Source organism: Pseudomonas sp. NBRC 111124 (assembly GCF_001320245.1).
GTDB lineage: Bacteria > Pseudomonadota > Gammaproteobacteria > Pseudomonadales > Pseudomonadaceae > Aquipseudomonas.
On the sequence record NZ_BCBA01000061.1, the window covers coordinates 1 to 52,046 of the forward strand.

Sequence of the window (52,046 nt, forward strand, 5' to 3'; positions counted from 1 at the left end):
CGATCTCATAGACGCTGAAAATCTCAAGGCAACCCCAACAGCAGGTTCAACAACCATGGCCTTCAGCAGCGACTCCCTGGCAATTTTCCTCGCGGTGCTGGAAGCGGGCTCGTTCTCTGCCGCCGCGCGCAAACTGGGGCGAGTGCCGTCGGCCGTGAGCATGGCCATCGCGCAGCTGGAAGCCGAGCTGGACCTGGCCCTGTTCGACCGGGCTACACGCAAAGCCCTGCCGACCAGTGCTGCGCTGGCACTGGAGCCACAAGCCAGGCAAGTGATCTGCCAGCTCAACCTGCTCGACGCCCAGGCCCTGCAACTGCACCAAGGGCTGGAAAAGCGCCTGACCATCGCCATGGCCCCGGAGCTGCAGACCGGGCGCTGGAGCCAGCCGCTGGAAACCCTGGCAAAGGAATTTCCCAGCCTGGAGATCGAAGTGCGCTCGGCGACCCAGACCGAAGCGGTGCGCTTGCTGCATGAAGGCAGCGTGCAATTGGCACTGGTGTTCGAACGGCCTGGGATCGATGAGCGCGAGTCCTTTCTCGAAGCGGGCAGTCAGCTGCTGGTGGCCGTTGCTTCACCGCGTCATCCGGCCGGCAACAATAGCGGTACGCCGCTGCCTGAGGAGGCGTTTGCCGAGCAGCGGCAGATCATCGTGGCCTCGGGCAAGGCCACCGGTTCGGACCCGCGCATGGTGCTGTCGCGGCGGATATGGTTGACCGACAGCTACCTGGCGACGCTCGATCTGGTGCAGTCCGGCCTAGGCTGGGCCTACTTGCCGCAGCCGCTGGTTGAGCCGTTGATTGCCTCGGGTGCGCTGGCCGAAGTGCGCTTTGACAACATGGCCAGTCGGTTGCGCTTGTGGGTGGACATCATCTGGTTGAAGCCACGGCCGTTGGGCTTGGGCGCCAGGCGCTATCTGGAGGTCATGCGCCAGCTGTTCGACAAAGAACCACCCAGGGCCTGAAATGCACGCTCCCACAGGGTGAACTGCCCGGCCGCAGATCAGGGCTGAGGCGACACCAGCCGATACCCCACCCCCGCCTCGGTAATGATGAACCGCGGCGCCGTCGGGTCATCGCCAAGCTTCTGCCGCAAATGCCCCACCACGATCCGCAGGTAGTGGGTGTCGTCGACATGGGTCGGCCCCCAGATGTCCTTGAGCAGTTGCTGCTGGGTAATTACCCGGCCCGGGTGGCCGGCCAGTTGCGCCAGCAGTGCGTACTCCTTGCGCGTCAGCGCGATCTCCACACCCTCCAGGGTCACTTTGCGGAAGGCAAAATCCACCACCAGCGACCCGAAACTGGCCGTCACTTCGCTGCCGCCCGACTGCGGCACCTGGCGCAGCAGCGCGCGTACTCGGGCCAGGAATTCCTGGATACCGAAGGGCTTGGTCACGTAGTCATTGGCGCCACCATCGAGCGCGTCGACTTTCTGCACCTCGCTGGCCCGCACCGACAGCACCAGCACCGGCACCGCGCTCCATTCGCGCAGCTCACGCAGCACCTGCTGGCCATCCATGTCGGGTAGGCCGAGGTCGAGCACCACCAGGTCGGGCTTGGCCAGCGCGGCCTGAGCCAGGCCTTCGCCGCCCGTAGCGGCTTCGATCACCTTGTAGCCTTGGGAGCTGAGGCTGATGCGCAGGAACTTGCGGATCTGCGGTTCATCGTCGATGACCAACAGGGTGGCGGACTGGCTCATGGGGTTTCGCTTTCGGCTTCAGGTTGCTGGGGCAGCGGCAAGCATAGAGTGATGCAAGTGCCGTGGCCATCGATGCCTTCACCGACCAGTATCTGCCCGCCGTGGGCACCGATCATGCCCTGGCAAATCGCCAGGCCAAGGCCGGTCCCTTGCCCGCCACGATCGCCACGGGCTGCGGTGTAGAACATGTCGAAGATCTTCTCGCGTTCAGCCACCGGGATACCGGGGCCCTGATCGCTGACGGCGACGTGCAGCTGCTCGTCATGCACCGCTACCTGAAGCTCCAGGCGGCCCTGCGCGGGCGAGAAGCGTGCGGCGTTTTCCAGCACGTTGATCAGCGCCTGTTCGATCAATGCGGCATGCACGAACAGCAGCGGCAGCTCGGCGGGCACTTCGGTGTGCACGCGCAATGGCGCCAGTACCGCGCGCAGGCGGTTAAGGGCGCTGCCGACGATATCGGCGGGGGCCACCCAGTCACGGGCAAGCTTGAGCCCACCGTGACCGAGGCGGGTCATGTCGAGCAGGTTCTGGATGTAACGGTCCAGGCGTTCGGCTTCGTTGCGCGTGCCCTCGAGCAGCTCGCGGCGGTCTTCGACGGGGATGGCCTCGCCCAGCGCCAGCAGGCTGTCGATGCTGCCGCGCATGGCCGTCAACGGGGTGCGCAGGTCGTGGGATACCGAGGCGAGCAAGGCGCTGCGCAATTGCTCGGTTTCGCCGTGCAGACGGGCGGCTTCGAGTTGCTCGGCCAGCCGGGCACGGGCCAGGGCCTGGGCCAAGGGTTGACCGAGGGCCATGAGCAGGCGCCGGCGCTGGGCGCTCAGCGGCTCGCCGGAACGCGGGCGCACGCCGAGCAGGGCCAAGGGCTGGTCGTCAACCGCCAGCGGCCACCACCACCAGCGGCCATTGGGCAAGGTATCGCTGCCGTGGCCGGCGGCCTGGCCATGCTGCCAGGCCCACTCGGCGGCGGCGCGCTCGTTGTCGCTCAAGGCCTGGGCTTCGCCGCTCGCCAGCTCCAGCAGGCCTTCGCGGTTGCGCTCCAGCAGGCACACTTGCACGTCTTTCCAGCCATTGAGGTGGCGACCGGCAGCGTTGAACACCGCCTGGCGGTCGGTGGCCACGGTCAGCCGGCGCGACAGGTCCAGCAACTGGTTGGTCTGTGCCTGGGTTTCCCGCAGGGCCTGCAGCTGGCGGCGCTGGCGGGCCGCAAGGTTGCCGGTGAGGGCCGCCATCAGCAGGAAGAATACCAGCGTCAGCACGTCTTCCTCGCGCTGGATGCTGAACGAGAAATTCGGCGGGATGAACAGGAAGTCGTAGGTCAGGAACGACAGTGCCGCGCAGGCCAGCGCCGGGCCCAGACTGCTGCGCACGGCCACCAGCAGCACGGCAGCTAGGAACACCAACGAAATGTTGGGCAGCGCCAGCACGCTCGACACGCCCCAGGCCAGGCCCGCTGCCAGCGCAGTGGCCAGCAGCGCCATCAGGTAATGGCGCCAGACCCACACCCGGCTGACCGCCGCACGCGCCGGGCGGGCCTGGCTGTCGCGGTCGAGCACGTTGATCTCCAGGCCATGGCTTTCGCGCAACAGGCGGGTGGCGACGCCGGCACCGAACAGGCGGCGGCGCAGCCGATCACGGGATTGCCCGACCAGCACCAGGCTGGCACGGCGCTCGCTGGCGTGCTGGATCAAGGTCCGCGCTACCTCGCCAGCACGCAGCACCACCACCTCGCCCCCCAGGCGTTCGGCCAATTGTTGGGCCGCCTGCAGGCGCTGGCGGGCGGCTTCATCACGCAGCCGGCCGTTGTCGACGTGCACCAGGCTCCACGGCAGGTGGCGGCACTGGGCAACGCGGCTGGCGTGGCGCACCAGGCGTTCGGCCTGCTCATCGCCGTCCACGCCCACCAGCAGGCGCCCACGCAGGGCGGGTGCCGCTTCGCCGCGTAGCCGGTAGCCCTGGGCCAGGTCGGCATCGACCTGGGCGGCGGCCGTCTGCATGGCCAGTTCGCGCAGCGCGGTGAGGTTGGTTTGCGAGAAGTACGCATCGATGGCAGCCCGCGCCTGCTCGGGCACGTACACCTTGCCTTCGCGCAGGCGTTCGAGCAGCTCACGTGGCGGCAGGTCGATCAGCACTAGCTCGAAGGCTTCCTGCAGCACCCAGTCTGGCAGCGTTTCGCGCACCTGCACGCCGGTAATGCCGCGGACCTTGTCATTGAGGCTTTCCAGGTGCTGGACGTTGACCGTGGTGTACACGTCGATGCCAGCGGCGAGCAGCTCCTGCACGTCCTGCCAGCGTTTGGCGTGGCGGCTGCCGGGGGCATTGGTGTGGGCCAGTTCGTCGACCAGGGTCAAGGTCGGGGCCGCCTTGAGCAGGCCGTCGAGGTCCATTTCCTCGAGGGTGACGCCACGGTATTCACTGCGCAGCAGGGGCTGCTGGAGCAGGCCGCCAAGCAGCGCTTCGGTCTCACTGCGGCCATGGGTTTCGACCACCCCGGCCAGCACCTGTACGCCCTGGCGTTGCTGGGCGTGAGCGGCCTGGAGCATGGCGAAGGTCTTGCCCACGCCAGGGGCGGCGCCGAGGAAGACCTTGAGCCGACCGCGACCGCTGCGTGGGAGGGTGGCCAATAGCGCGTCTGCGCGGGTGGAGTCACTCATGTTTCATCCTTTGCTTTTTTCCTGCCAATCCCAAAACCCCGGAAAAGCGCACGATCTGTAGGAGCGGGCTTGCCCCGCGAACACGGGCGCAGCCCGTGCCACCCACCGCGTCGCCTGCTTCGCGGGGCAAGCCCGCTCCTACAGGGGCCAATTCAATGACTGAGATCTTCGAGGGCCTGGTTCAGCGCCAGCACATTGACCACCGGTGGCCCGATCAATGGGTGGAGGGTGGCCTCTTCCAGCAAGGCTTGCAAGCGCTCAACCGGCACCTGCCGCGCCGCCGCTACCCGAGGAATCTGGTAGGCCACGGCTTGCGGTGGCAGGTGCGGGTCCAGGCCGCTGCCCGACGTGGTCAGCAGCGCCTGGGGCACGGGCCCCAATTGCGCCTGGTACAGCGTTGCAGCATCGCCCTTGACCCGCTCGGCCAGCGCCGGGTTGCTCGGTGCCAGGTTGCTCGCGCTGCTGGCCACGGTGGCGAATGCCCCCGCCGAGGGCCGCGAGTGAAACCAGCCATCCCCCTGGAAATCCTGGGCGATCAGGGCCGAACCGCGCACCTGTCCGCGCTCATCACGCACCAGGCTGCCATTGGCCTGCTCGGGGAACGTCAGCTGGGCAACCCCGGTCACCACCAACGGGTACAGTGCGCCAGTGACCACAGTCATCAGCAGGATCAGGCTCAACGCCGGGCGTACGTATGTGTTCATGATGGCCTCCTCAGACCAGGTGCAGGGCATTGAGCAACAGGTCGATCAGCTTGATCCCGGCAAACGGCACGATGATGCCGCCCAGCCCGTAGATCAGCAGATTGCGCCGCAGCAGGTGCGCCGCGCTCGCGGCCTGCACGCGCACGCCGCGCAGGGCCAGCGGGATCAGCACGATGATGATCAGCGCGTTGAACACGATCGCCGAAAGGATCGCGCTCTGCGGGCTGGCCAGGTGCATCAGGTTGAGCACGCCCAGCTGCGGGTAGATGGCGGCGAACAGCGCCGGCAGGATGGCGAAGTACTTGGCGACGTCGTTGGCAATGGAAAAGGTGGTCAGCGCCCCGCGGGTCACCAGCAGTTCCTTGCCCACCTGCACCACGTCCAGCAGCTTGGTCGGGTCGCTGTCCAGGTCGACCATGTTGGCCGCCTCGCGCGCCGCCTGGGTGCCATCGTTCATGGCCATGCCGACGTCTGCCTGGGCCAGTGCCGGGGCGTCGTTGGCACCGTCGCCGCACATCGCCACCAGGCGGCCGTCGTTCTGCTCCTGGCGGATACGGGCCAGCTTCTTCTCAGGCGTGGCTTCGGCGAGCACATCATCCACCCCGGCTTCGGCCGCGATGGCGGCAGCGGTCAGCGGGTTGTCACCGGTCACCATCACCGTGCGGATACCCAGCTTGCGCAACTCGGCGAAACGCTCGCGGATGCCGGGCTTTACGACGTCCTTGAGGTGGATCACGCCGAGCAGGCGTTTGTCCAGGCACACCAGCAGCGGGGTGCCTCCGTTCTGGGCGATGCGCTCCACTTCACGGGCCAGCGCGGCGGGCAAGTCCAGGCGCTGCATGCCGACGAAGGCCAGCACCGCATCGACGGCACCCTTGCGGTAGCGGCGCTGCTGGAAGTCGATGCCCGACAGGCGCGTCTCGGCGCTGAAGGCGATGGCCTGGTACTGCCCGGGTGACGGCTCGATGAAGTCGTGCAACTGGCGCAGGTATTCGACGATCGACTTGCCCTCGGCGGTGTCGTCGGCCAGTGAGGCGAGCAAGGCGCCCTCCCCCAGCTCCTTGGCGGTCACGCCCTGGGCCGCGTGCAGGGCACTGCAGCGGCGGTTGCCGAAGGTGATGGTGCCGGTCTTGTCGAGCATCAGCGTATGCACGTCGCCGGCCGCCTCCACCGCGCGGCCCGAGCGGGCAATCACGTTCAGGCGCACCAGGCGGTCCATGCCGGCGATGCCGATGGCCGAGAGCAAGCCGCCGATGGTGGTGGGGATCAGCGTCACCAGCAGCGCAGCGAGGAAGATCAGCGGCAGGCTGCCGCCGGCGAAATGAGCGAACGGTTGCAGGGTCACCACCACGATCAGGAAGATCAGGGTCAGGCCGATCAGCAGGATGTCGAGGGCGATCTCGTTGGGGGTCTTTTGCCGCTTGGCGCCTTCGACCAGGGCGATCATGCGGTCCAGGGTCGACTCGCCGGGGTTGCTGGTGATGCGGATCAGCAACCAGTCGGAGACCAGCCGGGTGTTGCCGGTGACGGCCGAGCGGTCGCCCCCGGACTCGCGGATGACCGGTGCGGATTCACCGGTGATGGCCGCCTCGTTGACTGCCGCGATGCCTTCGAGCACCTCGCCGTCACCGGGGATCATCTCGCCAGCCACCACCCGCACCACATCGTCCTTGCGCAGTGCCGTGGCCGCGACGCTTTCGAAACTGCCATCGCGTTTGCGGCGCTGCGCCGTCAGCCCCTGGCTACCGGCCTTGAGGCTGTCGGCACGGGCCTTGCCACGGCCTTCGGCGAGGGCTTCGGCGAAGTTGGCGAACAGCACGGTGAACCACAGCCACAGGGCAATCTGCGCGGCGACACCGGTGCTGACGCCATTGCCAGGCGCGAAACACAGCGCAGTGGTGAGAATGGCCGTGAGGGCGACCACCAGCATTACCGGCGCCCGTTTGAGCTGGCGCGGGTCGAGCTTGACGAAGGCCTGTACCAGCGCCGGGCGCCACAGGGCGGCGAAGCGGGTCTGGTCCTTGGCGCTGTGTGAGGCTTTCACTTCAGGAATGGGCATGTTCATGGATGATTCCTCAGAAACCCAGGCTCAGTTGTTCGGCGATCGGCCCGAGGGCCAGGGTCGGCAGGAATGTCAGGCCCCCGACCAGCAAGATGGTCACCAGCAACAGGCAGGCGAAGAGCGGGCCGTGGGTGGGGAAACTGTTGCTGCTCTGGGGCGCGCTCTTCTTCGCCGCCAGGCTGCCAGCCAGGGCCAGGATCGGCAGGATGTAGCCAAAGCGGCCAATCAGCATGGCCAGGCCGATCATCACGTTGTGGAACACGGTGTTGGCGCCGAAGCCGGCGAACGCCGAGCCGTTGTTGGCCGTGGCCGAGGTATAGGCGTAGAGCAGCTGGCTGAAGCCGTGGGCACCCGGGTTGCTCACCGCGCTGGCTGGCCCCGGCAGACTGGCGGCAATGGCCCCAAGCACCAGCACGCCGACCGGCATTACCAGCAGGGTGGCCACCAGCAGTTGCACTTCCCGCGCCTGAAGCTTCTTGCCGAGGTACTCCGGCGTGCGGCCGATCATCAGGCCGGCCAGGAACACGGCAATCAGCACGAACAGCAACATGCCGTAGAGCCCGGCACCGACGCCGCCAAAAATCACCTCGCCGACCATCATGTTGACCATCGCGACCATGCCGGTCAGCGGGTTGAGGCTGTCGTGCATGGCGTTGACCGAGCCGTTGGAGGCTGCCGTGGTGGTCACGGTCCACAGCACCGAGCCGGTGGTACCGAAGCGGCTCTCCTTGCCTTCCATGGGTGCGCTCTGCTGCACCTGGGCGCTTTGCAGTGCCGGGTTCGGCTGGTACTCCGACCACAGCGCCGTGGCACCACCCAGCAGGAACAGCCCAAGCATGCAGGCGATGATGGCGCGGCTCTGGCGCAGGTCCTTGACGTAATGGCCAAAGGTGAACACCAGGGCCACCGGAATCAGGATGATCGACGCCGACTCGAACAGGTTGCTCCAGGCCGTAGGATTTTCGAACGGGTGCGCTGAGTTGACGCCGAAGAAACCGCCACCGTTGGTGCCCAGCTGCTTGATGGCGATCTGGCTGGCGGCCGGGCCCAGCGGGATGGTCTGGTCAGCGCCTTGCAGGGTCACGGCGTGGGCATAGTCGGCGAACGTCTGCGGTACGCCCTGCCACACCAGCAGCAACGCCAGCAGCAGGCACAGCGGCAGCAGGCCGTAGAGGGTGGCGCGGGTCATGTCGACCCAGAAGTTGCCCAGGCTGGTGGTGGAGCGGCGGGCGATGCCACGACACAGCGCAACCAGCACGGCCAGGCCGGTGGCGGCGCTGACGAAGTTCTGTACGGTCAGGCCGAGCATCTGGCTCAGGTAGCTGACCGAAGCTTCGCCGCTATAGGCCTGCCAGTTGGTGTTGGTGACGAAGCTTACCGCCGTGTTGAAGGCCAACGACCATTCCTGCCCGGGCAGGTGTTGCGGGTTGAGTGGCAGGTAGCCTTGCAGCAGAAGCACGGCAAACAGCAACACAAAGCCCGCCAGGTTGAAGGCCAGCAGGGCCAACATGTACTGCTTCCAGTTCTGCTCCTGGTCGGCGCGCACGCCGGCCAGGCGATAGCAGCCCTGCTCCACTGGGCCAAGCATCGGTGTCAGCCAGGTTCGCTGCCCCTCCATGACCTTGTAATAGAAGCGTCCGAGCCAGGGTGCCGGCACCAGCACGATGGCGAAGAAGGCCAACAGCAAGAGGTAATCGTAACTGTGCATGGCCGCTCCCTAGCTGCGATCGGCGCGCAGCAGCGCCACCAGCAGGTAAACCGCCAAGGCCACTGCCAGCAGCAGTGACAACCCGTCGAGCATGTACATGAGTGGAACTCCCCCGTGGTGCGGCGTTGACCGCTTTGAGGGAATTGTCCGAGGGAAAGGCGTAAAGGGGCGAGATCGGGGGGGTGGGATGGGAATAAAGAATGCGTAAAGATGAGGTCTACTGTTGGGGTTGCCCCGCGTTACGGCTCCAGTCCAGCAGCAGGCTGTAGCCGACGGCCAGCAGGGTCGGCCCGATGAACAGGCCAATGAAGCCGAATGCCAACAAGCCGCCGAACACACCCAGCAATACGATCACCAGTGGCAGGTTGCCGCCGCGGCTGATCAGGTAGGGCTTGAGCACATTGTCCACGCCGCTGATGACAAAGGTGCCCCAGATCCCCAGGAACACCGCCATGCCGTACTCGCCCTTCCACACCAGCCAGCCGGTCGCCGGGATCCACGCCAGCGGTGGACCCATCGGGATCAGGCTGAGCATGAAGGTCACCAGCCCCAGCACGATCGCCCCCGGCACCCCGGCGATCAGGAAGCCGATCAACGCCAGCAGGCCCTGGGCTGCCGCCGTGCCGATCACGCCGTTGACCACCCGTTGCACGGTGCCGGCCACCAGTTCCAGGTAGTAATCGGCCCGCTCGCCTACCAGCCGGTTCAGCAGCCGCAGGACGAACGCCGACAGGCGCGGCCCGTCACGGTAGAAGAAGAACACGAACACCAGGCTCAGGGTCAGCTCCAGCACACCGCTGCCGATCTGCGCACTGCGCGCCAGCAACCAGTTGCCGACCTGCCCCAGGTAAGGCTTGACCGATGCCAGCAAGGCCGCGCCCTGCTGGTTGAGGGATTGCCACCCGCTGACCAGGCGCTCGCCAACGAAAGGAATACCGCCGAGCCAGTCCGGTGCGTCGGGCAGGCCATCGACCTGCACGTCACGCACGAAGGCGGTGGCGTCGCGGATGTGGTCGGCCAGGTTGAAGCCCAGCCACACCAGCGGCAAGGCAACTATCAGGATCCAGGCCGTGGTCAGCAGGCTGGCGGCCAGGGTTTCACGCCCTCCCAGCACACGCGTCAGCAGGCGCATCAGCGGCCAGCTGGCGAAGGCCAGGATGGCCCCCCACAACAACGCGGAAATGAAGGGCGCCATCACCCACAGGGCGGCACCGAGCAACGCCAGCAGCAGAATCTGGATCAGCAGGCGGTCATTGTTGGCCATGGTGGCACTCACTCAACGGATCAGTTCCAGGTGCAGGCCATCGGTGGGTGCCGTGCCGACTTCGAGCCGGCCGTCACGCACGCCAGCCTTGATCAGCTGCTCGCGCCAGGCCCCGGCCTGGGCGCCACTCAGGCTTGCGCGCAAGGTGCTGTCGAGGTTCAGGCTGCGCGCCAGCAAGGTCACCCAGCTGTCCCGTGGCTCAGCCAGGTCCGGGTAGTCGAGCTTGCCAGTGTCACGCATTTCGCGCAGCACCGTGGCGGCGGTGGGCAGAATTTCGCCCAGCGGGCTGCCGGCGACGAATTCTTCCACATGCAGGTAGGCGCGACGGTTGCCACGGGTGACGCTGTACAGCGCGACCAGGGTATCGGCCTCCTCGGCCGAGCGGCGCAAGAGGATGAATGCCTGCTGCTCGTCGCCGCCATTCAAGCGGGCATTGGCGAACACATCGTTGGCCCACAGGCTGGCTTCGCCACAATCGCGGCCCTGGCACCAGAACAGTGGGTACCCCCCCTCCTCCTGCAGCGTTTCGCGGGCGCTGGTGAAGGCTTCGCGGGCGCTACGCTCGACCGGCAGCTCATAGGTGACCGAACTGACCTGGCCACGGCTTTCGATCTTGTCTTCGACGCGCAGGCGGCCGCTGATCTTGCGTAGCGGGCCCATGGGGTAAACGCGCTCCTGCTCCACGGCTGGGCGCTGGTCGACCACCTTGGCGTCTACCGGCACCGGCAGGCCGCCGGCCCACAGCAAGGGGCTGGCCAGCACGAGGCAGGCGGCAAAGGCAGTGCGGATCGAAACGGGCGCGCTCATCGGCGACCCATGCGGCGCCGCGCGCCGGGTTGAAGCTCCAGGATGTCTGGCAGTTGCATGGTTGTCTCCCTGTTCAACCCGCCAAGCCTCGACACTTGTCCGGTGCAAGTCAAGCAAAGCCAAAGAAGCGATTGAAACAGTCTGCGACAAGGGCCGCACCCTGTTCGTCGTTCAGGTGCAGGTGATGCCCGCCGGGCAGTACCGTCTGCTCAAAGGGTAGCTGCTCCAGCAACTCGGTGTGGCGCGCCAACATGCCGTCGGCGGCCACCACCAGGCTGGCCGGGCAGCTCACCCGTCGCACGTATGCCATGGCCTGTGCCTGGCTCAGGCGCACCGGCGATGGCAGGGTCAGGCGGCTGTCGCTACGCCAGCTGTAGCCGCCGGGTACCGGCATCAGGCCACGCTGGGCCAACAGCTCGGCGGCTTCCCGGCTGACTGCGACCATGCCTTTCATGCGCGCCTGCACGCCCTCCTCCAGGCTGGCGTAAACGGACTTGCGCTTGCCGTCCAGGCGCAGCTGGGCCTGCAGGGCCATGCCCAGACGCTCACCGGCATCTTGCTCGACACCGGTCGGCGCAATGACACCGTCGATCAAGGCCAGATGGCTGACCCGGTCTGGCAAGGCACCGGCCAACTGCACCGAAATGATCGCGCCCAACGAATGCCCGAGCAGGGCAAACCGCTGCCAGCCCAGCTGTTCGGCAACCCGCAAAACATCATGGGCGTAATCGGCCAGGGCATAGCCAGCGCCCAATGGGCGGTGTTCGGAATAACCGTGCCCGGCCAGGTCCAGCGCGACGATGCGCAGCCCCTTCAACTGCGGCGCCAGGCGGGCGAAGCTGTTGGCGTTGTCCAGCCAGCCGTGCAGGGCGATCACCGGCAGGCCATCCACCGGGCCGAACAGGTGGGCGGCGAGTTCGATGTGGCCCAGGCTCAGCCGAACCTCCTCGACCTGCGCGCTCATGCCTGGCTCCAGCGGTCGAACAGCCCCTTGATCAGGCTGGCCGTGTCGGTCGGGCGCTCCAGCGGGAACATGTGGCCGCCCGGCACGCGGTGGTATTCACCCCGCGGCATGCCGCGCACCGCTAAGGTATGGTGGCGGCGGATGACGTTGCTGCGATCGCCACGCACCATCGCCAAGGGCACCTGCAACTGGCGCGCGGGCGCCGGGCTGGCGTGTGGAATGTTGCGGTAGATGCTGATTTCCGTGGCCGGGTCGAAGCGTAGGCGCAGCCCCTCCTCGACGACTTGCAGGCCATGTTCAAGGTAGGCCTCCAGGCACTCCGGGTCGAAGTGGCGGAACAGCGACTTGCTGGCGAAGTAGTCGCGGGCGCTGTCACGGTCGGCGAAGGCTTCACGACGCCCGAGGGTACGGCCGGCCGGGGTGATGCGGTCGATGAAGCCAAAACGCTTGGCGGTGCGCAGCAGCCATTGGTCAGCGCGGGTCAGTACGGGTGAGTCGAGCATCACCACGCCGCGGTACAGCTCGGGGCGGCGCAACGCGGCATGCAGGTGCAGCACGCCCCCCAGCGAATGGCCGACACCCCAGACCGGCGCCTGCTGCTGCGCCAGGTGGTGAAGCAGCTCATCAACCAGGTTCTGCCAGTTGTCGTCCACCGGAAAGCGCGGGTCGTGGGCATGCTGGGCCAGGTGACTGACCTGATAATCCGGCGCCAGGGCGGCGAACAGCTTGCCGTAGGTGGCAGAGGGAAAACCGTTGGCATGGGCGAAGAAGATCTGCTGCGACATGGCGCCGGGTCCAGACGGGGGATGATGGCCTATTGTCGGCATCGCTATGACTCTCGGCAACGTCTGTAAATGTCATCGCCAAGGGCAATCAGGTCATGCCGACTCGTCGAAGCTGGCCAGCGAACGGCGCAGGCAGGCTTGCATGTAGGCGATCTGGCTCTCCAGCGCCTCACGGGCCAGGCGCTGGTCCTGGAAATCGAGTTGCAGGCGGCGCAAGGCCAGGCAGCTGGTTTGCAGCAGGTGAGACATGCGCGCACACGACTGCTGCAGTTCGTGCAGGTCCTGTTCGAGTAGCAGGTTGTCCTGAGGGCGTTGCTCGATCTTGCTACGGACTTTGCCCCTCAGATGATAGAGCTTGGCCTCGGCGGCCTCGCGCAACAGCGTGTACTGGGCATAATCGAGACGGTTGTCACGCTGCACGGTTTCAATCGTGGGCTGCAGATCCAAAGAGCGCAACAGCTCGTGCATCAACCCGCTCATTCAACACTCCCTGTCCTGTCATCTGCTGATCAACCTGGCGCCAAGCATCCGTTGGATCCAAAGGCTTGGCAACTGGCAAAAATGCCAGTTGCTCTCGCTTACTCAGGCGAATTAAGCACGCGTAAGGTCATCAGCCCTGCCAGCGGCCAGTCGCCGTCGAGCTCCGCCAGGCTGGCGGTGCTCATGGGTGCTGGCTGCTGCACATGACCATGTTGGAGCATGCCGACCAGCAACCCCACCAGCGGCTGGTGACTGACCAGCAACACATGTTCCAGGCCCAGGCGCTCGACCTCGCCTATCACCTGCCGTACATCACTCTCCGGCGTCAGCCATGGCTCGGTGCGCACAGGCTCGGCGAAGCCCAGGGTGTCATGCACCAGGGCGGCCGTCTGTTGCGCACGCACGTACGGGCTGGCAATGATCGCTTGCAAGGGCTGGCCAAGCAGTCGGGCAGCACTGTGCAGTACCTGCTCGCGGCCATGGCCGGTCAGGCGCCGCTCGGCATCAGTATTGGCCCGCGGTTCGGCTTCACCGTGGCGCAGTACCCACAGCTTCACAGCTTGGGCTCCTCGTCGCGCACCGGATGTGGCGCCGGGGCCACGGCGTGGGGTACCTCGCCTTCGGGGGCGCGCGCTGCCGGCCAGTCGGCAAATGGCCAAGGCTTCTGGTCGGTGTGGAAGGTACCGAAGCGGCCGATCTGCGCCAGGTACTGGCTCAGGCTGTCACCGAAGTTCATCAGGCTGGCGCTCGGTGCGCCATAGACCAGGCGGTAGATCAGCTGCACCAGCACCAGGCCACCGAGCAGCAGTTCGGCCAGTTGCCAGACCACCAGGAACACCAGCATCCACAGCACCCGCAGGATGATCGACTCGCGCTGGGCGCGCTCGGGGGTATCGTTCATGTGCTGCTCCTTCGCTTAATTGAAACCACTGATGGAAATGAAATCGACGTCGGTCTTTGGCTCGGCGCGCATCAGGTGCTCGATCACCTGGTTCAGCGTGCGGCCTTCGAACAGGATGGCATGCAGGCCGGCGACCAGCGGCATGTAGACTTGCACTTCCTGGGCCTTGGCCTTGAGCACCTTGAGCGTGTTGACCCCCTCGGCCACCTCGCCCAGGCGACTGACTGCCTGCTCCAGGCTCAGGCCCTGGCCCAGGGCGTGACCGACCTGGTAGTTGCGGCTCTTGGGCGACGAGCAGGTGACGATCAGGTCACCGACACCGGCCAGGCCAAGGAAAGTCATGGGGTTGGCCCCCTGGCTGACGGCAAAGCGGGTCATCTCGGCCAGCGCACGGGTGATCAGCATGCTCTTGGTGTTCTCGCCCATACCCAAAGCGACGGCCATGCCGGCAATGATGGCGTAGACGTTCTTCAGCGCGCCGCCCAGTTCGACACCGAAGCGGTCGCTGCTGGCGTAGACCCGGAAGGTGCGCCCGTGCAGCACGGCCTGCACCCGTTGGCACAGTTGTTCATCTTCGCTGGCAACCACGGTGGCGGTCAGCGCATGCTCGGCAATCTCGCGGGCCAGGTTGGGGCCGGAGAGCACGCCGATGCGGGCCTCAGGGGCGATTTCCTCGAGGATCTGGCTCATCAGCTTGAAGCTCTGCGCCTCGATGCCCTTGGTCAGGCTTACCAGGTATTTGCCACGCAGCAGCTCGGCATGGGGCGCCAGTACGCTGCGCAGCGCACTCGAAGGCAGCGCAACGAAGATCAGGTCGCTGGTTTGCAAGGTGGCCAGCAAGTCGTTGACCGGCTCGACACCGTCCTGCAGACGGATGCCCTTGAGGTAGCGCGGGTTTTCGCGGTTGACCCGCATCGCCTCGGCCTGCTCGGGGTCGCGCATCCACTGGCGCACCGGCACGCCATTTTCAGCCAGCAGGTTCGCCACGGCGGTGCCGAAGCTGCCGCCTCCCAGAACTGCAACAGGTTGCTGTTCAGTCATATTCAATCCGTTAAAGCCATTAAGTTAAGTGGCGACCCGCTCATTATACGGCTCCCCTGCCAAGCGCCAAGACTGACAACGCCGATGACACTGTCTTGGCCACGTTGCTGGACATTTGAAGGCGAGCACTCGAATGCCCACTGGCAAAAGCCTTCCGGTCAGTTACCATGCCTGTTTCAATCCTGAGACAAGGCTGTCCTGTGTTCCCTGGCCCGCCCCCGTACCCTCGCCTGCTGTTGCTGACTGCCTTGATCGGCGGCTCGGCTGTGGCCGATGACCTGTTCATCGACAACTCGGACCTGCCCCAGGTTCTGACCGCCACGCGCCTGAAACAATCCCCGGCGGCAGTGCCGGGCAGCATGACCGTGCTCGACAACGAGCTGATCCGCGCCAGCGGCGCCCGCGATATCCCCGAACTGCTGCGGCTGGTCCCAGGGATGATGATCGGCTACGGCGCCGGCAACCAACCGACGGTCAATTACCACGGCAGCAACGTCAACGATGCACGGCGCATGCAGGTGCTGATCGACGGCCGCTCGGTGTACCGCGCCGGCCTGGCCACGGTGGACTGGAGCGACATCCCGGTCGCTATCGAGGACATCGAGCGCATCGAGGTGTTCCGCGGCCCCAACACCGTCAGCTACGGCGCCAACGCGCTGATGGCTGTGGTCAACATCCTTACCCGCAACCCGGCCGACAGCCACGGCACGCGGATGAAACTGACCCGCGGCCAGGACGGCATCAACGACTATTACCTCAGCCACGGCTTCGGCTGGGACGGTGGCGACCTGCGTCTGTCGGTGTCCGGCCAGCAGGACGATGGCTTCGACGAAAACCAGTTCGGCCAGGACTACCGCGACAGCCGCCGCCTGAACCGCTTCAACCTCAGTGTCAGCCACGTGCTGGCGCCGGACCAGACCCTGGAATGGCAACTGGCGGCCAAGGAAGGCAGCAACCAGCGGCCATATACCTATCAGCCGGTGTTCCCCTACGTCACCCAGGCTGGCGACAATGCCGACGTCAACGCCAAGGACTATGCCGGCTCGGTACGCTGGAACATCGACTTCAACCCCGAGCACAGCCTGTATGTGCAGGGTTCGGCCCAGCATTTCGACCGTCAGCAGGTCTGGCGCGCCTGCGACGCGGCGCTGTCGTTCAGCCCCGAGCTGACCCGCCTGTGGCAGATGAACCCCGACTTCGCCGAAAAGGTCGCCCGTGGGGCGAACAACCCACCGAGCAGCAGCAATCCCGAAGAACAGGCGCTGGTCGATGCGATCAAGGACCAGTGGAACAACCAGGGCGGCAAGAATGTGGTCTGCGGCGATGTCGACCAGAGCACCCGCGAGACCCGCTATGACCTGGAAGTACAGGACACCCTGAGCCTGACCGACAGCCTGCGCCTGCTCAGCGGCATGAACTACCGCTATGACCGCGCCGATTCGCAGACCTACTTCAACGGCAGCATCGACGACCAGACCTGGCGCCTGTTCGGCCAGCTGGAGTGGCGCGCCGACGAGCACTGGATTCTCCAGGGCGGCGCGATGCTGGAGGATTCGCGCCTGTCCGGCAGCTCGCTGACGCCGCGCATGGCGGTCAACTACCTGATCACCCCGCGCCACGGCCTGCGTGCGGTGTACTCCGAGGCGGTACGGTCGCCGGACATGTTCGAGAACAATGTCAACTGGAGCTACACGGTCAAGAACTTGAACCCCACGGCATTCGGCCAGCGCAATGCCGAATACTTCGTCAAGACACGCGGGCCGGGCGACCTCGAGCAGGAACGCATGCGCTCGCGCGAGCTGGGCTACAACGGTTACTTCAGCGACATCGACCTGAACATGGATGTGAAGCTGTTCTACGACGAGATCACCGGAATGATCAGCGAGCCCCTGAAGAACAACCAGTACATCGCCAGCAACGCCAACAAGGCCCGCTTCACCGGCAGCGAGGCGCAGTTCGACTGGCGCCTGGCGCCACGCGATCGCCTGCGCCTGACCTATGCCTATGTCGATGCCTGGGCCAGCAACCCCGCCGACCGCCGTCTCAGCGCACGCAACAGTGGCTCGGCCGGGTGGATGCGCGAATGGGGCGAGGGTTGGTCGAGTGCGCTGTTCTATTACGGTGACGATGCCCTCAACACCTACCGCTACGAGCGCGTCGACCTGCGCGTGGCCAAGCGTTTTCGCATCCAGGGCAGCACCCTGGAGCTGGCCGCGCTGTGGCAGCAACGCCTGGACGACCAGCCCACCACGGTGGAACAGAACCGTTATGACAGCCGCCACCGCCTGAGCGTCAGTGCGGAGCTGGAGTTCTGATGGCCCGGCTGCTGCGCCTGCTGCTGTTCTGCCTGTGGCCGCTGGGTACGCTGTCCGCCAGCGAAATCCTGCTGGTCAGCGGCGAAGACCAGCCCGGCGTACGCAGCTTTGTCGAAGCCCTGCAGAGCCGCCGCAGCCATGACCAGGTGCGCTTTCTCAGCGTCGCCGAGCTGAACCGCCCCGGCCAGCTCAAGGCGGATGTGCGCCTGGTGCTGCTCGACAATGCCGCGCTGGAATGGCGTTTGGCTGAAAGCAGCGGGCCACCTGCCCTGGCCATGCGCATCAGCCGAGTACAGGCTGAACAACGCTTGGGAAAGTCGCGCCCCGCGTACCTGACCTTGCTGTGGAGCGACCCGCCCATTGCCCGGCAGCTGCGCCTGGCCCGCTACCTGTTGCCACAAGCCCAGCGCATCGGCGTGCTGTACGGTGAGCACAGCCATTTCCTGCTCGATGAACTGCGCCAGGCGGCTCGCCCGCTGGGCCTGGAAATCGTCGCACAGGACTGGCCGGACCAACGTGACAGCCGGCCTCTGCAACATCTGCTGGCCAACAGCGACGTGCTGCTCGGCCTCGACGACCCCGAGCTGTACAACTCGAAGACGGCGAAAAACCTGCTGCTCAGCAGCTATGGTCGGCAGATGGCGCTGATCGGCCCGAACGCGGGCTTCGTCCGCGCCGGCGCCCTGGCCAGCACCTACAGCGACCAGGAGGACTGGCTGGCGGTGCTCGACCAGTTGCTCGACCAACCCCCGGCGCGCTGGCCGCGCAGCCTGTACCCTGCGCGCTACGGCGTCAGTGGCAACCAGCAGGTGGCGCGCGCCCTGGGCCTTGAGCCGATCGATCCGAACGCCACTGCCAAGGCCCTGGCCGAAGGAGAACCCACCCCATGAGCAAACGCCTGAGCTGGGACATCCACACCCGCACCCAGATCATCAGCCTGGGCCCGGCATTATTGCTGACCTTGCTGTTGATCAGCTTCTTCACCTTCGTGCGCATCCAGGACTTGCGCCAGGAGCTGAACCACACCGGGCAACTGATTGCCAACCAGCTGGCACCGGCATCCGAGTACGGCGTCATCTCCGGTAACAATGAAGTGCTCGAAGGCCTGATGCGCGCAACCCTGAGCATCCCGCACGTGCGCTTCCTTGAGGTGCAGGACAGCCGCAACCACATCCTGGTGTACGTCGAGCAGCAGGACGAAAGCAACAACCGGGCGCAGCAGGTGGAAGTGTTCCAGGCGCCGATCCGCCTGCAGCAGATCCGCCTGGACAACGACTTCCTGCAACAGGGCAAGGCACCGGCTCCGGCCATCGGCGACGACTACCTGGGCCGAGTGATCGTCGGCATGTCAGACGATGCCTTCAGCCAGCGCCAGCAGGAAATCGTGATCAAGGCCGGCATCCTCGCGCTGTTCGCCCTGCTGTTCACCTTCCTCCTGGCCCGCCGCCTGGCCATGAGCCTGGCCAAGCCGATCAGTGACATGGGCCACGCGGTCAAGGCCATCCAGCAGGGGGAATACAACGCGCCGCTGCCGGTGGTCGACGACAGCGAACTCGGCCACCTGGCGCGCCACATCAACAACCTCGCCAACGCCCTGGAGCAGGCCAGTGCCGAACAGAAACGCGCCATCGCCCAGCTGATCCAGGCACGCGAGGAAGCCGAGCAGGCCAACGGCGCCAAGTCGGAGTTCCTGGCGATGATGAGCCATGAACTGCGCACCCCCATGAATGGTGTGCTGGGCATGCTGCAACTGCTGGAAACCACCCAACTGACCAGCGAACAGGCCGATTACACGGCGGTGGCCAGCGAGTCCACGGGGCATTTGCTGAAGGTGATCAATGACATCCTCGACTTCTCACGGATCGAACGCACCACGTTGGAACTGGAGCACATCGACTTCAACCTGGCTGAGCTGATCGCCAGCAGCGTGCAGTCGTTCCAGCACAGCGCTCAGCAACGCGGCCTGGACCTGCACCTGCAATTGCCAGCAGATGGCGCACAACCCAAGGTGGTAGGCGACCCGACGCGTATCCGCCAGATCTTGCTCAACCTGATCGGCAACGCCCTGAAGTTCACCGAGCGCGGCCAGGTTCAGGTCGAGGCGCGCTGGCAGCTGCTGGAGCGGAAACTGCTGTGGTTTACCTGCAGCGTGCGCGACACCGGCATCGGCATCGACAGCGAACGCCTGGAAATGATGTTCGTCGCCTTCCAGCAGGCCGACAGTTCGATTTCACGGCGCTATGGCGGCACCGGCCTGGGCCTGTCGATCGCCCGCACCTTGGCCGAGCGCATGGGCGGCAAGCTGCGCGGCGAAAGCCGCGAAGGGCTGGGCTCGACCTTTACCCTGGAAATGCCACTGCCCTTGGCCAGCACCGCGCCGGCAACGCTGCCCGGCACCTCGGGGGGCGGTGCGCCGCTGGAGGTGGGCAAGCGCATCCTGCTGGTGGAGGACAATCCGGTCAATCAAAGCGTCATCGAAGCCATGTTACGAAGCTTGGGGATGGAGGTCAGCGTCGCCCATGACGGGCTACAGGCGGTTGAACAGGTCACCCACCAACAGTTTGCCGCCGTACTGATGGATTGCCGCCTGCCCCAGGTGGATGGTTATGAAGCCACCCGACGTATCCGCCGGTTGCCCGCCTGCGGCGAGCTACCGATCATCGCCTTGACCGCCAATGCCTTGCAGGGCGACCGCGAGCGTTGCATGGCCGCCGGGATGAATGATTACCTGAGCAAACCGTTCCGCCGCACCGAGTTGCAGCGGATATTGCAGCGCTGGTTGCCAGGACGGACAGCGGCGACTGGCGATAAATGCTAAAGTGCGGCAGTCTTAAGTACTGGACAGGACCTTATCCGGACCTGAAAATAGACGTTTCAGTGCACACCTGTACTTCTTTCACCAGGTGCGCTGTGACTTTCACCACAACGCAATAGTCTACCTGTAGGCTGCCGCCCCATAAGCAAGAAGGGTCGGCCGGGAAGATTCATCCCCTGCCACAGGGGGTTATTGAGGAGCTCGCATGACCAAACAACACGCCTTTACTCGGGAAGACCTGCTGCGCTGCAGTCGCGGTGAGCTGTTCGGCCCAGGTAATGCGCAACTGCCCGCGCCGAACATGCTGATGGTCGATCGCATCACCCACATCAGCGAAGAAGGCGGCAAGTACGGCAAAGGTGAATTGGTCGCCGAGCTGGATATCACCCCGGACCTGTGGTTCTTTGCCTGCCACTTTGAAGGCGACCCGGTGATGCCGGGCTGCCTGGGCCTCGACGCCATGTGGCAGCTGGTCGGCTTCTTCCTCGGCTGGCAGGGCCTGCCGGGCCGTGGCCGTGCGCTGGGTTCGGGGGAAGTGAAATTCTTCGGCCAGGTACTGCCTACCGCCAAGAAAGTCACCTACAACATTCACATCAAACGCGTCCTGAAGGGTAAGCTGAACATGGCCATCGCCGATGGCTCGGTCAGCGTCGACGGTCGCGAGATCTACACCGCCGAAGCCCTGCGGGTCGGCGTGTTCACCTCCACTGACAATTTCTAAGGGTTATTCGCATGCGCCGCGTCGTTATCACTGGTCTGGGCATCGTATCGTGCCTGGGCAATGACAAAGCTACCGTCACCGAAAACCTGCGCAACAGCCGTCCGGGTATCCGTTACAACCCGGAATACAAGGAAATGGGGCTGCGTAGCCAGGTTTCCGGGTCCATCGACCTCAACCTCGAAGAACTGATCGACCGTAAGGTTTACCGCTTCGTCGGCCACGCCGCTGCCTACGCCTACTTGGCGATGCAGGACGCGATCAAGGATTCCGGCCTGACCGAAGAGCAAGTCTCCAACCCGCGTACCGGCCTGGTTGCCGGCTCCGGCGGCGCCTCGACCCTGAACCAGATGGAAGCGCTGGATACCCTGCGCGAAAAAGGCGTCAAGCGCGTTGGCCCATACCGCGTCACCCGCACCATGGGCAGCACCGTTTCGGCATGCCTGGCCACCCCGTTCAAGATCAAGGGCATCAACTACTCGATCTCGTCGGCTTGTGCCACGTCTGCACACTGCATCGGTACCGCCCTGGAGCAGATCCAGTGGGGCAAGCAGGACATCGTGTTCGCCGGTGGCGGTGAAGAAGAGCACTGGAGCCAGTCGTTCCTGTTCGATGCCATGGGCGCACTGTCGACCAAGCGCAACGAAACCCCGGAACTGGCTTCGCGCGCCTACGACGCCGACCGTGATGGCTTCGTCATCGCTGGCGGCGGCGGCATGGTGGTGGTCGAGGAGCTGGAGCACGCTCTGGCCCGTGGCGCCAAGATCTACGCCGAAATCGTCGGCTACGGTGCCACTTCCGACGGCTACGACATGGTCGCACCAAGCGGCGAAGGTGCCATCCGCTGCATGCAGCAGGCCCTGTCCACCGTCGACACGCCGATCGACTACCTGAACACCCACGGCACTTCGACCCCGGTCGGTGACGTTGCCGAAATGAAAGGTGTTCGCGAGGTGTTCAAAGGCAACGCGCCGAAGATCAGCTCGACCAAGAGCCTGTCGGGCCACTCGCTGGGCGCCGCTGGCGTGCACGAGGCGATCTACTGCCTGCTGATGATGGAAAACAACTTCATCGCCGGCTCCGCCAACATTGACGAGCTGGACCCGGAAGTCGCTGACCTGCCGATCCTGCGCAAGACCGAAGAAAACGCCAAGATCGACACGGTCATGAGCAACAGCTTCGGCTTCGGCGGCACCAACGCTACCCTGGTGCTCAAGCGCTGGGAAGGCAAGTAAGACGTTACTGCGGTTAATGAAAACGCCCCGACTGGTTCGGGGCGTTTTCATTTGGGTTGCCTGGGCAGAACGGCCAGGAAATTGCCTTGCGCCACTTTGTTGGCCACCTCTTCAGGCAACGCATCCAGGAACGGCCCGAAGCTGTGCAGCTGCTCACCCAGGCTGCCAAACCGCCCCACCACATCCGAGCCCAGCATGAACCGATCTGGATACCGCTCGACCAGCGCCAGCCACTCCTTGCGCGGCACGCCCTGTTCGTCCAGCAGATAAGGCTCCAGCACACTCCACGACAGATCCACATACAAATTCGGATAGTCCGCCAGCAGCCGCGTCAGCACCGACAGCAGAAAGTCCATGCGGGTCTGGTGCCGATGGATTTCCGCGCTGCTCCCCGCATGCGCCCAGATGAACCGGGTATGCGGGTGATTGCGCAGCGGCTCCTCGATCTCGGCCAGGTACAGCGGATTACGCTCACGCTTGGAGGTGATGTTCGAATGCAGCAACACCGGCATGTCGCGTTCGGCGGCCAAGTGATAGATGCGGGTCATCGCCTCGTTATTGGCCCGCGGCGTATCGCCACTGGTGAGCGCAGTCAAGTCGTCATGCCGGGTGAAGACTTCGCCGATGCCCTGCCACAGGCCAGGGTTGAGTTCGAGCATGCGCTCGATATGACTGACGGCATTCTTGTCGACTGGGTTGAAGCCGGTCAGAAACGGATGGAAACGTTTTCGCTGCTCGGCCGGCAGCTTTTCCAACGCGGCAGCGACATAGGTATCGGTGGCGCTGTACCAATAGGCGTCGGCATCGTCACCGGCGTAATAGCGCGGTCGCTTGGGCTCGTCTTCATGCCATTTCTTGGCCACCGGGATGCCGGAAATCATCGAATGCTCGACGCCCGCCTGGTCCATGGCCTCGATCAACGCCGACATGCCCTCAGTCTCCTGGAAGAAGTCCACGTAGTGCAAATGCGCATCGCTGTAGCGGTAATCACGGGCCTGTGCCGCCTGGCACAGGCAGCCAGACAAGAGCATGCAAACCAGCACTCTGGCGATCATGGGCAACTTCCTTCTGGGGCTGAACACGGTAGACCGGCCCGCTTGCGCAACGGTTCAGCAATGCCTGGCAAACCGCTATGCTTGGGGCATTTCCTCCCCGCTTGGAGCCCGTCATGAGCAGCCCCCTGATCATCCGCCCACGTACCGAATCGGTCGAGGGCCAGCCGATCCTGCGCCCGCTGCCCTCGGCCCAGTGCCCCAGCGTCGGCCCATTCGTGTTCTTCGACCATATGCTCGAGACCGACTATGCACCCGGCCATGGCATGGATATCCGCCAGCACCCGCATATTGGCCTGTCCACACTGACGTACCTGTTCGAAGGCGCGATCCTGCACAAGGACAGCCTCGGCTCGGAGCAGCGCGTACTGCCCGGGGATGTGAGCTGGATGACCGCCGGCAAAGGCGTGGCGCATGTCAAGCGCACGCCGGCCGATGCACTGGCCCATGGCTCACGCTTGCATGGGCTGCAGGTATGGCTGGCCTCGCCCCAGGCGCTCGAACAGGGCGAGCCGAGCTACAGCCATCATCCCGCGGCGAGTTTGCCGGTCAGCGATAGCCTGGGGGTGCGCATCTGCATGATTGCCGGCAGTGGGTTCTGCCTGGACTCACCGGTGCCGGTGCTCTCCCCTACCCTGTATGCACATGTGCTGATGCAACCGGCTACCACGCTGGTGGTGCCGGTCGAACATATGCAGCGTGCGCTGTATCTGCTCGATGGCGAGTTGCTGATGGGTGACGGGCAGGTCGAGGCTTGCAGCCTGGTGGTGCTGCCGGAAGGCGAAGCGGTAACGCTGTATGCGCAGGACGAATGCCAGCTGGTGCTGATTGGCGGCGAACCGCTGGATGGGCCGCGGCGGATGAACTGGAATTTTGTGGCCAGTGATGGGGGGCTGATCGAGCGGGCCAGGGCCAAGTGGGCTGCGGGGGATTGGCCTACGGTGCCTGGGGAAACTTCGAGAATCGAGTTGCCGCGCTAAAAAACGGGGCTGCTTTGCAGCCCCCTGCGGTATCAGCGCTGGAACACTTCTGTAAGCAGGTTGTGCATCGAGCGGAACGCCCGCTCCGAGGTGCGACGGTCGTACTGCATCTTGCCCGGCACATTGGCATTAGGGTCGGTGAACGAATGCACCGCGCCACCGTAGCTCAGCAGCTGCCAGTCCACCTTGGCGGCGTTCATCTCTTCTTCGAACGCTGGCAATTGCTCCTTTGGCACCAGCGGGTCGGAAGCACCGTGCAGTACCAGCACCGAGCCCTTGATGCGCTTGGCATCTTCAGGGTTCGGGGTGTCCAGCGTGCCGTGGAACGACACCGCTGCCCTCAGATCAGCACCCGTACGCGCAAGCTCCAGGGCACAGCAACCTCCGAAGCAGAAGCCGAATGTAGCCATCTTGCCCGGCTCCAGCAGCGCCTTCGACTGCCCCAGCAACTGGTCCAGTGCCTCTTTCATGCGCTTGCGCAGCTCGCCACGGTCGTTCTTCAGCGGCATCATCGCCGCCCCTGCCTCATCGGCATTGGAAGGACGCACCGACTGCCCATACAGGTCGGCAATCAGCACCACATAACCCTTTTCGGCCACTTCCTTGGCGATACGCTCGGCGCCCTCGCCGATGCCCATCCAGTTCGGCGCCATCACCAAACCCGGACGGCCCAGCGCACCTGGCTCGTAGACCAGGCGGCTCTCATACGTCTTGCCGGACAGGTGATAGACCAGCGATTCGACGATTACCTTGCTCATCAAGCACTCCTTAGGCACTTTTTCTTGAAACAGCCCGCCATGAAAAAAGCCCGCCGAAGCGGGCTTTCCTGTGCATCAACTCAAGCAGACAGCTCGACCAGCAGCTTGTTCAGGCGACGAACGTAAGCCGCCGGGTCCTTCAGGCTGTCACCAGCCGCCAGCGCAGCCTGATCGAAGAGAATGTGCGACAGTTCGGCGAAGCGGTCTTCGCTCTGCTCGTTGTCCAGCTTCTCGATCAGCGGGTGAGTCGGGTTGAATTCGAAGATCGGCTTCGACTCCGGCACCTTCTGGCCGCTGGCTTCGAGGATCTGGCGCATCTGCAGGCCCAGGTCCTGTTCGCCGATGGCGAGGATCGCCGGCGAGTCGGTCAGGCGGTGCGAGACACGCACTTCGGCAACGCTGTCACCCAATGCACCTTTCAGGCGCTCGACCAGGCCTTCTTTGTCCTTGGCCACTTCTTCCTGGGCTTTCTTGTCCTCTTCCGAGTCCAGCTTGCCCAGGTCCAGGTCACCACGGGCGACGTCGACGAATGCCTTGCCATCGAACTCGTTGAGGTAGCTCATCAGCCACTCGTCGATACGGTCGGTCAGCAGCAGCACCTCGATGCCTTTCTTGCGGAAGACCTCCAGGTGCGGGCTGTTCTTGACCTGCGCGTAGGACTCGCCGGTGAGGTAGTAGATCTTGTCCTGGCCTTCCTTGGCACGCGCCAGGTAATCGGCCAGGGCCACGCTCTGCTCGCCGCTGTCGTCATGGGTGGAGGCGAAGCGCAGCAGGCCGGCGATCTTTTCCTTGTTGGCGAAGTCTTCAGCCGGGCCTTCCTTCAGCACCTGGCCGAAGTTTTTCCAGAAGCCCTTGTACTGCTCTGGCTCGTTCTTCGCCAGCTTCTCCAGCATGTCCAGCACACGCTTGGTCAGCGCGGTCTTCATCGAGTCGATGATCGGGTCTTTCTGCAGGATCTCGCGGGACACGTTCAGCGACAGGTCGTTGGAGTCGACCACACCCTTGATGAAGCGCAGGTACAGCGGCAGGAACGACTCGGCCTGATCCATGATGAACACGCGCTGCACATACAGCTTCAGGCCGCGTGGCGCTTCGCGCTGGTACAGGTCGAACGGTGCGCGTGCCGGTACGTACAGCAACGAATTGTATTCGAGCTTGCCTTCGACCTTGTTGTGGCTCCAGGCCAGCGGGTTCTCAAAGTCATGACCGATGTGCTTGTAGAACTCCTGGTACTCTTCGTCCTTTACCTCGGAGCGCGAACGGGTCCACAGGGCGCTGGCGCGGTTGACGGTTTCCCATTCCTGCGCTGGCTGTTCTTCACCCTCGGCGGCTCCGGCCTGCTCCTTGGGCAGCTCGATCGGCAGGGCGATGTGGTCGGAGTACTTCTTGACCACGTTGCGCAGGCGCCAGCCATCGGCGAATTCCTGCTCGTCCTTCTTCAGGTGCAGGACGATGCGGGTGCCGCGCTGTGGCTTGTCGATGGTCGCGACTTCGAACTCACCTTCGCCCTTCGACGACCAGTGCACACCTTCGCTGGCCGGCTGGCCGGCACGGCGGCTGTAGACATCGACCTTGTCGGCAACGATGAAGGCCGAGTAGAAGCCCACGCCGAACTGACCGATCAGGTGCGAATCTTTCTTCTGGTCACCGGTGAGGTTCTTCATGAAGTCGGCAGTGCCGGACTTGGCGATGGTGCCCAAGTGAGCGATCACATCTTCGCGGCTCATCCCGATGCCGTTGTCCTCGAGGGTCACCGTGCCGGCGTCCTTGTCGAAGCTCAGGCGAATCTTCAGGTCGGCGTCGCCCTCGAGCAGCTCTGGCTTGGCCAGGGCCTCGAAGCGCAGCTTGTCGGCGGCGTCGGAGGCGTTGGAGATCAGTTCACGCAGGAAGATCTCCTTGTTCGAGTACAGCGAATGGATCATGAGGTGCAGCAGTTGCTTTACCTCGGTCTGGAAGCCCAGCGTTTCTTTTTGAGTCTCCACACTCATGGTCTTCAAAACTCCGATCTGATGGTAGTGACGCCTGGCGGCCGACATGGCCTGCGTTAACGGCGGATGTCATGCAGATGGGGGCTGCCCGGACGATTTCAAGGGCTTTTCCGGTTCGATCTTGAAATGTGCGCGTGCGGTGGCGATCGGCGACTGCCGGTCAGCCTGCCAGGCCGTGATGGCGACGTTGGTGACCCTGCGGCCCTGGCGCCAGAGCTGGCACTGGGCATAGATGTCGCGAAAATGCCCAGGGCGCAAGTAGTCGATGGAGAAATCGATGATCTTCGGAATGCTCGCACTTTCGCTGTAGATCAGCAGGTAGAGGGCCGCAGACAGCTCCATGAACCCGGCGATGACGCCACCATGGATAGCCGGCAGCAAGGGGTTGCCGATGTTGTCCTGGCTGGCCGGCAGGCGAAACAGCAGGTCATCGCCCTCGCGTTCGCACTCGATGCCAATCAGGCCAGCGTAAGGGATCAGGTCCAGCAATGGGCCGTAATCACCGACAGCGTGGGCCGCATTCAACTGCTGACGAACGTTTTCAGGAATCATGCCCCTCCCTCCTTCAGGCTGTTGCCGAAGCGGATGCCTCCTTTGATTTCCTGGCCCAGGCGCATAAAGGTGCCGACCACTTGGCAGATCGGCTGCTCCGGGTCGTCCTGGTAGGCGCTACCGCGGGTGAAGATCACATCGCGAGTGACCCGGTAGCATTGGGCGTGCCCGTATATGGGCTTGCCGGCCTCGGCCGGATGCATATAGTCGATGCGCAGGTCGAGGGTCGGACACACCTCGAAGCGCGGCAGCACGCACAGCGTCGCCATGCCGCAGGTGGTATCCATCAGCGTGGTCAGCGCACCGCCATGCACCGCGCCAGTCTGCGGATTGCCGACTATCGACTCAGACCAGGGCAATACCAGAGTCATGCCGTCACTGTCGGCATGGGCCACACGCATCTGTAACAACTGGCAATGCTTCAATGCCGATAGAAAGCGCTCGGCCATCGCGTGCAAGCTTGATTCGTTCATATGCAGGTTCCGTGATCGTTGCCGTTACGGCATAAAAACAGTAAAAAGTCCATATAGAACACGGCGTTATATATCTGTAAAAAAAGCGGAACTAATTCCACACCGCTGAACTCGAAGCAACAACTCACTTATTCACCAAGAGGAAACACCCCCATGCGTAAACCTTTTGCTTTTGCTCTGATGCTGGCTGCTGCCATGGGCCTGGCTGCTTGCGATAAAGCGAGCGAAGACAAAGCCCAAGACGCACAAGAACATCGTGAACAAGCCCAGGAAAAGATGGGTGATGCTCAGGATAAGATGAACGACGCTGCCAAGGAAAACGCTGAAGCCGCCAAAGATCAGGCCGAAGCCGAGCAGAAGGCTGCCGAAGAGGCCGCCCCGACTACTCCGGCACCGACCACCGCGCCTGCCGAACCTGCCAAGCAGTAATCGGCGGAAACAAAAAAACCCGACATCGTCGGGTTTTTTTGTGCCTGCACTTAACGGATTAAACGTTTCAGTTGCTAACCGTTGAGCTTTCTCTGGGCGCGTCTGTCAGGGAACTTTCAGTGGGCGTGAAGACCATGACGTCCAATACATCGGAATGGAACTCTCGGCGATAGAGAATCAGCACTACCCCGACACTCACGACCATGAACAGCCACGGGCTGATAAACCAGGTGAGCATGGCCATGCCGAAGTAATAAGAGCGCAGGCCAAAGTTGAACTGGTTGGCTGCCAGCGACAGCACCCGTGCAGCACGTGACGCAAACGCCTTGCGCTCCAGCTCGTTGACCTGGCGCTCGCCGATCATCGGCGCAGACCCCACCAGCACGGCGGCAAAGTTGTACTGGCGCATGCACCAACTGAAGGTGAAGAAGGCGTAGACGAAGACCATCGCCAGGCACAGCAGCTTGACTTCCGACATGCCCTGGGACGCCTGTTGCACCAGTGGCAGGTCCGCAAGCAGCGACAAGGCGCGATCCGAAGCCCCCAGCACGGTGAGAATACCGGCGAGGATGATCAAGGTACTGGAAGCGAAGAACGAGGCGTTGCGCTCCAGGTTGCCGATCACACTGGCGTCGGCGATGCGGTTATCGCGCAGCAGCATTCGGCGCATCCAGTCTTCCCGGTACAGGTGCAGCACACTGGCCAGGCACGCGGTATCGCGGCCCTTCCAGATGGCATAGCGGGTGTAGCCACCCCAGCAAAGGGCAAACCAGCAGACGGCCAGGAGGTTATGGAGGTTGCTTTGGATGAAGTTCATGCAGAATTCCCGAGGGCCAGGTGCACAAAGAATAGTGACCGGGTTTCGACGTCTACAAGCGGTAAAAGGCACAACCTGAAACGAAAAAGCCCCGCATCCTTGCGGATACGGGGCTTTAGAATCTCCACCCTTGGCGGGCACCCTACGGCTTGTGGCCGGTGCCGCCCCAGGGCTTCAACCTAGGGCATCACGCCAACGCTTCGCGCGGCTTGCCCAGCATGCGGTCGCAGGCGACGGCGCCAATCAGCGTCACCACCGATGGCACCAGCCAGGCCAGGCCTTGGTCGCTCAGCGGCAGGTGCGCCATCACGTCCGGCAGCACATGGGCCATGTCGCTGCCCTTGATCGCGTCGACAATACCGAACACCAGCGATACCAGCATCACGGGTGCCAGAATGCGGGTCGGCGAATGCCACAGGTCTTTCACGAAGCTCAGGCCGACTACCACGATGCACGGCGGATAGATGGCGGTCAGCACCGGGATCGAGAACATGATCAGCTTGGTCAGGCCCAGGTTGGAGATCAGCAGCGAGAAGCCCGCCAGGATCACCACCAGAGCACGGTACGACAGCGGCAAGATCTGGCTGAAATACTCGGCGCAGGCACAGGTCAGGCCAACGGCAGTCACCAGGCACGCCAGGGCGATCAACACGGCCAGGAAGCCGCTGCCCAGGGAGCCGAAGGTGTGTTGCACATAGGCGTGCAGAACGGCCGCGCCGTTGGTGGCATCGGCAGCAATGTCGTGGCTGGTAGCGCCCAGGCGGAACAGGCTGATATACACCAGGGCCAGGCCGACACCGGCGATCAGGCCGGCGATGATGGCATAGCGGGTTATCAGCTTCGGCGACTCGACACCGCGCGAGCGGATGGCGTTGACGATGACGATACCGAATACCAGGGCACCGAGGGTGTCCATGGTCAGGTAGCCATCGGAGAAGCCTTTGGAGAAGGCGGCAGCGGCGTAGGCCGGCTGCGCTTCACCAATGGTCCCGGCCGGCAGCGCGAAGGCAGCGATGCCCAGCGCCGCCAGGGCGATGATTTTCAGCGGCGCAAGGAAGCGGCCGACCGTGTCGAGCAGCTTGCCCGGGTACATGGACACGGCCAGTACCACGACGAAGTACACCAGGCTGTAGATGAACAGCGCTGTCGGGCTCTCACCGGTCAGCGGCGCCACGCCCACTTCAAACGACACAGTCGCGGTACGCGGGGTGGCGAACAGCGGGCCAACCGAAAGGTAGCACACGGCCGCCAGCAGGCCGCCGAAGAACTTGCCGATCGGGCTGCTCAGGGCGTCCATGCCACCACCGACCTTGGCCAAGGCGACCACGGTGATAACCGGCAGGCCTACAGCGGTAACCAGGAAGCCCAGGGCCGCCATCCATACATGCGGGCCAGACTGCAGACCGACGATAGGCGGGAAGATGATGTTGCCGGCGCCCACGAAAAGCGCAAACGTCATAAAGCCAAGCGCCAGGATATCCTGGCCTTTGAGAACTTTCATTTAAGGTAGTACCACACTGCTGAAATCGGGATTCGAGAGGGGGATTTCCCTTTGGATAAGGGGAAATGCTGCCCGGCTTGGTAGGCCAGACCCGTTTAGCGTGTCGTTCCCTTTTGGGGTACGGGCACAGAGTGAACGCGTAGATTAACCGTTTTACCCGGCAAACGCACTGGCACAGTGCTGCTTGTCCGATGTGCGTACATGTTTGTCGTCTGTGCGACCGAGAACAGTGGGGATTATCCCCGGATTGAAACTTTCGTCTGCGCGAAAATTCCTATCGAAATGATCGAAAAAGCCTATACCCCTGCGCCTTGCCAAAAGACACAGGGGCGTTGCGCGTCAGTCAACCTGGGTTGCGCTCGGCGGCACGGGCCTGCCAATAGCGCTTGATCTCATGAATATCAGCGAAATTGAAACGCAACTTGGGAACCAGCCCACTGCCACATGCCCCCGCCGCCCTGGTTGCACTGTGCGACGCCGCTTCGCTACCTGCGTGATAAAGCCGAACCTCGGCCCAGATTGGATTGTTCATGTTCAAACCTCTCGCTTGAGTGAATGCATCATCGACGATGCGATTGCCACAAGGCCTCGATGCGCCGATAGGTATCAGCTTCCTGCTCATCAATGCCTGAATGGACGGGCTGCAGGTCCTGATTGAAGCTCCACGCACGCAGACCGGGTTGGTCACGTCGCGGGTCTGCGATCATCAAGGCCAGCGATATAGAGAAGTCTTCGGGCGGGGTGACGTAGTGCATATCGTCAAACGCCCTCAGGTGCAGCAGCGTGCCCGGGCTTAAGCGTAGTGACTCGGTAGCCCCCATTATCGGCCTGGCACCGTCGCCCAGTTGCGCAGCATTCTCGATAGACTGCTTGACACTGTGATAGCCGCTGCCGTGGTAACCGATTGCATAGAGTTCGAAGTCGTGGGTGTGGGGCAAGCCGTAGATGAATGTCTGCTGCTCAACCTGCGCCTCAACAGGCATCCACAGGGTCATGCGCAATGACATTTCCAGAGAATGGAACAATGAAAAACTGTAGGCGTTGTAGGCTTGCTCCCCCCGAGTAAAGCCATGTTCACGCAGATGCGCTCGCACCCCTTCCCCCAGCAACCCACGGTTTGCAGCCAGCGCACGCAGGACATTCTTTACTGGCTCCCGGTAAGGCCTGCGGACCAGCACCTGCAGGCGCTCGATACCTTTACGCAGATTCATGCCCGCTCCTTCGCCAGGTAACCTGACACCAGCTCATTCAACTGTTCATCCCCACCAGCCTGCAGTAACGCACAGTACTCATGCCGCCTTGCTGGCGAATGCTTCACGAGTATCTGGAATGCCTGCCAGCGCAGCGCAGGGTGCGGGTGATACACCAACGATTGGGCCACATGCTGCAAGCCTGGATCGTCGACTGCCTGCAACGCCTGCAGCAGAACAATAAACCGGGATACCTCCCCATCCGCTGGAAACCAGGCAATACACGACAGGCTCTCTTGCTCGTATACGGCGATGTCACCTCCCGGTACGGGTACGCTGAGGCTGAACGCCAGATGCTCAGCCACCCCCGGCTGGTTCAAGCCCGCGACCTGGCACTCGCCGCGAATGAGCAAGGGTGCCTGCGGGTGAACCAATACCCACTCGGGACACACCAAGTGGTTACCCTCACGGCGATAGACACACAGCCAGTAGCTCAAGCCTGAGGGGGCAAACCAGACGCAGTGGCCGGACGTGGAATACAGGTGCTCAGTGCTCTCTTGCACCCTGACGATGTCCAACGCCACGCCTTGTTCAAGGTCGAAACTCAGCCTATCACCAACAGAGGTCGCGACACTGGCGAGCAAACGATCGCGCTCTCCTTCAGGCACACGGGCCTTGCTCTGATTGAAGCGTTGCCAAACCTGCTCGATCAGCAACCGCATGTCGAGCGTGCGTACCTGTTCCAGCAAGGCCTCAGGGGAAGCGGCAATGGCAGATAGTACTTTGAACATGGGCCTCAAGACTCACACGATCACATTGAGCGAATGATCGCGGCAGAGGCGCTCGATAACAAAGACGGAAACCGTGTCACTGAAACGACAGAGGCCACCCGAAGGTGGCCTCTGTGCGCGTGGGGGGTGTAGCAAGTATTACTTCTTGGCTTCCCAGCCGGTCAGCTCGGCCAAGGCCTTGCCGATGTCAGCCAGGGAACGCACGGTCTTCACACCAGCGTCCTGCAGCGCGGCGAACTTCTCGTCCGCAGTGCCCTTGCCGCCGGAGATGATGGCGCCAGCATGGCCCATGCGCTTGCCCGCAGGTGCGGTAACACCAGCGATGTAGGAAACCACTGGCTTGGTGACGTTGGCCTTGATGTAGGCTGCGGCTTCTTCTTCAGCCGAACCGCCGATCTCACCGATCATGACGATCGCTTCGGTCTTCGGGTCTTCCTGGAACAGCTTCAGGATGTCGATGAAGTTGGAGCCTGGGATCGGGTCGCCACCGATACCCACGCAGGTCGACTGGCCGAAGCCGGCGTCGGTGGTCTGCTTGACCGCTTCGTAGGTCAGGGTGCCGGAACGCGAAACGATACCAACCTTGCCTGGCAGGTGGATGTGGCCTGGCATGATGCCGATCTTGCACTCGCCCGGCGTGATGACGCCTGGGCAGTTAGGGCCGATCAGGGTCACGCCCAGCTCGTCGCACTTGACCTTGGCATCCAGCATGTCCAGGGTAGGAATGCCTTCGGTGATGCAGACGATCAGCTTGATGCCGCCGAAGGCAGCTTCGAGGATCGAGTCCTTGCAGAAAGGAGCCGGAACGTAGATGACCGAAGCGTCAGCGCCGGTGGCTTCCACGGCTTCTTTCACAGTGTTGAACACTGGCAGGCCCAGGTGGGTGGTGCCACCCTTGCCTGGCGTAACGCCGCCGACCATCTTGGTGCCGTAGGCGATGGCTTGTTCAGAGTGGAAAGTACCCTGCGAGCCGGTGAAGCCCTGGCAGATGACTTTGGTATCTTTATTGATCAGGACGCTCATTACTTGCCCTCCGCAGCTTTGACAACTTGTTGAGCAGCGTCGGTCAGGCTGGTGGCCGCAATGATGTTCAAACCGCTTTCTGCCAGTACTTTAGCGCCCAGTTCGGCGTTGTTGCCTTCGAGGCGAACGACAACCGGAACTTTCACGCCGACTTCTTTCACTGCACCGATGATGCCTTCGGCAATCATGTCGCAGCGAACGATGCCGCCGAAGATGTTGACCAGAACGGCCGCAACATTGCTGTCGGACAGAATGATCTTGAACGCTTCGGTAACGCGCTCTTTGGTAGCGCCGCCGCCCACGTCGAGGAAGTTGGCTGGCTTGCCGCCGTGCAGGTTGACGATGTCCATGGTACCCATGGCCAGGCCGGCACCGTTGACCATGCAGCCGATGTTGCCTTCGAGGGCAACGTAGTTCAGTTCGAACTTGGCAGCGTGGGCTTCACGGGCGTCGTCCTGCGACGGGTCGTGGAAGGTCTTCAGCTTAGGCTGACGGTACATGGCGTTGGCGTCGATGTTGATCTTGGCATCGAGGCAGTGCAGGTCGCCGTCGGCCTTGATCACCAGCGGGTTCACTTCCAGCAGGGCCAGATCGTGATCCTTGAACAGCTTGGCCAGGCCCACGAAGATCTTGGCGAACTGTTGAACTTGCTTGCCTTCCAGACCCAGCTGGAACGCCAGCTCACGACCCTGGAACGGCTGAGCGCCAACCAGTGGGTCGATGGTAGCCTTGAGGATCTTCTCAGGCGTGTCGTGTGCGACTTTCTCGATGTCCACGCCACCTTCGGTGGAAGCCATGAACACGATACGGCGGCTCGAACGATCCACTACAGCGCCCAGGTACAGCTCTTTGGCGATATCAGTGCAGGATTCGACCAGAATCTTGGAGACGGGTTGACCGTTGGCATCGGTCTGGTAGGTAACCAGATTCTTGCCCAACCACTGTGCAGCGAACGCCTTGGCGTCTTCCTTGCTGCGAACCAGCTTGACGCCGCCCGCTTTGCCGCGACCACCCGCGTGAACCTGGGCTTTTACAACCCACTCGTTCCCGCCGATCTTGTCGCAGGCTTCTGCTGCAGCTTCAGGGGTGTCGACTGCGAAACCCTTGGAAACTGGCAGGCCGTATTCAGCGAACAGCTGCTTACCCTGATACTCGTGAAGATTCATGCTTTTTACCGTCTTCGTTAGGTACTGCGCTTCGGCGCTGCGCCATTGCTGGCGCCGCACCACCTGTGACCATTGACCCCGGGTTTACCCGTGTAGTCCGGTCCGGCGGACGTTCCGCGGTGAGTCATGCGCGCAAGACTCACGACGGGCAGCCCGCCGTGGTTTCTTATAATTAACGCTTCTTACGGTTGGCCACGTGAATGGCGCCGCCATTCACTGCCAGCGCTGCTTCATGCAACGCTTCGGACAGGGTTGGATGGCTGAAGACCATCATGCCCAGATCCTCGGCACTGGTGCCGAATTCCATTGCGATTGCGCCCTGCTGTACCAATTCGGCAGCCGATGGGCCAATCACGTGAACACCCAGGACGCGGTCGGTCTTGGCGTCGGCGATGACCTTGACGAAACCACCGGTATCGTTGGCTGCCATCGCACGGCCGCTGGCCGCGAACGGGAAGGTGCCTACGTTAACCTCAACACCCTCGGCCTTCAAGGCTTGTTCGGTCTTGCCGACCCATGCGATTTCCGGGTGGGTGTAGATGACCGACGGGATCAGGTCGTAGTTCATCTGGGCCTTGTGGCCCTTGATGCGCTCGACGACCATGATGCCCTCTTCCGAGGCCTTGTGCGCCAGCATCATGCCGCGTACCACGTCACCGATGGCGAATACGCCCGGAACGCTGGTAGCGCAGTAGTCATCGACGAAGATGTAGCCACGCTCGTCGATGGTCACGCCGCTGTCAGCAGCCAGCAGATCGGTGGTCACAGGGCGACGACCGACTGCAACGATCAGCTTGTCAAAGGTGATCTTCTGCTCGCCTTCGGCGTTGGTGTAGGTCACTTCGACTTCGTTGCCGTTGACTTTCGAGCCGGTGACGCGAGCGCCCAGCTTGATGTCCAGGCCTTGCTTGGTCAGGGTCTTCTGGGCTTCTTTCGACACGGCGGTGTCGGCAGCCATCAGGAACGTGTCCAGGGCTTCCAGGACGGTGACTTCAGCACCCAGGCGAGCCCATACCGAGCCCAGCTCCAGGCCGATCACGCCAGCACCGATCACGCCCAGGCGCTTCGGTACGGTCTGGAATTCCAGGGCGCCAGTGGAGTCGACGATGACGTTCTGGTCGACCGGAGCCGGCGGAATGTCGATCGGACGCGAGCCGGAAGCGAGGATCACGTTCTCGGCTTCGATGACTTCGGTGGTGCCGTCAGCCTTGGTCACTTCGACTTTCTTGCCGGCCAGCAGTTTGCCGTGGCCCTGGATCGAGGTAACGCCGTTGGCCTTGAACAGGGTGGCAACGCCACCGGTCAGGTTCTTGACGATGCCGGCCTTGCGGCCAACCATCGCGGCGACGTCCATCTTCACTTCACCCGTGGAGATACCGTGGACGTTGAAGCTCTCTTTGGCTTCCTTGTACTTCCAGGAGCTGTCCAGCAGCGCCTTGGACGGAATGCAGCCTACGTTCAGGCAGGTGCCGCCCAGGGCCAGTTTGCCCTCGGCGTCGGTGTACTTCTCGATACAGGCAGTCTTCAGACCAAGTTGTGCGGCCTTGATGGCAGCAACATAGCCGCCAGGACCTGCACCGATTACCACTACGTCGAATTTCTGGGTCATAAAAGATTCCTTATCAGCTACAAGCTACAGGCCGCGAACCGCGCGACCTGGCTTCTCGCGAAGCCAGGGCCGGCACGGTACGCAGCCAGAGGGTTAGATGTCCAGCAGCAGGCGAGACGGATCTTCCAGCAGGTTCTTGATGGTGACCAGGAAGGTTACCGCTTCCTTGCCATCGATCAGGCGGTGATCGTAGGACAGTGCCAGGTACATCATCGGGCGGATAACCACTTGGCCGTTGATGGCCATCGGGCGCTGGATGATGTTGTGCATGCCCAGGATGGCAGCCTGTGGCGGGTTGACGATCGGGGTCGACATCATCGAGCCGAAGGTACCGCCGTTGGTGATGGTGAAGGTACCACCGGTCATCTCTTCGATCGACAGCTTGCCGTCACGGGCCTTCTTGCCGAAGGTGGCGATGCCGTTCTCGATTTCAGCCAGGCTCATCGACTCGGCGTTACGCAGTACCGGTACCACCAGGCCACGGTCGCTGGAGACGGCAACGCCAACGTCGGCGAAGCCGTGGTAGACGATGTCGTTGCCGTCGATCGAGGCGTTGACAGCCGGGAAGCGCTTCAGCGCTTCGGTGGCAGCCTTGACGAAGAACGACATGAAGCCCAGGCGTACGCCGTTGTGGGTCTTCTCGAACAGGTCCTTGTACTTCGAACGCAGGGCCATGACTTCGGTCATGTCGACTTCGTTGAAGGTGGTCAGCATGGCCATGTTCGACTGGGCTTCGACCAGACGCTCGGCGATCTTGGCACGCAGACGGGTCATCGGCACGCGCTTCTCGGTGCGGTCGCCAGCGGCAACGACAACCGGGGCAGCAGCGGCAGCGGCAGGCTTGGCAGCAGGCGCCGGAGCCGACTTCTTGTTGGCGACGGCAGCGACGACGTCTTCCTTGGTGATGCGACCTCCTTTGCCAGTGCCAGCAACGGTCGCCAGGTCGATACCGCTCTCTTCAGCCAGCTTGCGCGCGGCAGGAGCGGCGATCGGGTCTTCTTCGCCAGCGTCGGCAGCAGCGGCAGCCGGAGCAGCAGCCGGGGCGGCAGCTGGAGCGGCGGCGGCAGCGCCACCTTCAACGATCGAACCCAGCACTTCGTCGGACAGGACGGTGTCGCCCTCGCCCTTGACGATGTCACCCAGCACGCCATCGGCAGTAGCCAGTACTTCCAGCACAACCTTGTCGGTCTCGATGTCGACGATCAGGTCGTCACGCTTGACGGCTTCGCCCGGCTTTTTGTGCCAGGTGGCAACGGTGCCATCGGCAACCGATTCCGGGAAGGTTGGGGCTTTGATCTCGATAGCCATTATCAGTGTTTCCTTAAATTCGGTTTCAGGTGCGCGAAGGCGTTAGACAGTGAAGGCGTCTTGCAGCAGTTTTTCCTGCTGTTCGGCGTGCTTCGATGCGTAACCACAGGCTGGCGCGGCGGAAGCGTCGCGGCCGGCGTATTCCAGGACCAGTGCCTTGTTGTGGCGGCCCAGGATACGGCGCATGTGGTGCTGACTGCTGTACCAGGCGCCCTGGTTCATCGGTTCTTCCTGGCACCAGACCGCATGCTTGAGGTTGGTGTATTGCGCCAGGATTTCGACCAGGTCGTCCTCAGGGAACGGATACAGCTGCTCCAGACGCAGGATCGCGATGTCTTCGCGGCCTTCGGCACGGCGTTTTTCCAGCAGGTCGTAGTAGACCTTGCCGCTGCACAGCACCAGGCGTTCGACCTTGGCCGGATCGATGGCGTCGATTTCCGGGATCACGGTCTGGAACGAGCCTTCTGCCAGGTCTTCCAGGGTCGAGATGGCCAGCTTGTGGCGCAGCAGCGACTTCGGCGTCAGGACTACCAGCGGCTTGCGCAGCGGGCGAATGACCTGGCGACGCAGCAGGTGGTAGATCTGTGCCGGGGTAGTCGGTACGCAGACCTGGATGTTGTGCTCGGCGCACAGCTGCAGGTAACGCTCCAGACGCGCGGAGGAGTGCTCCGGGCCCTGCCCTTCATAACCGTGTGGCAGCAGCATGGTCAGACCGCACAGACGGCCCCACTTGTGCTCACCGCTGGTAATGAACTGGTCGATCACTACCTGGGCACCGTTGGCGAAGTCGCCGAACTGGGCTTCCCAGATCACCAACGCGTTTGGCGTGGTGGTCGAGTAGCCGTATTCGAAGGCCAATACCGCTTCTTCCGAGAGGAAGGAGTCGTACAGGTCGAAACGCGGCTGGCCCGGGAACAGGTTCTTCAGCGGTACGTAGGTGCTGGCGTCTTTCTGGTTGTGCAGCACCGCGTGACGGTGCGAGAAGGTGCCACGGCCGATGTCCTGACCGGTCATGCGGATCGGGTGACCTTCGAACTGCAGGGTGGCGTAAGCCATGGTCTCTGCATAACCCCAGTTGATCGGCAAGCCACCGGCCTGCATCTTCTGACGGTCTTCGTAGATCTTCGCGACCTGACGCTGGACGACAAAGCCTTCCGGTAGTTCCAGCAGCTTGGCCGACAGGTCCTGCAGGGTCTTGAGGTCGAAGCGGGTGTCGTGACGCGCGGTCCAGGCATGGCCCAGGTATGGACGCCAGTCGACGAACAGCTCGCGGTTCGGCTCCTTGACCAGGCTCTTGACCACGTGCAGGCCGTTGTCCAGGGCGTTGCGGTACTCGTCGATCTTGGCCTGAGCACGCTCGGCATCGATACGACCGGCCTGGATCAGCGACTCGGCGTACAGCTCACGGGTAGTGCGCTGCTTGGTGATCTGCTGGTACATCAGCGGCTGGGTGCCGTTCGGCTCGTCGGCCTCGTTGTGGCCGCGACGACGGTAGCAGACCAGGTCGATGACCACGTCACGCTTGAACTGCATGCGGTAGTCGACTGCCAGCTGGGTCACGAACAGCACGGCTTCCGGATCGTCACCGTTGACGTGCAGGATCGGCGCCTGAATCATCTTGGCAACGTCGGTGGCGTACTCGGTGGAGCGCGCGTCCAGCGGGTTGCTGATGGTGAAACCAACCTGGTTGTTGATCACGATGTGCACGGTACCGCCGGTCTTGAAACCGCGGGTCTGCGACATCTGGAAGGTTTCCATGACCACGCCCTGGCCGGCGAACGCAGCATCGCCGTGGATCGAGATCGGCAGAACCTTGTCACCCACGGTGTCGTTACGACGGTCCTGACGGGCGCGCACCGAACCTTCCACCACTGGCGAGACGATTTCCAGGTGGGACGGGTTGAACGCCATGGCCAGGTGAACTTCACCACCCGGGGTCATCACGTTCGAGGAGAAGCCCTGGTGATACTTCACGTCACCGGAGCCCAGCTCGTTCATCTTCTTGCCTTCGAACTCGTCGAACAGCTCGCGCGGGTTCTTGCCGAAGGTGTTGACCAGCACGTTCAGACGGCCGCGGTGGGCCATGCCGATCACGACTTCCTTGGTACCATAGGAGCCGGAGCGCTGGATCATCTCGTCCAGCATCGGGATAAGGCTTTCGCCACCCTCGAGGCCGAAGCGCTTGGTGCCCGGGTACTTGGTGCCCAGGTATTTCTCGAGGCCTTCACCGGCAGTCACGCGCTCGAGCAGGTGCGTCTGCACGTCGACCGAGAATTCCGGACGGCCGCGCACGCTTTCCAGGCGCTGCTGGAACCAGCTGCGCTGCTCGGAATCGACGATATGGGTGAACTCGGCGCCAATGGTGCGACAATATGTCTTCTGGAGCGCCTCGAAGATCTCGCGTAGGCTCGCTTCCTCTTTGCCGATGAACAGGTCGCCGGCACGGAAGGTCGTATCAAGATCGGCATTGGTCAAGCCGTAGTGATTGATCGACAGGTCTACAGGCGCAGGTCGCTGCCACAACCCCAACGGGTCGAGCTTGGCAGCCTGATGGCCGCGCATACGATAGGCCTGGATCAGTCGCAGAACTTCAACCTGCTTCTTCTCGTGTTCTGTGCTCACGCTCCCGGCGGAAACCGGTTGGGCGCGGCGCTGGTTCTTTGCCAGCAGTACGAAATGGTCGCGGATCGTCGAGTGCGATACATCGGTAGCGGTGCTGCCGTCGGCTGGCAACTTCTGGAAGTAAGTGCGCCACTCTTCTGGCACAGCGTTAGGGTCGTGCAGGTAGAGCTCGTAGAGCTCTTCCACATATGCAGCGTTACCACCTGAAAGGTGGGCGCTATCCCACATGCGCTGCATCACGCTTTCTTGCATGCTTGGTCACCCTCGGTTAGGGGACTGATCGGCGAGAGCCACAGCAAACCTGGAAAAGTCCGAATAAAGCGACTGAACCACGCCACTTGGATCCTGCTGATTTTCCGGGTACCAGCCCGGAAAGCCCCTGCTGGTCTCATATCTTCATAGGTATCGAGCGCGGGCTTTGTGGGCCCTTGCCCAGGTTTACCTCAGTGCGGGCTCACCACCCGCACCTCGGTTTACTGCAGTTACAACGCTTTGTATCAGGTGCCGCTTTGCAGCAGCATGTTACGTACGTGACCGATTGCCTTGGTCGGGTTCAGACCCTTCGGGCAAACGTTGACGCAGTTCATGATCCCGCGGCAGCGGAATACGCTGAACGGGTCATCCAGGGACGCCAGGCGCTCCTGGGTCTTGGTGTCACGGCTGTCGGCCAGGAAGCGGTAGGCCTGCAGCAGAGCGGCCGGGCCCAGGAACTTGTCCGGGTTCCACCAGAACGACGGGCAGGAAGTCGAGCAGCAAGCGCACAGGATGCACTCGTACAGACCGTCCAGCTTGTCACGCTCTTCCGGCGACTGCAGACGTTCGATGGCCGGAGCCGGCGTATCGTTCTGCAGGAATGGCTTCACCTTCTCGTACTGCTTGTAGAAGATGCTCATGTCGACGACCAGGTCACGAATGACCGGCAGGCCCGGCAGCGGACGCAGAATCAGCTTGTTGCCCTTGACCACGCCCGACAGCGGGGTGATGCAGGCCAGGCCGTTCTTGCCGTTCATGTTCATGCCATCGGAACCGCAAACGCCTTCACGGCACGAGCGACGGTACGAGAAACCCTCGTCCTTTTCCTTGATCAGCGCCAGCACGTCCAGAACCATGAGGTCCTTGCCGCCGGTATCGACGTCGAACGACTCCATCTTTGGGGCCGAGTCGGTGTCGGGGTTGTAGCGATAAACTTCGACTTTCAACATAGCAGCCACCCTTAGTAAGTCCGGATTTTCGGCTCGAAGGCCGGAACGGTCTTCGGCGCAAAGTTGACGCCGCGCTTGGCAACGCGCTTCTCACCCGGGTAGTACAGGGTGTGGCACAGCCAATTTTCGTCGTCACGGTCTTCGAAGTCTTCACGGGCGTGAGCGCCGCGGGACTCTTTACGGGCTTCGGCCGCAATGGCGGTAGCTTCGGCGACTTCCAGCAGGTTCTGCAGCTCCAGCGCTTCGATACGCGCGGTGTTGAAGGCCTGGGACTTGTCGTTGATCTTGACGTTGGCGATGCGCTCGCGCAGGCCGGCCAGTTGCTCGATACCCTTCTGCATGTATTCGCCCGTACGGAATACACCGAAGTAGTTCTGCATGCAGCTCTGCAGCTCGCGCTTCAGGCTGGCAACGTCTTCACCGGAAGTGCGCTCGTTGAGCTTGTTCAGGCGGTTCAGGGCAACGTCGATATCGGTATCGCTGGCGTCGAGGTGCTCGATGCCGTCGCTCAGCGCCTTCTCCAGGTGCAGGCCGGCAGCACGGCCGAACACCACCAGGTCGAGCAGCGAGTTGCCGCCCAGGCGGTTGGCACCGTGTACCGATACGCACGCCACTTCACCTACGGCGAACAGGCCAGGAATGATGTGATCCTTGCCTTCTTCGTCCATGGTGATGGCCTGGCCATGAATGTTGGTGGCAACGCCACCCATCATGTAGTGGCAGGTCGGAACGACCGGCACCGGCGCAACGACCGGGTCGACGTGGGCGAAGGTCTTGGACAGTTCGCAGATACCTGGCAGACGGCTGTGCAGCACTTCCTCGCCCAGGTGGTCCAGCTTCAGCAGTACGTGGTCCTTGTTCGGGCCCACGCCATTGCCGGCGATGATTTCCTTGACCATGGAACGGGCAACCACGTCGCGGCCGGCCAGGTCTTTCGCGTTCGGCGCGTAACGCTCCATGAAGCGCTCGCCGTGGGCGTTGATCAGGTAACCACCTTCACCGCGGCAGCCTTCGGTGACCAGTACACCAGCGCCTGCGATGCCGGTCGGGTGGAACTGCCACATCTCGATGTCCTGGACCGGTACGCCTGCACGCAGGGCCATGCCGATACCGTCGCCGGTGTTGATCAGGGCGTTGGTGGTGGATGCGTAGATACGGCCTGCACCGCCAGTGGCCAGAACGGTAGCCTTGGACTTGATGTACATGGTTTCGCCGGTTTCGATGCAGATCGCGATCACACCGACAAAGGCGCCTTCCTGGTTCTTCACCAGGTCAACGGCATAGTACTCGTTGAGGAAGGTGGTACCGGCTTTCAGGTTGCCTTGGTACAGGGTGTGCAGCAGTGCATGACCGGTACGGTCGGAAGCGGCACAGGTACGGGCGGCCTGGCCACCTTTACCGAAGTCTTTGGACTGACCACCGAACGGACGCTGGTAGATACGGCCGGTTTCGGTACGCGAGAACGGCAGACCCATGTGGTCCAGCTCAAAGACCGCGGCCGGGCCTTCCTGACACATGTATTCGATAGCGTCCTGGTCACCGATGTAGTCGGAACCCTTGACGGTATCGTACATGTGCCAGCGCCAGTCGTCGTTCGGGTCGGCCGAAGCGATGGCGCAAGTAATACCGCCCTGGGCGGATACAGTGTGCGAACGGGTCGGGAAGACCTTGGTCACTACGGCAGTCTTGTGACCGCCCTGGGCCAGCTGCAGCGCTGCGCGCATGCCGGCGCCGCCGCCACCGATGATGATGGCGTCGAAGGAAATGGTTGGAATGCTAGCCATGGATCAGATACCCCAGAGAATCTGCACACCCCAGACGAAGTAAGCGAACATCGCAACGCCGCATACCGCCTGGAACAGGAAACGAATCGCAGTCGCCGACTTGCCGAACGACATCGGCGTCAGGTAGTCGGTGGCGATGGTCCACATGCCGACCCAGGCGTGAGCGCCCAGGGCAACGAGGGCCAGCAGACTGAAGATCCGCATCGCGTTGTTGGAGAACAGACCATGCCACTGGGTGTAGTCGATGCCTGGGTGGCAGACCACGTAGCCGATCAGGAAAATGAAGTAAGCCGCGAGAACGACCGCCGATACGCGCTGCGCCATCCAGTCATAGAGGCCCGAACGCGACAGGTTCGTGACATTGGTTACCATACCCAAACTCCCACCAGAACGATCAGCACCACGGAGATGACGATCACGATTTTCGAGCCCAGCTTGCCGCCTTCCAGCGTCTCACCGATGCCCATGTCCATGATCAGGTGGCGAACACCTGCCACGAGGTGATAAAGCAGGGCGGACAGCAGGCCCCAGGTCACGAACTTGGCCAGCGGGCTGGTCAGACACGCCTTCACCTCACCGAAGCCTTCCTCGGAACCCAGCGACTTGCCCAGTGCATAAAGCATGATGGCAAGGCCGAGGAACAGGATGACGCCGGAGATACGGTGCAGAATGGACGTGTACGCAGTGACAGGAAGCTTGATGGTCCTTAGGTCTAGGTTTACAGGTCGTTGGCTTTTCACGGCTTTTTTCACACTGAAGAGCCCCTAGCGAATCAGGGCAAAGTTGTTGGTAAGTGTACTGGTCAGGTACCCACCACCCAGGGAACGGCGACCCCCGGTAGTTCGGGCTTGCAAGCCCCGGGGAGTCGGGTGCCGAGTATAGACAGTTAGGCTGCTTATGACAACGTGACGGGGTAGCCCAAATAGCGGATTGCCTTTAGCGAGCAAAAGGCGTAAACGGGCGAGAATTTCTAGAAAAATCAGGCTTCAGAGGGGCTTTCAACCAGCCTTTAGGCAAATTGACATTCGAATTTACTTCTCTATAGTGGTGCGGGCCCTGCGTGGGGGGCTGTCTGATGATTTCAAGCATTAATAGGAGGCCACATGGCTGACAAAAAAGCGCAGTTGGTCATCGAGGGCGCTGCCCCCGTCGAGCTGCCCATTTTAACCGGCACCGTTGGTCCTGATGTAATCGACGTCCGCGGGTTAGGGGCCACTGGTCACTTCACCTTCGACCCTGGTTTCATGGCGACCGCCTCGTGCGAGTCGAAGATCACCTACATCGATGGCGACAAGGGCGTGCTGCTGCACCGCGGCTACCCGATCGAACAGCTCGCCGAGAAATCGGACTACCTGGAAACCTGCTACCTGCTGCTCAACGGCGAACTGCCGAATGCCGAGCAGAAGGCCCAGTTCGTCAGCACCGTCAAGAACCACACCATGGTTCACGAGCAGCTGAAGTCCTTCTTCAACGGTTTCCGCCGCGACGCTCACCCGATGGCGGTGATGTGCGGTGTAGTCGGCGCCCTGTCGGCGTTCTACCACGACTCCCTGGATATCAATAACCCGCAACACCGCGAAATTTCCGCGGTGCGCCTGGTCGCCAAGATGCCGACCCTGGCCGCGATGGTTTACAAGTACTCCATGGGCCAGCCGATGATGTATCCGCGCAACGACCTGTCGTACGCGGAAAACTTCCTGCACATGATGTTCAACACCCCGTGCGAGATCAAGCCGATCAGCCCGGTGCTGGCCAAGGCAATGGACCGGATCTTCATCCTCCACGCCGACCACGAGCAGAACGCCTCCACCTCCACCGTGCGCCTGGCAGGTTCCTCGGGTGCCAACCCGTTTGCCTGTATCGCTGCCGGTATCGCCGCACTGTGGGGCCCGGCCCACGGCGGCGCGAACGAAGCGGTCCTGACCATGCTCGATGAAATTGGCGATGTCTCGAACATCGACAAGTACATCGCCAAGGCCAAGGACAAGAACGATCCGTTCAAACTGATGGGCTTCGGTCACCGCGTGTACAAGAACCGCGACCCACGCGCCACCGTGATGAAGAAGACCTGCGACGAAGTCCTGGGCGAGCTGGGCATCAAGAACGATCCACAGCTGGAACTGGCGATGCGCCTGGAAGAGATCGCCCTGACCGATCCGTACTTCGTCGAGCGCTCGCTGTACCCGAACGTCGACTTCTACTCGGGCATCATCCTGAAGGCGATCGGCATTCCGACCAGCATGTTCACCGTGATCTTTGCCCTGGCACGTACTGTCGGCTGGATCTCGCACTGGAAAGAAATGCTCTCCAGTCCGTACAAGATCGGCCGCCCTCGCCAGCTGTACACCGGCGAACTGCAGCGCGACATCGTCGAGCTGAAAGACCGCAAGTAAGCTTTACCGGCCGAACGCAAAAAGGCTGCCCTCGGGCAGCCTTTTTATTGCCTTCTCGCTGAGCCGAACTCAGTTCTTCTCGGCCCGCTCGCGCAGTGCCTTGAGGGTATTGAACGGCGAATCGACCACGAACTTGTTGGCGATCATCGACGGCACGCTGCCGCCCGGCTCGGTGTGTACCTGGTAAGTCACTTCGGTACTGTCACCCTTGGGCACCAGTTTCCAGAAACCTTCCACTTTCGCCACCCGCACAAACCCCTTCTCTTCCGGGATGTAGGTCGGTTCTTCTTTGAGGTTTCGCGTCAAACTGCCATCCGCGCCTTTGACCGTGGTCACATGCAGCACCGAATCTCGGGGTGTCACCGGCCACGGGGTGTTGAACTGCGTGTAGGTCCAGCTCTGGTCGCCTTCGTGCTTGAGCAGCTTCTGCGACTTGCATTCGTGAATCCACGCGCAAGCCCCGGCCACATCTTCCTGCAGCGCCTGCACCCTGGCCAATGGCGCCTTGATGACGGTCACGCCTTGGTATGCCTTGTACTTGGAGCCCGGCACCTCACTGAGCGAGACCTTGATGCCCTCCTCGTCCTTGGCCACCTGCCAGTTCTCGGCCCAGGCAGCGGGCGCCAGCAGGACACCCATGCCACACACCAGTGCAATACGCTTGAACGATCTCATCATGCTTATCCTTGTTGTCGAAGATCCAGCTCTCACGCCGCCGTTATCTGCTCCCACCAGCCAAGAATCCTGATCGCCTCGTCGCGGTCATTGCCACACACCTCGATATCCGCCTTGAAACCGCCGCACACCGCCGGCCGCTCGGGCTTGCCGAACAGGTCACAGAGGTTTTCCGCAGTCAGGTGCAGGCAGCGCTCACCGGCCGGCTTGCCCTGAGGCATGCGCGGCATCGCCGAGCTAATGGATGGGGCGATGCAGCAGGCACCACAACCCTCACGACAATTCATGGCTGAATCAGGACTCCCTGGAACAAAACGGGACGAACGTCCCTGGATAGTAACCGCTCAAACATACGTTTGAAATTGCTGGCCCAATGAAATATACCGTGACCAGGCAGTCAGTTGAGCCTGCTCAGTTGCGGAACTGGAAATCGATGGCTGCGCCTTCAACATCATGGCGGCTTTCGTTGCGCAACTGCAGCTGCATCTCGTTGCTGATCAAGCGGCCGTTGAGCTGGAAAGGGCTATCGCTGGTTTCCGGCTTTTCGGTGAACATGGCAGGCAGCAAAGGTTTGCGCCGAGTCGAAGAATCACCCACCTCAGGCTCGAGGTTGTTGACCATCTCGGTCGGCAGGCTGAGGTCCAGCTTGGTCTTGGGCAATGGTTGCGTGACCGCCTTGCTGACCGGCTTGCGCTTTGGTTTTGGCTTGGCCTTGGGTTTGGCACTGGCGGCTGCCGGCTTGGCCTTTGCTGCAGGCTTGGCTGCCTTGTCATGCCCCGCCTGCGCCTGGGCAGCAGGCTGTGCAGCCTCTACCACACCAGAAGGCAGGCAGAATGGGGCGATACAGATCATCAGGGCAGCACTTCGCAACAGATTCATGGACATCGACAGACAGGCGGGATCGGAAAAGTGCGTATGCTCCCCGTTCCGCCGGCTGCTGGCAAGCCTACAAAAGTGAGGGCTGTGATTCTCTGCATAATTGCTGGGCCAAAAGCCCGAGCGTGATGACCGCCCGTTCGGCCTCCTTGTTCCAGGGGATGCCGCAGTTGAGCCGGATGCAATGGTTGAACTGCTCGGTGTTACTGAAAATCAGCCCAGGGGCGATACTGATGCCTTGCTCCAGCGCACGCACATGCAACTCTTGGGTATTGACCCGCCCCGGCAGGCTGACCCAAAGGATAAAGCCACCGGTTGGCCGGGTCATCTGGGTACCCTCCGGGAAGTGCTGCTGCACCGCCAACTGGTAGGCCGTGAGGTTCTTGCGGTACTCCTGGCGGATATAGCGCAGGTGCCGATCGTAGCCGCCGTTCTCAAGGTAGGCCGCCACGCCCATTTGCGTCACACTGCACGCCGAATGGGTGGTGAACGTCTGCAGGCGCTGGATTTCATCCTGGTAACGCCCCGCCACCATCCAGCCGACCCGTACCCCAGGCGAAAGGGTCTTGGAAAAGCTCGAGCAGTAGATCACCCGGTCCAGACGGTCGAAGGCCTTTAGCGCCTTGGTCTTGCCTTGCTCGAACATCAACTCGCCGTAGATGTCGTCTTCGACGATCTGGATATCGAAGTCCGATGCCAGGCGCAGTAACTGCTTCTGTCGCTCTTCAGGCACGGTGCCGCCCAGCGGGTTGCTCAGGCGCGAAGTAAGCACCAAGGCCTTGATCGACCATTGATTGGCAGCCAGCTGCAGGGCTTCGAGACTGATGCCGGTGGACGGATCACTGGGGATCTCGATCACCTTCAACCCCAGCAAGTCCGCCAGCTGCAGAAGCCCATAATAGGTCGGCGACTCGGCCGCAATCAGGTCACCTGGGCGGGTCAGCACCCGCAGCGACATCTGCAAGGCATCCACGCAGCCATGGGTGACGATCACCTCACGCGGATCCACCAGTACGCCCGCATCGCGCATGCGAATCGCGATTTGCCGGCGCAGGGGTTCGAAGCCGGGGCTGAACATGTAGCTGAAGGCACGCGGGCTGTGAAAGCGGGTGACCTTGGCGATCTGCTGGTGCAGCGCGCGCACCGGCAGGTAATCGACGTGCGGCACAGCGGCGCCGAAGGGAAACACGCCATCGCGGCGCGCCTCGGTCAACACCTGCTGGATGATGCTGGCACGGGTGACCAGCCCAGGGCGCTCGACCCGGGCGATATCCGGCGTCTGCGCGGTCAGGGCAGGCGTCTGGTGCACGTAGTAGCCCGACTGCGGCCGGGCGCGAATCAGCCCCTGATCCTCGAGATTGGCGTAGGCCTGCAATACCGTGGCATGGCTGACATTGAGCTGGGCACTCATCTTGCGCACGGACGGTACGCGCTCGCCTGGCTGGTAGACACCGCGACGGATGTCATCGGCCAGTTGCTGGGCGATACGCTGGTACAGCAGCAGGTTGGTCATGGCGGTATCTCGACACGCGGCTCGTTATTCTTGTACGACTCGTTGACGGTAGAGCATACCGTAACAGTTGCAAAGTGTACTGGGACAGATTGCAGACCAGCCAACAATACAGCGACGTGACACCTGTCGAAACGGTTGATCCGTGCAGACTGACGAAATGCGGGGCCGCTTGCGACCCCTTTTAGTCACTTCAGCGCGCCGGAGCGAGACGACCCTTGTCGTCAGAGAACACGATCTCTACCCGACGATTCTGCGCCCTGCCTCGCTCCGAGGCGTTGGCCTCGATCGGATACTGGTCACCATAGCCTTCGACCTGCAGGCGCTTCTCATCGACCCCAAGGTCAACCAGCATGTCGGCCACCGACTGGGCACGATCGCGCGACAGCGTGAGGTTGTCTTCAGGCGTGCCAGTGCTGTCGGTATACCCTTCGATTCGCACCACGCGACGAGGATTGAGCTGGAGGAACTGCACCAGCTTGAGTACGGTTCGGCTGGCCGAGTTCTTCAGGTCGGCACTGCCGGTGTCGAACAGCACATCACTCAGGGTCATCACCAAACCACGATCGGTCTGCTCCGAGGCCAGTGCGGCAATCTGGTTTTCCACCCACTTGCCCTGCTGCTGCACGCTGGCAAGCTTCGCCTCACGCAGGGCCAGTTGTAGACGCTGGCGTTCAAGGTCGAGCTTGGCCCGGCGCTCCTCGTTCAGCGCCAGCTTGGCGTGCTCGCTGGCGATCTCGCTGTAGCGCTGGCTCAGGTAGGCGTAATGGCGCACGTCGCTGCCGGTGCCGATGTAGCTGGACAGGCGCTCGGCGCGCGACAACGACTCACCGGCGCGGATCACATCACGCGGGGCGCTGCGCAGCACGTCGGCATCGTCCTTGACCTTCTGGAAGGCCGCGGTCGCTTCATCGAGTGCCGTTGAACTGCGCTGGCTGGCACAACCCTGCAAACCAGCCGTCAGCGCCAGCAGTGCCAGCGCGGCTTTCGCATTGAGGCGCATCATGGCTGAACCTCCAGTTGCTTGCGCAGGCGCTTGACCCGCGTTTGCAGCAGCTGAAGCTGCTCTTCGCTCTTCTCGTTCAGCACCTGCGCTTCGGCCAGGCGTGCGTCCAGTTCGGCCTGCTCGGCACGCATGCGCGCGTCACGGTAGTCCTCGGTCAGCATGTTGGTCTTGGCCCGGGCGAACTTGTCTTCAGCCAGCTTCAGCGCCTCGACCTGGTCGGTGGCGCCGACTGCCTTGGCCTGCTCCAGCGCCTGCTCGGAAATTCGCATCTGTTCATTGGGCGCCGGGTCGTTGGCGCAGCCAGCCAGGCCGAGCATGGCCACGGCCAGGATAAGGGATTGGGTTCTCACGCACTCTTCCTAATGTTTTGGGGCGTCCGCCTGCACCTGCATCTGCGCTTTCCAACGCTCGACATTGCGCTGCAGCACGGCTTCGGACGCACCGGAGACCGGCAATTCTGTCAGCTTTTTCGCCAATTGCCCACGCAACCACGCGTCATTGCAGGCCGAATTGTGCGATACGGCCAGGTACAGGCCAGGGCGGTCCACCGGCAAGCCGCGGGCGATAAGGTTGTTGCTCATGCCCAGGCTCTGCGTCATGGCCATGCCCGAGTAGCGCCCGGCCAACACATAGTCAACCTGGCCCAGCACCAGTTTCTGAAAGGCCTGGGTGAGGTTCTGCGCCGGCACCAGCTTGAGCTGCGCCTTGGCAAAGGCGGTAAACGCCGGGGTCAGGCGCGCACGCTCGGACAGGCTGCCCTGATACTTGGCCAGGTCGGCCGGGCCGTCAAACGCCAGCGTGGCGTCATGGCGCGTCCAGACCAGATATTCATTGAGCTGCAGGGCCGGATGGATATAGTCCAGCGCAGTCAGCTGATCCACTTGCATGGGGGTATCGAGCAGCAGGTCCATGCGCCCGCTACGCACCTCCTCAAGTGCCTGATCGCGCCGACCGGCACTGAGCACTTCGACTTTCACGCCCAACTCGCCGAGGACCTGGCGCAGCAGGTCGACATTGGCACCGACCAGGTGTTTCGGGTCTTTCGGGTCCTGCCAGGAGTACGGCGGCGCATCCGGGCTGCCAGTTGCCACCAGCCGCTCGCACTTGCCTGCCGCCATCACCACCGGCGACAGCAGCGCCACCATGCATGCCAGCACCCTGCCCGCTTCGCGCAACACCATCCGTTACTCCTTGCCCGGCAAAAAAAAGCCCGGCCCTCAGTGCGAGGGCCGGGCTTCTTTATAAGTGAAGCAGGCGTATCAGACCAGCTTTTCCAGCTCGGGTACGGCTTCGAACAGGTCAGCGACCAGGCCGTAATCGGCCACCTGGAAGATCGGCGCTTCTTCATCCTTGTTGATCGCAACGATCACCTTGGAATCCTTCATGCCGGCCAGATGCTGGATCGCGCCGGAGATACCGACGGCGATGTACAGCTGTGGCGCAACGATCTTGCCGGTCTGGCCGACCTGCATGTCGTTCGGCACGAAGCCTGCGTCGACTGCGGCGCGCGAGGCACCGACGGCTGCGCCGAGCTTGTCGGCCAGGCTGTACAGGTGCTTGAAGTTGTCACCGTTGCCCATGCCGCGGCCACCGGAAACGACGATCTTGGCAGCGGTCAGCTCTGGGCGGTCGGACTTGGCCAGCTCTTCGCCAACGAAGGCCGAAATGCCGGCGTTGTGCGCAGCAGCCACCGCTTCGACGGCAGCCGAGCCACCTTCGGCGGCCACGGCGTCAAAGCCAGTGGTGCGTACGGTGATGACCTTGACCGAAGCGCTCGATTGCACGGTGGCAATGGCGTTACCGGCGTAGATCGGGCGCTTGAAGGTATCGGCCGATTCAACCGAGATGATCTCGGAGATCTGGTCGACGTCCAGCAGCGCAGCCACGCGCGGCAGGATGTTCTTGCCGTTGGTGGTGGCCGGGGCCAGCACGTGGCTGTAGCCGCCTGCCAGCTCGACAATCAGCGGCGCGACGTTTTCCGGCAGAGCGTTGGCGTAGGCCGCGTTATCGGCAACCAGCACCTTGGCCACGCCAGCGATCTTGGCAGCGGCTTCGGCAACACCACCGACGTTTGCGCCGGCGACCAGCACGTGGATATCACCACCGATCTTGGCGGCAGCAGCTACGGTGTTCAGGGTGGCCGGGGCCACGGCACCGTTCTCGTGTTCAGCGACAACCAGGATAGTCATTTAGATT

General features: G+C 62.7%; 50 protein-coding genes. 9 read left to right on the forward strand and 41 right to left on the reverse strand.

Features of this window, described 5'->3' with window-relative positions; all coding sequences use genetic code 11:
* Window positions 1–55 precede the first annotated feature (55 nt).
* Complete coding sequence (locus APH28_RS22820) at window positions 56–961, forward strand: LysR family transcriptional regulator (protein ID WP_060512783.1); 906 nt, start codon at window positions 56–58, stop codon at window positions 959–961.
* A gap of 38 nt (window positions 962–999) precedes the next feature.
* Here APH28_RS22820 and APH28_RS22825 read toward each other — a convergent pair whose 3' ends face one another.
* The 14 genes from APH28_RS22825 to APH28_RS22890 all read right to left on the reverse strand — a co-directional run bounded on the left by APH28_RS22825 (window position 1,000) and on the right by APH28_RS22890 (window position 15,062).
* Window positions 1,000–1,695 (reverse strand): response regulator, encoded by a 696-nt coding sequence (locus APH28_RS22825; protein ID WP_060512784.1) that lies wholly within the window; start codon window positions 1,693–1,695, stop codon window positions 1,000–1,002.
* Window positions 1,692–4,346, reverse strand: coding sequence for a sensor histidine kinase KdpD (locus APH28_RS22830; protein WP_060512785.1), 2,655 nt, complete (start codon window positions 4,344–4,346; stop codon window positions 1,692–1,694). Before APH28_RS22830 ends, APH28_RS22825 begins: the two co-directional genes overlap by 4 nt.
* A gap of 152 nt (window positions 4,347–4,498) precedes the next feature.
* A complete protein-coding gene (gene kdpC / locus APH28_RS22835) occupies window positions 4,499–5,050 on the reverse strand; it encodes a potassium-transporting ATPase subunit KdpC (RefSeq protein ID WP_060512786.1) in 552 nt (183 codons plus the stop codon).
* A gap of 10 nt (window positions 5,051–5,060) precedes the next feature.
* A complete protein-coding gene (gene kdpB, locus APH28_RS22840; RefSeq protein ID WP_060512787.1) occupies window positions 5,061–7,115 on the reverse strand; it encodes a potassium-transporting ATPase subunit KdpB in 2,055 nt (684 codons plus the stop codon).
* A gap of 10 nt (window positions 7,116–7,125) precedes the next feature.
* Complete coding sequence (gene kdpA / locus APH28_RS22845) at window positions 7,126–8,820, reverse strand: potassium-transporting ATPase subunit KdpA (RefSeq protein WP_060512788.1); 1,695 nt, start codon at window positions 8,818–8,820, stop codon at window positions 7,126–7,128.
* A gap of 9 nt (window positions 8,821–8,829) precedes the next feature.
* Entirely contained in the window at window positions 8,830–8,919 is a 90-nt protein-coding gene (gene kdpF / locus APH28_RS22850) for a K(+)-transporting ATPase subunit F (protein ID WP_033696222.1), read from the reverse strand.
* A gap of 118 nt (window positions 8,920–9,037) precedes the next feature.
* Window positions 9,038–10,084 (reverse strand): AI-2E family transporter, encoded by a 1,047-nt coding sequence (locus APH28_RS22855; RefSeq protein ID WP_060512823.1) that lies wholly within the window; start codon window positions 10,082–10,084, stop codon window positions 9,038–9,040.
* Window positions 10,085–10,096: 12 nt separating this feature from the next.
* Window positions 10,097–10,891 carry a DUF4892 domain-containing protein gene (locus APH28_RS22860; protein ID WP_060512789.1) on the reverse strand — a complete coding sequence of 265 codons (795 nt, stop codon included), beginning with the start codon at window positions 10,889–10,891 and terminating at the stop codon, window positions 10,097–10,099.
* Between the two features lie 109 nt (window positions 10,892–11,000).
* A complete protein-coding gene (locus APH28_RS22865; protein WP_060512790.1) occupies window positions 11,001–11,855 on the reverse strand; it encodes an alpha/beta hydrolase in 855 nt (284 codons plus the stop codon).
* Complete coding sequence (locus tag APH28_RS22870) at window positions 11,852–12,640, reverse strand: alpha/beta fold hydrolase (RefSeq protein ID WP_060512791.1); 789 nt, start codon at window positions 12,638–12,640, stop codon at window positions 11,852–11,854. The genes APH28_RS22865 and APH28_RS22870 overlap by 4 nt, the downstream gene beginning before the upstream one ends.
* A 93-nt stretch (window positions 12,641–12,733) precedes the next feature.
* Window positions 12,734–13,120 (reverse strand): hypothetical protein, encoded by a 387-nt coding sequence (locus tag APH28_RS22875; protein WP_371263107.1) that lies wholly within the window; start codon window positions 13,118–13,120, stop codon window positions 12,734–12,736.
* 98 nt (window positions 13,121–13,218) lie between these two features.
* Window positions 13,219–13,677 carry a phosphohistidine phosphatase SixA gene (gene sixA, locus APH28_RS22880; RefSeq protein WP_060512793.1) on the reverse strand — a complete coding sequence of 153 codons (459 nt, stop codon included), beginning with the start codon at window positions 13,675–13,677 and terminating at the stop codon, window positions 13,219–13,221.
* Window positions 13,674–14,021: a DUF4389 domain-containing protein gene (locus tag APH28_RS22885; protein ID WP_060512794.1), complete on the reverse strand. Its 348-nt coding sequence runs from the start codon at window positions 14,019–14,021 to the stop codon at window positions 13,674–13,676. Before APH28_RS22885 ends, sixA begins: the two co-directional genes overlap by 4 nt.
* A 15-nt stretch (window positions 14,022–14,036) precedes the next feature.
* Window positions 14,037–15,062 (reverse strand): NAD(P)H-dependent glycerol-3-phosphate dehydrogenase, encoded by a 1,026-nt coding sequence (locus APH28_RS22890; protein ID WP_060512795.1) that lies wholly within the window; start codon window positions 15,060–15,062, stop codon window positions 14,037–14,039.
* Window positions 15,063–15,229: 167 nt separating this feature from the next.
* Here APH28_RS22890 and APH28_RS22895 point away from each other — a divergent pair, with 167 nt between their 5' ends.
* From APH28_RS22895 to fabB, 5 genes are all read left to right on the forward strand, one after another.
* Entirely contained in the window at window positions 15,230–17,377 is a 2,148-nt protein-coding gene (locus APH28_RS22895; RefSeq protein ID WP_177334289.1) for a TonB-dependent siderophore receptor, read from the forward strand.
* Complete coding sequence (locus APH28_RS22900) at window positions 17,377–18,267, forward strand: hypothetical protein (protein ID WP_060512797.1); 891 nt, start codon at window positions 17,377–17,379, stop codon at window positions 18,265–18,267. Before APH28_RS22895 ends, APH28_RS22900 begins: the two co-directional genes overlap by 1 nt.
* Window positions 18,264–20,195: a response regulator gene (locus tag APH28_RS22905; protein ID WP_060512798.1), complete on the forward strand. Its 1,932-nt coding sequence runs from the start codon at window positions 18,264–18,266 to the stop codon at window positions 20,193–20,195. Before APH28_RS22900 ends, APH28_RS22905 begins: the two co-directional genes overlap by 4 nt.
* Before the next feature lie 202 nt (window positions 20,196–20,397).
* Window positions 20,398–20,913: a 3-hydroxyacyl-[acyl-carrier-protein] dehydratase FabA gene (gene fabA, locus APH28_RS22910; RefSeq protein ID WP_012315334.1), complete on the forward strand. Its 516-nt coding sequence runs from the start codon at window positions 20,398–20,400 to the stop codon at window positions 20,911–20,913.
* 11 nt (window positions 20,914–20,924) lie between these two features.
* Complete coding sequence (gene fabB, locus APH28_RS22915; RefSeq protein ID WP_060512799.1) at window positions 20,925–22,145, forward strand: beta-ketoacyl-ACP synthase I; 1,221 nt, start codon at window positions 20,925–20,927, stop codon at window positions 22,143–22,145.
* Window positions 22,146–22,192: 47 nt separating this feature from the next.
* Here fabB and APH28_RS22920 read toward each other — a convergent pair whose 3' ends face one another.
* On the reverse strand, window positions 22,193–23,200 hold the full coding sequence (locus tag APH28_RS22920) for an amidohydrolase family protein (RefSeq protein ID WP_060512800.1): 1,008 nt from the start codon (window positions 23,198–23,200) through the stop codon (window positions 22,193–22,195).
* A 113-nt stretch (window positions 23,201–23,313) separates the two neighbouring features.
* Here APH28_RS22920 and APH28_RS22925 point away from each other — a divergent pair, with 113 nt between their 5' ends.
* Complete coding sequence (locus APH28_RS22925) at window positions 23,314–24,177, forward strand: pirin family protein (RefSeq protein ID WP_060512801.1); 864 nt, start codon at window positions 23,314–23,316, stop codon at window positions 24,175–24,177.
* A gap of 32 nt (window positions 24,178–24,209) precedes the next feature.
* Here the strand turns inward: APH28_RS22925 and APH28_RS22930 are convergent, their stop codons facing one another.
* From APH28_RS22930 to APH28_RS22945, 4 genes are all read right to left on the reverse strand, one after another.
* A complete protein-coding gene (locus APH28_RS22930; protein WP_060512802.1) occupies window positions 24,210–24,935 on the reverse strand; it encodes a dienelactone hydrolase family protein in 726 nt (241 codons plus the stop codon).
* 80 nt (window positions 24,936–25,015) lie between these two features.
* Complete coding sequence (htpG, locus tag APH28_RS22935) at window positions 25,016–26,923, reverse strand: molecular chaperone HtpG (RefSeq protein ID WP_060512803.1); 1,908 nt, start codon at window positions 26,921–26,923, stop codon at window positions 25,016–25,018.
* 69 nt (window positions 26,924–26,992) lie between these two features.
* Window positions 26,993–27,475 carry a PaaI family thioesterase gene (locus APH28_RS22940; protein ID WP_060512804.1) on the reverse strand — a complete coding sequence of 161 codons (483 nt, stop codon included), beginning with the start codon at window positions 27,473–27,475 and terminating at the stop codon, window positions 26,993–26,995.
* Window positions 27,472–27,948 (reverse strand): PaaI family thioesterase, encoded by a 477-nt coding sequence (locus tag APH28_RS22945; protein WP_060512805.1) that lies wholly within the window; start codon window positions 27,946–27,948, stop codon window positions 27,472–27,474. Before APH28_RS22945 ends, APH28_RS22940 begins: the two co-directional genes overlap by 4 nt.
* 153 nt (window positions 27,949–28,101) lie before the next feature.
* Between APH28_RS22945 and APH28_RS22950 the strand changes: the two genes are divergently transcribed.
* Window positions 28,102–28,377: a hypothetical protein gene (locus APH28_RS22950; protein WP_060512806.1), complete on the forward strand. Its 276-nt coding sequence runs from the start codon at window positions 28,102–28,104 to the stop codon at window positions 28,375–28,377.
* A 67-nt stretch (window positions 28,378–28,444) separates the two neighbouring features.
* Here APH28_RS22950 and APH28_RS22955 read toward each other — a convergent pair whose 3' ends face one another.
* The 14 genes from APH28_RS22955 to sdhC form a co-directional block, all read right to left on the reverse strand.
* Entirely contained in the window at window positions 28,445–29,194 is a 750-nt protein-coding gene (locus APH28_RS22955) for a DUF599 domain-containing protein (RefSeq protein WP_060512807.1), read from the reverse strand.
* 187 nt (window positions 29,195–29,381) lie between these two features.
* A complete protein-coding gene (gene brnQ / locus APH28_RS22960; RefSeq protein WP_060512808.1) occupies window positions 29,382–30,695 on the reverse strand; it encodes a branched-chain amino acid transport system II carrier protein in 1,314 nt (437 codons plus the stop codon).
* A 343-nt stretch (window positions 30,696–31,038) separates the two neighbouring features.
* Complete coding sequence (locus APH28_RS28735) at window positions 31,039–31,227, reverse strand: hypothetical protein (protein WP_156340933.1); 189 nt, start codon at window positions 31,225–31,227, stop codon at window positions 31,039–31,041.
* A 28-nt stretch (window positions 31,228–31,255) separates the two neighbouring features.
* Window positions 31,256–31,906, reverse strand: a complete 651-nt coding sequence (locus APH28_RS22965) for a hypothetical protein (protein WP_060512809.1) — start codon at window positions 31,904–31,906, stop codon at window positions 31,256–31,258.
* On the reverse strand, window positions 31,903–32,607 hold the full coding sequence (locus APH28_RS22970) for a hypothetical protein (RefSeq protein WP_156340934.1): 705 nt from the start codon (window positions 32,605–32,607) through the stop codon (window positions 31,903–31,905). Before APH28_RS22970 ends, APH28_RS22965 begins: the two co-directional genes overlap by 4 nt.
* Window positions 32,608–32,814: 207 nt before the next feature.
* Complete coding sequence (sucD, locus tag APH28_RS22975; protein ID WP_016393102.1) at window positions 32,815–33,699, reverse strand: succinate--CoA ligase subunit alpha; 885 nt, start codon at window positions 33,697–33,699, stop codon at window positions 32,815–32,817.
* Window positions 33,699–34,865, reverse strand: a complete 1,167-nt coding sequence (sucC, locus tag APH28_RS22980) for an ADP-forming succinate--CoA ligase subunit beta (protein WP_028632226.1) — start codon at window positions 34,863–34,865, stop codon at window positions 33,699–33,701. The genes sucD and sucC overlap by 1 nt, the downstream gene beginning before the upstream one ends.
* A 172-nt stretch (window positions 34,866–35,037) precedes the next feature.
* Window positions 35,038–36,474 carry a dihydrolipoyl dehydrogenase gene (lpdA, locus tag APH28_RS22985; RefSeq protein WP_060512811.1) on the reverse strand — a complete coding sequence of 479 codons (1,437 nt, stop codon included), beginning with the start codon at window positions 36,472–36,474 and terminating at the stop codon, window positions 35,038–35,040.
* 93 nt (window positions 36,475–36,567) lie between these two features.
* A complete protein-coding gene (gene odhB / locus APH28_RS22990; protein ID WP_060512812.1) occupies window positions 36,568–37,782 on the reverse strand; it encodes a 2-oxoglutarate dehydrogenase complex dihydrolipoyllysine-residue succinyltransferase in 1,215 nt (404 codons plus the stop codon).
* Between the two features lie 42 nt (window positions 37,783–37,824).
* Window positions 37,825–40,656, reverse strand: coding sequence for a 2-oxoglutarate dehydrogenase E1 component (locus APH28_RS22995; protein WP_060512813.1), 2,832 nt, complete (start codon window positions 40,654–40,656; stop codon window positions 37,825–37,827).
* A 245-nt stretch (window positions 40,657–40,901) separates the two neighbouring features.
* Window positions 40,902–41,606 carry a succinate dehydrogenase iron-sulfur subunit gene (locus tag APH28_RS23000; RefSeq protein ID WP_019472040.1) on the reverse strand — a complete coding sequence of 235 codons (705 nt, stop codon included), beginning with the start codon at window positions 41,604–41,606 and terminating at the stop codon, window positions 40,902–40,904.
* A gap of 11 nt (window positions 41,607–41,617) precedes the next feature.
* Window positions 41,618–43,390 (reverse strand): succinate dehydrogenase flavoprotein subunit, encoded by a 1,773-nt coding sequence (gene sdhA / locus APH28_RS23005; RefSeq protein ID WP_060512814.1) that lies wholly within the window; start codon window positions 43,388–43,390, stop codon window positions 41,618–41,620.
* Between the two features lie 3 nt (window positions 43,391–43,393).
* The gene (sdhD, locus tag APH28_RS23010) at window positions 43,394–43,762 is read right to left on the reverse strand and encodes a succinate dehydrogenase, hydrophobic membrane anchor protein (protein WP_027921320.1); all 369 of its coding nucleotides are present in this window, start codon (window positions 43,760–43,762) and stop codon (window positions 43,394–43,396) included.
* Entirely contained in the window at window positions 43,756–44,142 is a 387-nt protein-coding gene (sdhC, locus tag APH28_RS23015; protein WP_012315350.1) for a succinate dehydrogenase, cytochrome b556 subunit, read from the reverse strand. The genes sdhD and sdhC overlap by 7 nt, the downstream gene beginning before the upstream one ends.
* 351 nt (window positions 44,143–44,493) lie before the next feature.
* On the opposite strand from sdhC, the gene gltA reads away from it, so the two are divergent.
* On the forward strand, window positions 44,494–45,783 hold the full coding sequence (gene gltA, locus APH28_RS23020) for a citrate synthase (protein WP_060512815.1): 1,290 nt from the start codon (window positions 44,494–44,496) through the stop codon (window positions 45,781–45,783).
* A 69-nt stretch (window positions 45,784–45,852) separates the two neighbouring features.
* On the opposite strand, the gene APH28_RS23025 is transcribed toward gltA, so the two are convergent.
* From APH28_RS23025 to APH28_RS23060, 8 genes are all read right to left on the reverse strand, one after another.
* Entirely contained in the window at window positions 45,853–46,461 is a 609-nt protein-coding gene (locus tag APH28_RS23025) for an START domain-containing protein (protein WP_371263108.1), read from the reverse strand.
* A 29-nt stretch (window positions 46,462–46,490) separates the two neighbouring features.
* Entirely contained in the window at window positions 46,491–46,745 is a 255-nt protein-coding gene (locus tag APH28_RS23030) for a YkgJ family cysteine cluster protein (protein ID WP_060512817.1), read from the reverse strand.
* Between the two features lie 124 nt (window positions 46,746–46,869).
* Complete coding sequence (locus APH28_RS23035) at window positions 46,870–47,337, reverse strand: hypothetical protein (protein ID WP_060512824.1); 468 nt, start codon at window positions 47,335–47,337, stop codon at window positions 46,870–46,872.
* Between the two features lie 67 nt (window positions 47,338–47,404).
* Window positions 47,405–48,847 (reverse strand): PLP-dependent aminotransferase family protein, encoded by a 1,443-nt coding sequence (locus APH28_RS23040; protein WP_060512818.1) that lies wholly within the window; start codon window positions 48,845–48,847, stop codon window positions 47,405–47,407.
* A gap of 190 nt (window positions 48,848–49,037) precedes the next feature.
* The gene (locus APH28_RS23045; RefSeq protein WP_060512819.1) at window positions 49,038–49,850 is read right to left on the reverse strand and encodes an OmpA family protein; all 813 of its coding nucleotides are present in this window, start codon (window positions 49,848–49,850) and stop codon (window positions 49,038–49,040) included.
* A complete protein-coding gene (locus tag APH28_RS23050; RefSeq protein WP_060512820.1) occupies window positions 49,847–50,200 on the reverse strand; it encodes a DUF4398 domain-containing protein in 354 nt (117 codons plus the stop codon). The genes APH28_RS23045 and APH28_RS23050 overlap by 4 nt, the downstream gene beginning before the upstream one ends.
* Before the next feature lie 9 nt (window positions 50,201–50,209).
* Complete coding sequence (locus APH28_RS23055; protein WP_060512821.1) at window positions 50,210–51,031, reverse strand: ABC transporter substrate-binding protein; 822 nt, start codon at window positions 51,029–51,031, stop codon at window positions 50,210–50,212.
* Window positions 51,032–51,109: 78 nt separating this feature from the next.
* Window positions 51,110–52,039, reverse strand: coding sequence for an electron transfer flavoprotein subunit alpha/FixB family protein (locus tag APH28_RS23060; RefSeq protein WP_060512822.1), 930 nt, complete (start codon window positions 52,037–52,039; stop codon window positions 51,110–51,112).
* Window positions 52,040–52,046 lie beyond the last annotated feature (7 nt).

Excerpts from the sequence above, each read along its gene's own strand:
- APH28_RS22945 (WP_060512805.1), bottom strand. The coding sequence starts at position 27,948 with ATGAACGAATCAAGCTTGCACGCGATGGCCGAGCGCTTTCTATCGGCA.
- APH28_RS23000 (WP_019472040.1), bottom strand. The coding sequence starts at position 41,606 with ATGTTGAAAGTCGAAGTTTATCGCTACAACCCCGACACCGACTCGGCC.
- kdpA (WP_060512788.1), bottom strand. The coding sequence starts at position 8,820 with ATGCACAGTTACGATTACCTCTTGCTGTTGGCCTTCTTCGCCATCGTG.
- APH28_RS22895 (WP_177334289.1), top strand. The coding sequence starts at position 15,230 with ATGCCTGTTTCAATCCTGAGACAAGGCTGTCCTGTGTTCCCTGGCCCG.
- APH28_RS22930 (WP_060512802.1), bottom strand. The coding sequence starts at position 24,935 with ATGAGCAAGGTAATCGTCGAATCGCTGGTCTATCACCTGTCCGGCAAG.
- APH28_RS22900 (WP_060512797.1), top strand. The coding sequence starts at position 17,377 with ATGGCCCGGCTGCTGCGCCTGCTGCTGTTCTGCCTGTGGCCGCTGGGT.
- kdpB (WP_060512787.1), bottom strand. The coding sequence starts at position 7,115 with ATGAACATGCCCATTCCTGAAGTGAAAGCCTCACACAGCGCCAAGGAC.
- brnQ (WP_060512808.1), bottom strand. The coding sequence starts at position 30,695 with ATGAAAGTTCTCAAAGGCCAGGATATCCTGGCGCTTGGCTTTATGACG.
- kdpF (WP_033696222.1), bottom strand. The coding sequence starts at position 8,919 with ATGTACATGCTCGACGGGTTGTCACTGCTGCTGGCAGTGGCCTTGGCG.
- sucD (WP_016393102.1), bottom strand. The coding sequence starts at position 33,699 with ATGAGCGTCCTGATCAATAAAGATACCAAAGTCATCTGCCAGGGCTTC.
- APH28_RS22860 (WP_060512789.1), bottom strand. The coding sequence starts at position 10,891 with ATGAGCGCGCCCGTTTCGATCCGCACTGCCTTTGCCGCCTGCCTCGTG.
- gltA (WP_060512815.1), top strand. The coding sequence starts at position 44,494 with ATGGCTGACAAAAAAGCGCAGTTGGTCATCGAGGGCGCTGCCCCCGTC.
- APH28_RS22820 (WP_060512783.1), top strand. The coding sequence starts at position 56 with ATGGCCTTCAGCAGCGACTCCCTGGCAATTTTCCTCGCGGTGCTGGAA.
- sdhA (WP_060512814.1), bottom strand. The coding sequence starts at position 43,390 with ATGGCTAGCATTCCAACCATTTCCTTCGACGCCATCATCATCGGTGGC.
- sucC (WP_028632226.1), bottom strand. The coding sequence starts at position 34,865 with ATGAATCTTCACGAGTATCAGGGTAAGCAGCTGTTCGCTGAATACGGC.
- odhB (WP_060512812.1), bottom strand. The coding sequence starts at position 37,782 with ATGGCTATCGAGATCAAAGCCCCAACCTTCCCGGAATCGGTTGCCGAT.
- APH28_RS23060 (WP_060512822.1), bottom strand. The coding sequence starts at position 52,039 with ATGACTATCCTGGTTGTCGCTGAACACGAGAACGGTGCCGTGGCCCCG.
- APH28_RS22995 (WP_060512813.1), bottom strand. The coding sequence starts at position 40,656 with ATGCAAGAAAGCGTGATGCAGCGCATGTGGGATAGCGCCCACCTTTCA.
- htpG (WP_060512803.1), bottom strand. The coding sequence starts at position 26,923 with ATGAGTGTGGAGACTCAAAAAGAAACGCTGGGCTTCCAGACCGAGGTA.
- APH28_RS22825 (WP_060512784.1), bottom strand. The coding sequence starts at position 1,695 with ATGAGCCAGTCCGCCACCCTGTTGGTCATCGACGATGAACCGCAGATC.
- APH28_RS22870 (WP_060512791.1), bottom strand. The coding sequence starts at position 12,640 with ATGTCGCAGCAGATCTTCTTCGCCCATGCCAACGGTTTTCCCTCTGCC.
- fabA (WP_012315334.1), top strand. The coding sequence starts at position 20,398 with ATGACCAAACAACACGCCTTTACTCGGGAAGACCTGCTGCGCTGCAGT.
- APH28_RS22970 (WP_156340934.1), bottom strand. The coding sequence starts at position 32,607 with ATGCGGTTGCTGATCGAGCAGGTTTGGCAACGCTTCAATCAGAGCAAG.
- APH28_RS23030 (WP_060512817.1), bottom strand. The coding sequence starts at position 46,745 with ATGAATTGTCGTGAGGGTTGTGGTGCCTGCTGCATCGCCCCATCCATT.
- APH28_RS22865 (WP_060512790.1), bottom strand. The coding sequence starts at position 11,855 with ATGAGCGCGCAGGTCGAGGAGGTTCGGCTGAGCCTGGGCCACATCGAA.
- APH28_RS22950 (WP_060512806.1), top strand. The coding sequence starts at position 28,102 with ATGCGTAAACCTTTTGCTTTTGCTCTGATGCTGGCTGCTGCCATGGGC.
- APH28_RS22855 (WP_060512823.1), bottom strand. The coding sequence starts at position 10,084 with ATGGCCAACAATGACCGCCTGCTGATCCAGATTCTGCTGCTGGCGTTG.
- APH28_RS22940 (WP_060512804.1), bottom strand. The coding sequence starts at position 27,475 with ATGATTCCTGAAAACGTTCGTCAGCAGTTGAATGCGGCCCACGCTGTC.
- APH28_RS22875 (WP_371263107.1), bottom strand. The coding sequence starts at position 13,120 with ATGAGCGGGTTGATGCACGAGCTGTTGCGCTCTTTGGATCTGCAGCCC.
- sdhD (WP_027921320.1), bottom strand. The coding sequence starts at position 43,762 with ATGGTAACCAATGTCACGAACCTGTCGCGTTCGGGCCTCTATGACTGG.
- APH28_RS22955 (WP_060512807.1), bottom strand. The coding sequence starts at position 29,194 with ATGAACTTCATCCAAAGCAACCTCCATAACCTCCTGGCCGTCTGCTGG.
- fabB (WP_060512799.1), top strand. The coding sequence starts at position 20,925 with ATGCGCCGCGTCGTTATCACTGGTCTGGGCATCGTATCGTGCCTGGGC.
- APH28_RS23045 (WP_060512819.1), bottom strand. The coding sequence starts at position 49,850 with ATGATGCGCCTCAATGCGAAAGCCGCGCTGGCACTGCTGGCGCTGACG.
- APH28_RS22925 (WP_060512801.1), top strand. The coding sequence starts at position 23,314 with ATGAGCAGCCCCCTGATCATCCGCCCACGTACCGAATCGGTCGAGGGC.
- APH28_RS22885 (WP_060512794.1), bottom strand. The coding sequence starts at position 14,021 with ATGAACGATACCCCCGAGCGCGCCCAGCGCGAGTCGATCATCCTGCGG.
- APH28_RS22905 (WP_060512798.1), top strand. The coding sequence starts at position 18,264 with ATGAGCAAACGCCTGAGCTGGGACATCCACACCCGCACCCAGATCATC.
- APH28_RS22830 (WP_060512785.1), bottom strand. The coding sequence starts at position 4,346 with ATGAGTGACTCCACCCGCGCAGACGCGCTATTGGCCACCCTCCCACGC.
- APH28_RS22890 (WP_060512795.1), bottom strand. The coding sequence starts at position 15,062 with ATGACTGAACAGCAACCTGTTGCAGTTCTGGGAGGCGGCAGCTTCGGC.
- APH28_RS23055 (WP_060512821.1), bottom strand. The coding sequence starts at position 51,031 with ATGGTGTTGCGCGAAGCGGGCAGGGTGCTGGCATGCATGGTGGCGCTG.
- APH28_RS28735 (WP_156340933.1), bottom strand. The coding sequence starts at position 31,227 with ATGAACAATCCAATCTGGGCCGAGGTTCGGCTTTATCACGCAGGTAGC.
- kdpC (WP_060512786.1), bottom strand. The coding sequence starts at position 5,050 with ATGAACACATACGTACGCCCGGCGTTGAGCCTGATCCTGCTGATGACT.
- APH28_RS23040 (WP_060512818.1), bottom strand. The coding sequence starts at position 48,847 with ATGACCAACCTGCTGCTGTACCAGCGTATCGCCCAGCAACTGGCCGAT.
- APH28_RS23025 (WP_371263108.1), bottom strand. The coding sequence starts at position 46,461 with ATGATGAGATCGTTCAAGCGTATTGCACTGGTGTGTGGCATGGGTGTC.
- APH28_RS22920 (WP_060512800.1), bottom strand. The coding sequence starts at position 23,200 with ATGATCGCCAGAGTGCTGGTTTGCATGCTCTTGTCTGGCTGCCTGTGC.
- APH28_RS22965 (WP_060512809.1), bottom strand. The coding sequence starts at position 31,906 with ATGAATCTGCGTAAAGGTATCGAGCGCCTGCAGGTGCTGGTCCGCAGG.
- lpdA (WP_060512811.1), bottom strand. The coding sequence starts at position 36,474 with ATGACCCAGAAATTCGACGTAGTGGTAATCGGTGCAGGTCCTGGCGGC.
- APH28_RS23035 (WP_060512824.1), bottom strand. The coding sequence starts at position 47,337 with ATGAATCTGTTGCGAAGTGCTGCCCTGATGATCTGTATCGCCCCATTC.